This is a genomic window from Streptomyces sp. TP-A0356 (assembly GCF_001417775.1).
Classification (GTDB): domain Bacteria; phylum Actinomycetota; class Actinomycetes; order Streptomycetales; family Streptomycetaceae; genus Streptomyces.
In genome coordinates this window covers 119,423-175,601 of sequence record NZ_BBZJ01000026.1, presented here as the reverse complement: position 1 = coordinate 175,601, position 56,179 = coordinate 119,423, and the positions used below count along the sequence as shown (strand labels likewise).

Genomic DNA, 56,179 nt, shown 5'->3' with positions numbered 1-56,179 from the left:
TGGTCCGGCTGCTGCGCTTCAGCCACGGCGACGCGAACCTGGTCGAGCTGACACTGCCGCCGGAGTCGGCCCTGGCCGGCACGCAGGTCGGCGACGTGGAGTGGCCCGAGGACACGTCCCTGGTGACGATCATCCGCGGCACCCGGGTCCTGACCCCGTCCCGGGAGGACTCCCTGGAGGCGGGCGACGAGCTGCTGTTCGTGGCGGCCCAGGCGCGCGAGGAGCAGCTGGAGGAACTGCTGTCGGTGCGCCGGCAGGGCGCGGCGGGCTAGTTACGGGAAGGGGGGACCGGAGACTTCCGGGTGCCCCCCTTCAGCGCTTTCGGGTGCACCCCTTCAGCGGCTTGCGGGTGCCGGCGCCCCGGACACGGTCCCACCGGCAGCAGGTGCTACGACTCCCGACGGTGCCTTCCCGCCGTCTCCTGCTCCTGGGCCGCGGCCTCCTCCGCCTCCATCTCCGCGAAGACGTCGATCGGCGCCGGGGCCTTCGCAAGGAACACCCAGGTGAGCCAGACGGCGAGCAGGAACGGCGGGATCTTCAGCGCGATGAGCACCCAGCCGAGCTGGGCGGTGTCGGCCCACCAGTACAGGGGGAAGAGGATCGCGCACTTGGCGAGCAGGATCAGGCCCCAGGCCCAACTGGCCTTCGCATAGGCCTGCTTGCGACCCGGGTTGCGCGTGCGCCAGGAGAGGTTCTCCTTGAAGACCGGACCGAGGATCAGACCGATCAGGGGTACCCCGGCGAGCGTGGTGATGATGTACGCCAGGGCAAGGCCCAGCGTGTAGAGCATGCCCGGCAGATAGAAGTCCTTCGCGTTGCCGGTCATCATCGCGAAGACCACGCCGAACGCCACGCCGAACACACCACTGAAGGCGTGCTTGACGGTGTCCCTCCGGACGAGGCGGACCACCACCATCAGCAGCGACACCCCGAGCGCGGCGATCGCCGACCAGTGCAGGTCCTTGTTGATCGTGAAGATGGTGACGAAGAACAGGCCGGGCACCACGGTCTCGACCATGCCGCGGACCCCACCGAACGCCTCGAAGAGCGCAGCCTCGGTCACCGCCCGCGAATCCTGCTGGGCGCCTTCGGTCGGCTTCTCGAGTGACGTCACCGGCTACTCCCGTCCGAGCGGTCTGAGTTCGTACTTGGGATTGAACAGCACTCTGCGGCCCCGGCTCATCGCGATCCGGCCCGACGCGATCAGCCTGCGTCCCGGCTCTATGCCCACGATGGAGCGCCGGCCGAGCCACACCACGTCCAGAGCCGCCGAACCGTCGAACAGCTCGGCCTCCAGGGCCGGGACACCGGCCCGCGGGCGCAGCGTGACCGTGCGCAAGGTACCAGTAACCGTGACGATCTGCCGGTCCTGGCAGTCGCCGATCCGCGTACATCCCGCGGTGTCGGCGTCCTCCCGCAGTTCCTCGGACTCCAGGTCCTCCTGTGACGAGGAGAGCCGGTCGAGCATGCGCCGGAAGCGGCCCACCGGGCTTTCGGAACGAGAGACAGCGCTCATACCGAAAGCCTACCGGGGCACTCCGGCACGGACGTACCGGCGGCCCCGCCCCGCGCACCCGGCTCGCTCCGCCTGGTGCCCGGCTCACTTCTCGAACCGGTACCCCATCCCCGGCTCCGTGATGAAGTGCTTCGGATGCGACGGGTCCGCCTCCAGCTTCCGTCTCAGCTGGGCCATGTACACCCGCAGGTAGTTCGTCTCCGTCCCGTACGACGGACCCCACACCTCCTGCAGCAGCTGCTTCTGGCTGACCAGGCGGCCGGTGTTGCGCACGAGCACCTCCAGCAGATGCCATTCCGTGGGAGTGAGCCGTACGTCCTTCCCTGCCCGGTTGACCTTCTTCGCGGCCAGGTCGACGGTGAAACCCTCGGTCTCCACGATCACGTCGTCCTCCCCGCCCCCGGTCGGCTCCGCTCGGCGCACGGCGGCGCGCAGGCGGGCCAGCAGCTCGTCCATGCCGAACGGCTTGGTGACGTAGTCGTCGGCGCCCGCGTCCAGCGCCTCCACCTTCTCGTCCGAGGAGTGACGGGCGGACAGCACCAGGATCGGCACCCGGGTCCAGCCGCGCAGTCCCTTGATCACCTCGACGCCGTCCATGTCGGGCAGTCCCAGGTCGAGCACCACGACATCGGGATGGCGGGCGGCGGCGAGCTGGAGCGCGGTCGTGCCGTCGGGGGCCGCGTCCACCTCGTACTTGCGCGCCTTCAGGTTGATCACGAGGGCGCGCACGATCTGCGGCTCGTCGTCGACCACGAGCACCCGGGTCATGTGGTCAGCCTTTCTGCTTCGGCCAGTGGTGCCGGGCCGTGGAGGCTCTCCACGGCCCGGAGGGTGAGGACCATCGTGAGCCCGCCGCCCGGGGTGTCCTCGGCGGTCAGCGTGCCGCCCATCGCTTCGGCGAAGCCGCGGGCGACCGCGAGGCCCAGGCCGACGCCCGCGCCGCGCGGGGCGTCGCCGTAGCGCTGGAAGGGCTCGAAGATGCGCTCCTTGGCGTCGTCGGGGACGCCGGGGCCGCGGTCGACGACGCGGACCTCCACCCGGTCGGCGAGGGCACTCGCGGAGACCAGGACCGACGTGCCCAGGGGGCTGTACTTGACCGCGTTCTCGACGAGGTTGGCGACCGTGCGCTCCAGCAGCCCGGCGTCCACGTCGACCATCGGCAGCGTCTCCGGGATGTCCAGCTCCACGCTGTCCTCGGGCACCCCGCCCAGTGCCATCGGCACGACCTCGTCCAGGTCGACCTCCCGGATCAGCGGGGTGACGGTGCCGGTCTGCAGGCGGGACATGTCCAGCAGGTTGCCCACCAGGTGGTCCAGCCGGTCGGCGCCCTCCTCGATCGCCGCCAGCAACTCGGCCCGGTCCTCCTCGGACCACTCCACGTCGTCCGACCGCAGCGAGGACACCGACGCCTTGATGCCCGCCAGCGGGGTCCGCAGATCGTGGCTGACGGCGGCCAGCAGCGCGGTGCGGATACGGTTCCCCTCGGCCAGCTCCTTGGCCTGCTCGGCCTCCTGCTGCAGCCGCTGACGGTCCAGGACCACCGCGGCCTGCGCGGCGAACGCGGCCAGCACCCGCCGGTCGGAGGCGGGCAGCACCCGCCCGGACAACGCCAGCGCCATGTGGTCGCCGGCCGGCACGTCCACGTCCGCGTCCTCCGGCCGTTCGACCGGTGCGCCCGGGCCCACGCTGCCCGCGCAGGTCCACGGATCGACGTCGCTCGTCCGCTCCAGCAGCGCCGCCGACTCCATACCGAAGGTCTCGCGCACGCGTTCGAGGAGTGCCTCCAGGCTGGTCTCGCCGCGCAGCACGCTGCCGGCCAGGAAGGAGAGGATCTCCGACTCGGCGCGCAGCCTCGCCGCCTGGTGGGTGCGCCGGGCGGCCAGGTCCACCACCGAGGCCACCGACACCGCGACCGCGACGAAGATCGCGATGGCGACGATGTTCCTGGGGTCGGCGATCGTCAGCCGGTGCAGCGGGGGCGTGTAGTAGTAGTTCAGCAGCAGGGAGCCGCAGGCCGCCGAGGCGAGCGCCGGGAACAGCCCTCCGAGCAGGGCCGCCGCCACGGTCAGCGCCAGGAACAGCAGCATGTCGTTGGCGAGACCGAGGTGGACGGTGTTCAGCAGCAGCGCGAGGACGACCGGCCCGACGACACCGACCAGCCAGCCCGCGATGATGCGGGTACGGCCGAGCCGCGCGCCCCTGGCGACCGGGAGACCGCGCCCCTTGGCGACCTCCTCGTGCGTGACGATGTGGACGTCGAGGTCGGGCCCCGACTCGCGGGCCACCGTCGCCCCGACGCCGGGCCCGAAGACGTACTGCCAGGCCTTGCGGCGGGAGGAGCCGAGGACGATCTGGGTGGCGTTCACGCCGCGGGCGAAGTCGAGGAGCGCGGCGGGTATGTCGTCGCCCACCACATGATGGAAGGTGCCGCCGAGGTCCTCGACGAGGGTGCGCTGGACCGCCAGTTCCTTGGGCGACGCCGAGGTCAGTCCGTCGCTGCGGGCGATGTAGACGGCCATCACCTCGCCACCGGCCCCCTTCTCCGCCAGCCGCGCGGCCCGGCGGATCAGCGTCCGGCCCTCCGGACCACCGGTCAGACCGACCACGATCCGCTCCCGCGAGCCCCAGATCGTCGAGACCCGGTGCCGGCTGCGGTACTCGGTCAGATACTCGTCGACCCGGTCGGCCACCCACAGCAGCGCCAGCTCCCGCAGCGCCGTCAGGTTTCCGGGCCGGAAGTAGTTCGACAGGGCCGCGTCGACCTTGTCGGGCGTGTAGATGTTGCCGTGCGCCATACGGCGGCGCAGCGCCTGCGGCGACATGTCCACCAGTTCGATCTGGTCCGCGCGGCGCACCACCTCGTCGGGTACGGTCTCCCGCTGCCGTACGCCCGTTATGGACTCGACGACATCGCCGAGGGACTCCAGGTGCTGGATGTTCACGGTGGAGATCACGTCGATCCCGGCCGTCAGCAGCTCCTCGACGTCCTGCCAGCGCTTGGGGTTGCGGGAGCCGGGCACATTGGTGTGGGCGAGCTCGTCCACCAGGGCGACGGCGGGGGCACGGCGCAGCACGGCGTCCACGTCCATCTCCGTGAAGACGCTTCCGCGGTAGTCCAAGTCCCGGCGCGGTACCTGCTCCAGGCCGTGCAGCATCACCTCGGTGCGGGGCCTGTCGTGGTGCTCCACGAACGCCACCACGCAGTCGGTGCCGCGCTCGACGCGCCGGTGCGCCTCGGACAGCATGGCGTAGGTCTTGCCCACGCCCGGTGCCGCACCGAGGTAGATCCGAAGCTTGCCGCGTCCCATGGCCCCATTGTCTTCCCGTCACAGCTGCGTACGCCGCGTCGACTTTACGGCCAATAATCACGGCAAATGGGGCGGGGGGCATACGGCAGGGCGTCTTTGACGGAACCCTGACACGCCCGAGCGGGCCCAGGCGGCCGCCGCGGGTGGCCGCCTGGGCCCGGGACCCCGTGCGTCCGGGTCTCCCAGGCCGCACACATGAAGAGGCCGTACCCCTCGGCGTGGGGGTACGGCCTGTGGTGGTTGTGTCTGCCGGCGGTCAGCGGACCTCGGTGATCTCGGGGCCGCGCTGCAGCTGGCCCATGCCGCCGGAGAAGCGGGAGCCCTCCTCCTGCTGTACGCCTTCGGGCACCATCTGCGCGTCGTTCGGCAGCTGCAGGACGATCGGGTCGCGCGGCGCCATCGGGCCCTCGCCCCGGACCACGACCGTGTCCCGGAAGATCTGCTCCAGCAGACCGGCGGCCTGCGGCTGCACGGCACCCTGGCCGGAGATGACACCCCGCAGGAACCAGCGGGGGCCGTCCACACCGACGAACCGCACGACCTGGAAGCCGCCCGTGCCGTCCGGCAGCTGCACGGGCACCTGGGCACGCAGCTCCCAGCCCAGCGGGCCCTCGACCTCGTCGACGATGCCGCCCTGCTGGGTGATACCGCTGGCGATCTCCTCGCGCACCTCGCCCCAGATGCCCTCGCGCTTGGGCGCCGCGAAGGCCTGCAACTGGATGGCGCTGTCCCGCAGCACGACGGTCGCCGCGACGATGGCGTCGCCCGCGACCTCGACGCGCAGCTCCATGCCGTCGACCCCGGGCACCAGCAGACCGCCCAGGTCCACGCGGCCCTCGCCGGGCTCGCGGACCTCGGAGCTGTCCCAGGGGCCGTCGGGCCGCGGCTCCGGGTCGAGCCTCACGCGCTCGCGCTCGACCTCTTCGTCCGCCTCAGCGTCGACACCGTCGACGACCTGCTCGGCCTCGCCGGCCGCATCCTCGGCGGCACCCTTCTTCTTGCGACGTCCGAACACGTCACTGTCCTTCCCGGTCGGATACGACCGAAGCGTATCGATTCCCACCCGTTGTGCCGCCCACGGCGGCATGACCGCCGGTGGACCCGAAGCCCCCCTCGGCCCGCGCCGAGCCGGGAAGCTCCGCGACCTCCTGGAAGCGAACCCTCTCGACCTGCTGGACGACCAGTTGGGCAATCCGGTCGAAGCGCTCGAACCGCACGGCCTCGCGCGGGTCGAGATTCACCACGATCACCTTGATCTCCCCACGGTACCCGGCATCAACCGTCCCCGGGGCATTGACGAGGGCGACACCGCAGCGGGCGGCGAGACCGGATCGCGGGTGCACGAAGGCCGCGTACCCCTCGGGCAGCGCGACAGACACGCCCGTGGGCAGTACGGCCCGCTCCCCGGGCTTCAGCTCACAGCTCTCGGTGGTACGCAGATCGGCTCCCGCATCGCCGGGGTGGGCGTACTCCGGAAGCGGTACGCCGGGGTCGACGCGCCGGATCAGCACGTTCACGGGGTCGGTGGTCACGGGTTCACCTCGAAGGCTCGTGTGCGCCGGAGCCGGTCCGGGTCCTTCATGGCCGCCTGGATCTCCTCGGGGCGGCCGTGGTCGATGAAGTGGTCCACCTTCACCTCGATGAACAGGGCCTCCGCGCGGACGGCGACGGGCCCTTCGGGGCCCCCGATCCGGCCGGTCGCCCTGGAGTAGATCTTCCGCCCGGCCACCGCCGTCACCTCGGCCTCCAGATACAGCACGGTACCCACGGGCACGGGCCGTGCGAAGTCGGTCTCCAGCCGCCCGGTGACAGCGATGGTGCGCAGCAGCCAGTTCAGCGAGCCGAGGGTCTCGTCGAGGGCGGTGGCGAGGACCCCGCCGTGGGCGAGACCGGGCGCGCCCTGATGGGCGGGCTGGACGGTGAACTCGGCGGTGATGGACACGCCCTCGCCGGCCCGCGCCTGAAGATGCAGACCGTGGGGCTGCTCTCCCCCGCACCCGAAGCACTGCTCGTAGTGCGCGCCGAGCAGCTCGCCCGGGGCGGGCGCGTCGGGGTGCCGTACGGGCGCCACGGCGTCGGCGGGAGGCGTCAGAGCTGCGGTAGTACCACTCACAGCCGCAGACCTTACCCGCGCGTGAACGTGTCCCGGACACCGTGCCAAGCTTGGCTTCATGCAGCTCTCCGCGCCGCCGTACGAAGAACGTCTCACCGCGCCCCGGTCCTGGTGGCTGATGTGCCTCCTGGTCGGCGTCGCCATCGCTCTGGTCCTGCTCCCCTTCGGCACACTGCCGCTGCTCGGCGGGCTGGTCGGCGGCACCGCGGCGTCGGCCGTCGTGGCCAGCTCGTACGGCTCCATCCGCATCCGCGTGGTGGGCGACTCCCTGATCGCGGGCGAGGCGAAGATCCCGCTGTCGGCGCTCGGCGAGGCGGTGGTCCTGCACCAGGAGGAGGCGCGCGCCTGGCGCACGTACAAGGCGAACCCGCACGCCTTCATGCTGCTGCGCGCGTACATCCCGACGGCGCTGAAGGTCGAGGTCGTGGACCCGGCGGACCCGACGCCGTACCTCTACCTGTCGACGAGGGAGCCGGAGCGTCTGGCGACGGCGATCAAGTCGGGAGGGGCGGAGGGTTAGGCCTCCCCCGCTCCAGGGGTTCCTCGTCAGCGGTCCAGTTCCGGGGGGTTCCCGGGCCTCTCCAGCGGCGGCAGCTGCGGCAGCGCCTCCCAGGGCACCTGCACCTTCCGCAGATCCCGCCGGACCCGCTCCGCGAGCCGCCTGGTGTCCCGGCGGTTCATGACCGCCCCCACCGCGGCGCCCACCATGAACGGCATCAGGTTCGGCATGTTCCGCACCAGCCGCTTCATGATCTGCTGCCGCAGCTCCCGCTTCATCTGCACGCCGAGGGCCGCGTCGATGGTCGCGGGCTTGGTCACTTCGATCCCGCGCTCCCCTGACCAGGACTTCAGATACGCGGTGCTGCGCTGGGCGAGGTTGCCGGGCGGTCGCACGCCGTACACCTCGTGCAGTTCGGCGATGAGCTTCAGCTCGATCGCGGCGACCCCCGTGACCTCGGCGGCCAGTTCGGTCGGCATCGCCGGGGGCACCGGCAGCATCGCCGCGGCCCCGATCCCGGCACCGACCGTGGCCGTCGCCCCCGCCGCGCCCGCGACGAGCTTGTCGGCGAGTTCCTCGGGCCCGAGGCCGGGGAAGTGCCTGCGGAGGGTCGCGAGGTCCCGTACGGGGACCCGCGGGGCCATCTCGATGATCCGGTCCGTGAGGTACGCCAGGGCTGCCCTGGCGTGGCTGCCGCCCTTGCGGGCCCCCTTCCGGATTCCGTCCCGGATGGCGGCCGCACGGCGCCGTGCGACGGCTGCCGGAGGACCGGCGGGTACCTCGGGCCCCGCCGGGGCCCCTGGGGCATGCGCCGGTTCGAGCGAGGCCATTCCCGTATCGGAAGAGCCCCGCTCGTCGTCGCGTACGCCGTGAGAGCCTTCGTGAGGCTCCGGGTCCGCTCCCCTGCGCAGGAAGCGGCGCTTCCGAGGAGGGGTCGAGCCGGTCACGGCCGACCCTGCCTCAGTCGCAGTCGCGGCAGATCGGCTGACCGTTCTTCTCCCGGGCCAGCTGGCTGCGGTGGTGCACCAGGAAGCAGCTCATGCAGGTGAACTCGTCCTGCTGCTTGGGCAGCACCCGGACGGCCAGCTCCTCATTGGAGAGGTCGGCGCCCGGCAGCTCCAGGCCCTCGGCTGCCTCGAACTCGTCGACGTCTACGGCCGAGGCGGACTTGTCGTTCCGCCGAGCCTTCAGCTCTTCCAGGCTGTCGGAATCGACGTCGTCATCGGTCTTGCGTGGGGTGTCGTAATCCGTTGCCATTTCGCTCTCCCCCTCTGGGTGTCTTCGGGTGTCTCCAGCGCACGTAACGCGTGAGAGGCCGGACTTGTGCCCGCCTCGAGGCGGAGATTTTGCCTCACATCAAGGTCTGTTACTCAATCGACACCCAACCGGACTCCTCATGAGTGATCGGGTTGGATGGCGAACCGGACCGTACACGGTCCTCGTGCCTCACTTCAAAGGCATCTCACCGTGTACTTCCCGTGATCAAGCCACCGGAAAACCCGGATTTTCCCGGCCTTTCGCAGGCTCACCGGATCACACAGAGTAGATGGCCGGAAAGAACCACCTGTGATCGATCACACACGAGCCGCTCGAGTCCGGGATCCGAAAATTCCGCGCAAAGCGAACGTCCGAACCGGGTCGGGGCATGATGTCAGATGGGCAGGGTGACCCGCATCACCAGTCCACCCCCCTCTCGGGGCTGTGCGGTGATGTGACCGCCGTGGGCGCGCGCCACGGACCTCGCGATGGACAGGCCGAGGCCCACGCCCTTGTCGCTGCCCGTGCGCTCCGTACGCAGCCGTGTGAAGGGCTCGAAGAGGTTGTCGATCTCGTAGGCGGGGACAACCGGTCCCGTGTTCGAGACCACCAGTACCGCCTGGCCGTGCTGGATCTCCGTCGTCACCTCGACCCAACCGCCCTCGGGGACGTTGTAGCGCACCGCGTTCTGGACGAGGTTCAGGGCGATCCGCTCCAGCAGGACTCCATTGCCCTGGACGACCGCCGCAGAGCGCTCACCACGAATCCGGACGCCTTTGGCCTCCGCCTCGGCGTGCACCTGGTCGATGGCCTGCGAGGCGACCTCCGCCAGGTCGACGGGCTTGCGCTCCACGATCTGGTTGTCGCTGCGGGCGAGCAGCAGCAGGCCCTCCACGAGCTGTTCGCTGCGCTCGTTGGTGGCGAGCAGCGTCCTGCCGAGCTGCTGCAGCTCTACCGGCGCACCCGGGTCGGACAGGTGCACCTCCAGGAGCGTGCGGTTGATCGCGAGCGGGGTGCGCAGCTCGTGCGAGGCGTTGCCGACGAAGCGCTGCTGGGCCGTGAAGGCCCGCTGCAGCCGCTCCAGCATGTCGTCGAAGGTGTCGGCCAGCTCCTTCAGCTCGTCGTCGGGGCCGTCCAGCTCGATACGGCGGGACAGGTCCGACCCGGCCACCGCCCGTGCCGTACGGGTGATCCGCCCGAGCGGCGACAGCACACGGCCGGCCATCGCGTACCCGAACGCGAAGGCGATCACGGCGAGGCCGAGCAGGGCCAGCAGCGAGCGGCTGAGCAGGTTGTCCAGGGCGTGCTGGCGCTGCTCGTTCACGCAGGCGTTCATGGCGTGGTTGAGCTCGTTCGCCGTCGGGGTGGACGGGAAGTTGCAGCTGTCGCTCGCCACCTGGCCGTAGACGATCTTGAACGGCAGGTCGCTGCCCACGTTGAGCGCGTGTGCCGCGAACAGGTAGATGATCGACAGCAGCAGGATGCCGGCGATCAGGAACATGCCGCCGTACAGCAGCGTGAGCCTTATGCGGATGGTCGGGCGCAGCAAGGGGAACGGGAGCTCCGGCCTGCGGGGGTCCCAGGTGGGCTTGGGCGGTGCCGAGGGCGGTGCGGGGGTCGCGGCCACGGTCATCAGATCCGGTATCCGGAGCCAGGCACGGTGACGATGACCGGGGGCTCGCCGAGCTTGCGGCGCAGGGTCATGACCGTCACGCGTACGACGTTGGTGAAGGGGTCCGTGTTCTCGTCCCAGGCCTTCTCCAGGAGCTGCTCGGCCGAGACGACGGCGCCTTCGCTGCGCATGAGGACTTCCAGCACGGCGAACTCCTTGGGGGCGAGCTGGACCTCCTTGCCCTCGCGGAAGACCTCACGGCGGTTGGGGTCGAGCTTGATCCCGGCGCGCTCCAGGACGGGCGGCAGCGGCACGCTCGTACGCCGTCCGAGGGCGCGCACGCGCGCGATGAGCTCACTGAACGCGAACGGCTTGGGGAGATAGTCGTCGGCGCCGATCTCCAGGCCCTCCACACGGTCGCTGACGTCGCCCGACGCGGTGAGCATCAGCACGCGGGTGGGCATGCCGAGCTCGACGATCTTGCGGCACACGTCGTCGCCGTGCACGAGCGGCAGGTCGCGGTCGAGGACGACCACGTCGTAGTCGTTGACGCCGATGCGCTCCAGGGCGGCCGCACCGTCGTACACGACGTCGACGGCCATGGCCTCCCGGCGTAGTCCGGTGGCCACCGCATCGGCGAGCAGCTGCTCGTCCTCGACGACGAGTACGCGCACGTCGCTTGTCCTTCCTCTGTCCACCCGTGCGGCCCTGTGCGGGCAGCCCACGGGCAGGTCTGCCATGGGTGAGACCTCCATCCTGCCCTTTTCGGCCGTAAACCGGCTGTAAGACAGGTGACGGCCCCGGGGAAGGACGGTCCGGCCCCCCGGGAATGCGAGATTTTCTCGTGCGGTTGAGGTTTCCGCGGAAGGGAGCGGGGGGAGGACGGGTTTTACACCCCGCGATCACGCTCTGCATGTGGCCCACCACCATGTGGTCGGCAGCTCACCGCTTCCCGTAGGGCGGGCGTGGGTGTCCGGCACCGTCGCCGCCCAGCCAGGGCAGCGCTGGGCACCCGATGGAGACGTGATCGTCCCTTCCCAAGGGCACACCCCCGTGCCACCGACCCACGACCCAGGACGAGGGGGCGCAGCATGGACGCATTCACCGCAGGACTTCTGCAGCGCATACGGGCGACCGAGTCCGACCTGACGCGGGCCCGTGAGACCGGCGACGACTTCCTCGCGGAGGTCGAGCAGTCGGAACTCGACGACTTGCACCGCCTTGCCGCCGAGCACGGTGTGGAAGTCGGCGCGACTCGCGTCTGATCAGCTCGCAGGAAGCGGGGCTCCGGCAGATCCAGGCCGGGGCCCCGCTTCCTGTCTCACGGGGCGGTGCCTCAGTCGTGCCACGCCCCCAGTTCGTCCAGTCGCGCCTGCAGCTGTTCGAACAGACCCGGTGGGGCCGCGATGGTCAGGGCCGGGGAGAGGGGCTCGCCGGGGCGGCCCCCGGTCAGGGCGCCCGCCTCGCGGGCGATCAGGTCGCCCGCCGCGTAGTCCCAGGGGTTCAGTCCCCGTTCGTAGTACGCGTCGAGCCGGCCCGCCGCCACGTCGCACAGGTCGATCGCGGCGGAGCCGCCCCGGCGGATGTCCCGCACCTGGGGGATCAGCCGGCGGACCACCTCGGCCTGCTGGACCTTGCGCTCGGTCAGATAGCCGAAGCCGGTGCTCACCAGGGCGAGGCCCAGTTCGGTGGCGGGACGCACACGGGCTGGACGGTCGTTCACGAACGCGCCCCCGTCCTGGACGGCCCGGTAGATCTCGCCGCGCATGGGCGCGTGGACCACCCCGACGAGCGTCTCCCCGCCCTTGCGGGCCGCGATGGAGATCGCCCAGCTCGGGAGCCCGTACAGGTAGTTGACGGTGCCGTCGATCGGGTCGATCACCCACTCGACGCCGCTGGTGCCCTCGACGCTGGCCCCCTCCTCCCCGAGCAGGCCGTCGTCCGGCCGGCGGTTGGAGAGCAGACCGGTGATCAGCTTCTCGGCGGCGATGTCCATCTCGGTGACGACGTCGATGGCACTGGACTTGGTGGCGGCCACCCCGAGGTCGTCGGGGCGCCCGTCGCGCAGGAAGGCTCCCGCGCGGGTGGCGGCCTCCAGTGCGAGCTCCAGGAGCTCGGCCTTCAGCCGGTCGGACGTCTCGGGCTGTTCGGTCACGGTGCTGGTGCTCCTCACGCGTACGGGCTGTCGGCGCCCGCGGCGGCGGGCTTGGGGGCGCGGGCCGGGCAGCAGCCCACCGGACAGACGTTGTGGCTCGGGCCGAGGGCGCCGAGGGCGCACGGGGTCACCTGCTGTCCGCGCTCGCCGGCGGCCCGCTCGACGACCAGATCGCGGATCGCGGCGGCGAACCGCGGGTCGGCGCCCACGGTGGCCGAACGGCGCACCGGCAGCCCCAGCTCCTCGGCCTTCGCCGCGGCCTCCGTGTCGAGGTCGTACAGCACCTCCATGTGGTCCGAGACGAACCCGATGGGTGCCATCACGACCGCGGGTACCCCGGCGCCGTGCAGCTCCTCCAGGTGGTCGCAGATGTCCGGCTCCAGCCACGGGATGTGCGGGGCGCCCGAACGCGACTGGTAGACGAGCTGCCAGGGGTGGTCGACGCCGGTCCGCTCGCGCACGGCGTCGGCGATCAGCCGGGCCACGTCCAGGTGCTGCCTCACATATGCCCCACCGTCCCCGTGGCCCTCGACCGGCCCGGAGGTGTCGGCCGCGGAGTCGGGGATGGAGTGCGTGGTGAAGGCGATGTGCGCGCCGTCGCGGACGTCCTCGGGCAGGTCGGCCAGGGACTTGAGGACGCCCTCGACCATCGGCTTCACGAAACCGGGGTGGTTGAAGTAGTGCCGCAGCTTGTCGATCCGCGGCAGCAGCAGGCCCTCGGCCTCCAGGGCGGCCAGGGCGCCCGCGAGGTCCTCGCGGTACTGGCGGCAGCCCGAGTAGGAGGCGTACGCGCTCGTGGCGAGGACCAGGATGCGGCGGTGGCCGTCGGTGACCATCTCGCGCAGGGTGTCGGTCACATACGGCGCCCAGTTGCGGTTGCCCCAGTAGACGGGCAGGTCCAGACCGTGGCCGGCGAAGTCCTTGCGGAGTGCGTCGAGGAGGGCGCGGTTCTGGGCGTTGATGGGGCTCACCCCGCCGAAGAGGAAGTAGTGCCGGCCCACCTCCATCAGGCGCTCCTTGGGGATGCCCCGCCCACGTGTCACGTTCTCCAGGAACGGGACCACGTCGTCCGGGCCCTCCGGGCCTCCGAACGAGAGGAGCAGCAGGGCGTCGTACGGGCTGGCGTCGAGTGCGTCGGGCATGTCTACGATCCTGCCACCCGCCACCGACAACGCTCCCGCCACCCGCCAACCGCCAACCGCCACTCGCCTCCCGCGGGTCCGCGGGGGGGCGTCGGCGACGGGCCCGCGAACATCGGTCCGAACGCTGGTGCGGACGCGACGCCCGGCATACCTTGGGATCGCCCACCCTGTAAGGAACATCCCGCATTACGCCCGTTACCGCACCGCACCGCGTCGCGTCGCGTCGCATCGCATCGGAGACCACGTGCCCAGCCCCTATCGCGCCCTGTTCGCCGCCCGCGGCTCCAAGGGCTTCTCCGCCGCCGGCTTCCTCGGCCGGATGCCGCTGGCGATGATGGGTATCGGCGTGGTGACGATGATCTCCCAGGTCACCGGGCGCTACGGACTCGCGGGCGCGCTGTCGGCCACCATCGCGCTGTCCGCCGCCGTCGTCGGCCCGCAGATCTCACGCCTGGTGGACCGGCACGGACAGCGCCGGGTGCTGCGCCCGGCGACCCTCTGTGCGCTGGCCGCGGCGACCGGGCTGCTCCTGGCCGCGCATCTGTCCTGGCCGGACTGGGTGCTGTTCGTGTGCTCCGCCGGCATCGGCGCGGTGCCCAGCCTCGGCGCGATGATCAGGGCCCGCTGGGCGGCCCTGTACGGGGGCACCCCACAGCTGCACACCGCCTACTCGTTCGAGTCCGTGGTGGACGAGGTCTGCTTCATCTTCGGGCCGATCATCTCCATCGGCCTGTCCACGAACTGGTTCCCGGAGGCCGGCCCCCTCCTTGCCGCGTGCTTCCTCGCGGTCGGCGTCTGCTGGCTCACGGCCCAGCGCGCCACCGAGCCCGTGCCGCATCCGCGCGAGCGGCACACCCGCGGCACCGCGCTGCGCTCGCCCGGGCTGCGGGTCCTGGTCAGCACGTTCGCGGCGAGCGGAACGATCTTCGGCGCGGTCGACGTGGTGACCGTGGCCTTCGCGGACGAGCGGGGCCACAAGGCCGCCGCGAGCATCGTGCTGGCCCTCTACGCGGCGGGTTCCTGCGTCGCCGGCATGGTCTTCGGGCTGCTGCGCTCCCGGGGGGCGCCGGAACGCAGATGGCTCCTGGGCATATGTGCCATGGCCGTGAGTATGATCCCCCTCCTACTGGTCGGAAACCTGTTGTCTCTGGCCGTGGCGCTGTTCGTTGCGGGCCTGTCCGTCGCACCCACGATGATCACGACGATGGCCCTCGTCGAGCGGCACGTACCACGCGCACACCTGACCGAGGGAATGACCTGGGTGTCCACCGGGCTCGCGGTCGGGGTCGCGATCGGCTCATCCGTGGCCGGCTCGGTGATCGACGCCGCCGGTGCGAGGTCCGGGTACGGGGTTCCGGTGACGTCCGGGGCCGTCGCGGTCGCGGTCGGTTTCCTCGGGTACCGCCGGCTGGGCAGGCCGGTTCCGCAGCGGGGAGGGTCCCATGAGCACCACAGTGAGCGGGCAGAGCGGCACGTGGCGTAACTGGGCGGGGAACGTCACCGCTCGGCCCGTACGGGAGGTCACCCCCGCCTCGGTCGAGGAGCTCTCCGCCGCCGTACGGAAGGCGGCCGAGGACGGCCTGACGGTGAAGGCCGTCGGCACCGGGCACTCCTTCACGGCCGCCGCCGCGACCGACGGCGTGCTGATACGCCCTCAACTGCTCACCGGCATACGCGCGATCGACCGTGCGGCCGGCACGGTCACCGTCGAGGCGGGCACCCCGCTCAAGAGACTCAATGTGGCACTCGCGCGCGAGGGGCTGTCGCTCACGAACATGGGCGACATCATGGAGCAGACCGTCTCCGGCGCCACCAGCACGGGCACGCACGGCACCGGCCGGGAGTCGGCCTCGATCGCCGCCCAGATCAAGGGACTGGAACTGGTGACGGCGGACGGCTCGGTGCTCAGCTGCACCGAGAAGGAGAACCCGGACGTCTTCGCGGCGGCCCGCCTGGGCATAGGCGCCCTCGGGGTCATCACCGCGATCACCTTCGCGGTGGAGCCGATCTTCCTGCTGACGGCCCGCGAGGAGCCGATGCCCTTCGAGCGGGTCCTCGCCGAGTTCGACGAACTGTGGGCCGAGAACGAGCACTTCGAGTTCTACTGGTTCCCGCATACCGGCAACACCAACACGAAGCGCAACAACCGCAGCGCCGGCCCCGAGAAGCCGGTCGGACAGTTGAGCGGCTGGTTCGAGGACGAGTTCCTCTCCAACGGCGTGTTCCAGGTGGCCAACTGGGTGGGCCGCGCCGTGCCCACCACCGTCCCGGCGATCGCCCGGATCTCCAGCCGGGCCCTGTCGGCCCGTACGTACACCGACATTCCCTACAAGGTCTTCACCTCTCCGCGCCGGGTGCGCTTCGTGGAGATGGAGTACGCCGTCCCGCGCGAGGCCCTGACTCAGACGCTGCGTGAACTCAAGGTCATGGTCGACCGCTCGGACCTGCGCGTCAGCTTCCCCGTCGAGGTCCGCACCGCCCCGGCCGACGACATCGCCCTCTCCACGGCCTCCGGCCGGGACAGTGCATACGTCGCCGTACACATGTTCCGCGGTACGCCCTACCAGGCGTACTTCACCGCCGCCGAGCGGATCTTCACGGCGCACGAGGGGCGCCCCCACTGGGGCAAGGTGCACACGCGCGACGCGGAGTACCTCGCCGGGGCCTATCCGCGCTTCGGCGAGTTCACTGCCCTGAGGGACCGCCTCGACCCGGATCGGCGGTTCGGGAACGACTACCTGCGTCGGGTGCTGGGCTCGTAGCCGACGCACTCGGCGCGGGCGGCGAGGCGGGCGCACCACCGGGGGAGCCGGTGTCCCGGCCGGGCGTGAGACCGGGCGCGGGGCTCCCGGCCGTACCGATGTCACCGCTCCCGGCGGAAGCGCCGGTGTCACCGCTCGGCGTGCCCTGCGGGGAGGCGCCGTCCGAGGGCGTCGGGACCCCGGTGGACGGCGTCCGCGCGGACGACGGTGAGGTGTCCGACCGCGAGGACGAAGTGCTGTGGCCGGTCAGGGCGTCGCCGACCGTGGTGTTCGCGGCGCCGCCGAAGCCGTTGCCCGACGCCAGTTCGTAGGCGGTGATCCCCGCCATCGTGACGCCGAAGACGAGGGCGGCCGCGAGCACCGGCCGCCTCCAGCCCCTGAACCGCGCGCGGTGCACGGTGCCCTCGGAGAACTCGCCGGGGGCGGGCGGCCTCGGCCCCCGGGGCCCGGCCGGCACGGTGGCTTCCCGTATCTGCTCACCCGTGCGCCTGAAGACGTGCTGGAAGACGGAGCCGCCGCAGGTGGCGACGACGCTGACCAGGCCGGCGCCCAGGATCGTCCCGTAGACACCGAAGTAGGAGGCGAGTTTGGCGGCCACCACCGCGGCCACGGCACCGCCCGCCACCTGAGGGACGTTCAGATCCAGCCGCTTCCTCCGGGTCCCCTTCCCGTCTTCCCCCTCCGTACCCACGTCCGGTTTCTCGCGCATCCCCGGAACTTGCCTGCCTTTCCCGTACGTAATCGTCCACACATGAACTCGACCGGCCGGATGTGATCGTCCGGCCACACGACAAGGGGGACGTATGTCCGAAAGGATTAGTTCCGTTTTTGCCGATTAGGTGAAGTGCGCCACGTTTAGGGGCACGAAAGCGGCACATCGGGCGGCCAACTCGCACCCCTTGCCAGAAGTTGGGCGGCGTGCCGATCCACGCACGTGGCCCGAATGGAGTACTGTTGCGAGCCCTGGGTCCGGTCTCCCGCCAGGGCGTCCGGGGCCTTGCTGGACCGCCAGGAGGGGGCTAGTTGCACAGGGTGACGGAGTTGGTCACTTAGCGTTGCGAATAGGTAACCGTGCCATAACGGCGATCCAGGGCCCGCGCCCGACACGCCGGGCAACTCGGCAAGGTTGTGGCAGGCTGCACCCGGGCAGGCCACACTCGACTAGCGGAAGCAGCGACGCACGTGACGTCGGCAGGCACCACCCGGGAGGTCCCCATGCCCGAACTGCGTGTCGTGGCCGTCTCCAATGACGGCACACGGCTGGTGCTGAAGGCTGCGGACAGCACGGAGTACACGCTTCCGATCGACGAACGGCTCCGTGCCGCCGTGCGTGGCGACCGTCCCCGCCTCGGCCAGATCGAGATCGAGGTGGAGAGCCATCTCCGCCCCCGAGACATCCAGGCGCGTATACGTGCAGGCGCGTCCGCCGAGGAGGTCGCCCAGCTCGCGGGGATCCCCGTCGACCGCGTACGCCGGTTCGAGGGCCCCGTGCTGGCCGAGCGCGCCTTCATGGCCGAGCGGGCCCGCAAGACGCCCGTGCGCCGGCCCGGCGAGAACGCCGGCCCCCAGCTCGGTGAGGCCGTCCAGGAGCGGTTGCTGCTGCGCGGGGCCGAGAAGGACACCGTCCAGTGGGACTCCTGGCGCCGCGACGACGGCACCTGGGAGGTGCTGCTCGTCTACCGGGTCGCCGGAGAACCGCACTCGGCGAGCTGGACCTACGACCCGCCCCGGCGGCTCGTCCAGGCGGTCGACGACGAGGCGCGGTCACTGATCGGCGAGTCCGACGACCTCGCGGCACCCGAGCCGAGCTACCCCTTCGTGCCGCGGATCGCACGCCTGCCGCGCGAGGGCCGGCTGGACCGCGCCCTGGAGCGCCCGGCGGACCGTCCGGTCCTGCCGTCGCAGTCGCCCGAGCCGGCCGAGGAGAGCACCGGCGAGCGCGACTCGCTCACCAGCCTCCTGGAGGCGGTGCCGAGCTTCCGCGGCGACATGGTGGTGCCCGAGCTGCCCGCGGAGCCACAGGAGGAGCCCGTCCAGGAGCCCGAGGCGGAGGAACCCCCCGCGCCCGCGGCCTCGGCCGGTTCCGCGTACGCGGACGTCCTCATGCCGCGCACGGTTGGCAGCCACCGCGACCGGCTGATCGGCGCCACGGACCGCCAGGCCGAGGCGGACGGCGTCCGTCCGGGCCGCAGGGCGGCGGTCCCGAGCTGGGACGAGATCGTCTTCGGGACACGGCGCAAGAAGCAGGAGTAGTCGGCGCTCGGCCGGGCACCGCACCGGTCCGACCCGGAAGGGGTCCATGCCGCGACGGCATGGACCCCTCCTTCGTGTTCACTGCGGGTCCGGCCCGACCGCCACGGGGCGGCCGCCGTGCGCAGACCACTCCGACCACGACCCCACGTACAGCGCCGCCGGAATTCCGGCGACCGTCAGCGCCAGTACCTCGTGCGCGGCGGAGACACCCGATCCGCAGTACACGCCGACCTCGGTGCCCTCCGTGATGCCCAGCGACTTGAAGCGCTCGGCGAGTTCGTTCGCGGACCGGAGGTGACCGGTCTCCGTCACGTTCTCAGCCGTCGGCGCCGACACCGCACCGGGGATATGACCGCCCACAGGGTCGATCGGCTCGACCTCGCCGCGGTAGCGCTCGCCCGCACGCGCGTCCAGAAGCAGCCCCGTCCGGGCGAGCGACGCGGCGCCGTCCGCGTCCAGCAGCGGCAGCGCGCCCGGCACCGGCCGGAAGTCACCGGGGGCCGGCTCCTCGGTCCCGGAGGCCAGTGGCCCGCCCCAGGCGGCCAGGCCACCGTCGAGCACCCGCACATCCGGGTGGTCCGTCCAGCGCAGCATCCACCACGCGCGTGCGGCGGCCCAGCCCTGCCCGCCGTCGTACACGACGACCGGCCGGTCCGCGCAGACTCCGGCGGCCCGCATGGCCGCGCCGAAACGCTCCGTGTCGGGCAGGGGGTGCCTGCCGGCGGGGCCCGGCGGACCCGCGAGGTCGGCGTCCAGGTCCACGAAGACGGCGCCCGGAATGTGCCCGGCCGCGTGGGCGGCACGGCCGTCGAAGGCAGGCGCGCCCGCCGCCGTCGGGGCGGTCAGCTGCCACCGGATGTCCAGGAGCGTCGGCGGCCGCGGTCCCGCCAACTCGCTCGCGAGTTCGGATGCGGAGATGATGGCTTTCATGGCCCCCATCCTCGCGCACGGGGTGGCCGCGTAGCCCAGGTCCGGCTACTCTGCTCGGCCGGACAGGTCCGATCACCCGGTGTACGGGGCCGGGCACACGCCGTGCAGCCGACGGCGCTGCGCGGCAACCACACCGCAACGGACAGGCAACAGGACATCAGCATTCTCCGGCCGCGGGCGGCACGCGACGGCGGCCGGAGGACGTGGCGACCGGTGGTGGCGACATCGCCACGGGGCGTGCGCGGGCGCGTTGCGCGGCACCTGTGCACGCACGCGGAGGTTGAACGGCCATCACCAGGGGCCGAGGAGAGAGTGACCATGACCGAGGTACGGGGGTCGGCGGGCCTGAACGGCACAACGCACGATTGGCACGCGCCCGGCACACCGTGCTGGGTGACTCTGATGGTGCACGGGATGGCCACGACCCAGGAGTTCTACCGGGCGCTGTTCGGCTGGGAGTTCCGGCCTGGACCACAGCCCCTGGGGCCCTACGTGCGGGCCCTGCTGGACGGCTACGAGGTGGCGGGCATCGGCCAGCTGCCGCTGGACCGCCATCTGCCGATCGCCTGGACGCCGTACCTCGGCTCGGACGACGTGGACGCGACCGCCGAGGCGGTGAGGAGCTGCGGAGGAACCGTGGGCGTCGGCCCGCTGGACGCGGCCGAGGCCGGGCGGCTGGCGATCGCCTCCGACCCGATGGGCGCGGTGTTCGGCATCTGGCAGGCGGCCGAGCACCTCGGCATCGGTCTGACGGGCGTCCCGGGCACCCCCGCCTGGAACGAGCTGCTCACCTACGACACGGCGAGCGTCGCCAAGTTCTACCGGACCGTCTTCGGCTACGAGGAGGAGCCGGTCGTCTCCCCCGACTTCGACTACCTCACCCTGCACATCGAGGGCCGCCCGGTCGCCGGCATCCACGGCGTGGGGCACGCCCTGCCCCGCGACCGGGGCGCCCACTGGATGACGTACTTCCAGGTCGCCGACATCGACGCGACGTCCGAGCGGGTCGCCGAGCTCGGCGGTCATGTCGTCCGCCCCGCCTGCACCATGGCGCTGGGCCGTATGGTCACGCTCGCGGATCCGGAGGGGGCGACCTTCTCGGTCGTCAGCCCGCCCGACTGAACGCCCGGGTGAAGCGCTGGAACGTCAGGTTGACGACACCGGCAGGACGTCCGGGGAGAGCGCCGCCGCGCGGGCCGTCGCCGCCGTCATACGGCGCCGGTGGTGGCGACGGCAGTGCACCTCGTAGCCCACTTCGTCCGCGGACTGCTGCTGAGGGCCGTCCGCGGGAACCGTGAAGTGTTGCTGTGAGCACGCCACAGAGCCGACGACACGCTGCCCGCCGTGCCGCCGCCCTGGATCGGGGTCACTGTCTCGCTGCTCGTGCTTGCTTCAACTCCACTGCGTCCAGAACGGCTCGGGTCACCTCTTCGGGGCTCCGGGCGTCGGTGGAAACGACGGCCGTGGCGACCTCTTCGTACAGATGGCGGCGTGCCTCCATCAGCTCACGCCACTGTCGGCGCGGGTTGACGGCGAGCAGGGGGCGGGCCGTGCTGAGGCCGGTGCGCCGCACCGCCTCCTCGACGTCCATCGAGAGGTGGACCACCCGCTGTCCGGCGAGCAGGGCGCGGGTGTCCTCGTCCAGGATCGCGCCGCCGCCCAGGGCCAGCACACCGCGGTGCTCGGCGACCGCCCGTCGCACGGCCTGCTTCTCGAGCGCACGGAAGAAGGACTCGCCCTCGTCCACGAAGATCTCCGCAATGCTGCGGCCCTGCTCGGCCACGATGTCGTCGTCCGTGTCGCGGTAGCCGACACCCAGCCGCTCGGCCAGCAGCTGCCCGACGGTGGACTTTCCCACCCCCATCGGGCCGACGAGGACGACCGCGGGTGCCGCGCTCACCGGATCTCCAGGGCGTCGAGGTAGGACCGCACGTTGCGGCAGGTCTCCGGCACGCTGTCCCCGCCGAACTTCTCCGCCACCGCGTCCGCCAGGACGAGCGCGACCATCGCCTCGGCGACGATGCCGGCCGCCGGGACCGCGCACACGTCGGAGCGCTGGTGGTGCGCCTGCGTCGGCTCGCCCGTGGAGACGTCGACGGTCCGCAGCGCGCGGGGCACGGTCGCGATGGGCTTCATCGCGGCGCGGACGCGCAGCAGCTCGCCGGTGGACAGCCCGCCCTCGGTGCCGCCGGAGCGGCCGGTCGCCCGCTTGATGCCGTCGGCCGTCGTCACGATCTCGTCGTGCGCCTTGGAGCCCGGCACCCGGGCCAGCTCGAAGCCGTCGCCGACCTCGACGCCCTTGATCGCCTGGATGCCCATGAGCCCGGCGGCGAGCCGCGCGTCGAGCCGGCGGTCCCAGTGGACGTGCGAGCCGAGGCCGACGGGCACGCCGTAGGCGAGGACCTCGACCACGCCACCGAGGGTGTCGCCGTCCTTGTGGGCCTGGTCGATCTCCGCGACCATCGCCTTCGACGTGTCCGCGTCCAGGCAGCGCACCGGGTCGGCGTCCAGCTTCTCCACGTCCGCCGGCGTCGGGTAGACGCCGTACGGGGCCTTCGTCGACGCCAGTTCGACGACGTGCGAGACGATCTCGATGCCCGCGGTCTGCTTCAGGTACGACCGGGCCACCGCGCCGAGCGCCACACGCGCCGCGGTCTCACGGGCCGACGCGCGCTCCAGGATCGGCCGCGCCTCGTCGAATCCGTACTTCTGCATACCGGCGAGGTCGGCGTGCCCGGGGCGCGGCCGGGTCAGCGGCGCGTTGCGGGCCAGTCCCGCGAGCACCTCGGGGTCCACCGGGTCGGCCGCCATGACCTGTTCCCACTTGGGCCACTCGGTGTTCCCGACCATGATCGCCACCGGGGAGCCCAGGGTGAGACCGTGCCGGACGCCACCCAGCAAGGTGACCTCGTCCCGCTCGAACTTCATCCGCGCACCACGGCCATGGCCCAGCCGCCGCCGCGCCAGGTGATCCGCCACCAACTCCGTGGTGATCGGCACGCCGGCGGGAAGGCCCTCCAGCGTCGTGACGATTGCGGGACCGTGGGACTCCCCCGCGGTCAGCCAGCGCAACCTGCCCATCACTGGTCCCGGTACATCTCGGCGACGAGGAAGGCCAGGTCCAGCGACTGTCTGCGGTTCAGGCGCGGGTCGCAGGCGGTCTCGTAGCGCTGGTGCAGGTCGTCAACCAGGATCTCGTCGCCGCCGCCCGTGCACTCGGTGACGTCGTCGCCGGTGAGCTCGACGTGGATGCCGCCCGGATGGGTGCCGAGGGCCTTGTGGACCTCGAAGAAGCCCTTGACCTCGTCCAGCACGTCGTCGAAGCGACGGGTCTTGTGCCCGGAGGCCGCCTCGAAGGTGTTGCCGTGCATCGGGTCACACACCCAGGCCACCACCGCGCCCGACGCCGTGACCTTCTCCACGAGCTCGGGGAGCCTGTCGCGGACCTTGTCCGAGCCCATCCGGGTGATGAAGGTCAGCCGACCGGGTTCGCGCTCCGGGTCCAGGCGGTCGATCAGGGTCAGTGCCTCGTCCGCCTTGGTGCTCGGGCCGAGCTTCACCCCGATCGGGTTGCGGATCCGCGAGGCGAACTCCACGTGCGCTCCCTCCAGCTGACGTGTGCGCTCACCGATCCACACCATGTGCGCCGACACGTTGTAGAGCCGCCCGGTGCGCGAGTCCACGCGCGTGAGGGCGGACTCGTAGTCGAGCAGCAGCGCCTCATGGGAGGAGAAGAACTCGACCGTCCTGAACTCCTCCGGATCGGCCCCGCAGGCGTGCATGAAGTTCAGCGCGTCGTCGATCTCGCGGGCGAGCTGCTCGTAGCGCTGGCCGGACGGGGAGGACTTCACGAAGTCCTGGTTCCAGGCGTGCACCTGGCGCAGGTCGGCGTAGCCACCGGTGGTGAAGGCGCGCACCAGGTTCAGCGTCGAGGCGGACGCGTGGTACATCCGCTTCAGCCGCTCCGGATCCGGGACACGGGCCGCCTCGGTGAACGCCTGACCGTTCACCGAGTCACCCCGGTAGCTGGGCAGGGTCACCCCGTCGCGGGTCTCGGTCGGCCTGGAACGCGGCTTGGAGTACTGGCCGGCGATCCGGCCCACCTTGACCACGGGCACGGACGCGGCGTACGTCAGCACGGCGCCCATCTGGAGCAGCGTCTTCAGCTTGTTGCGGATGTGGTCGGCCGACACCGCGTCGAAGGCCTCGGCGCAGTCGCCGCCCTGGAGGAGGAACGCCTTCCCCTCGGCGACGGATGCCATCCGGGCGCGCAACTGGTCACACTCGCCCGCGAAGACGAGCGGCGGAAACGACTCGAGGTCCGCGATCACCTTGCGCAGAGCCTCCGGGTCGGGGTACTCGGGCTGCTGCGCCGCGGGCAGGGACTGCCAGGGCTTGGTGAGGCTGTCGGGGTTCACTCCGTCCCTCAGTCCTTCGGTACGACCGGGGCCTCACGGATGCCGAGCAGCGTGCAGCCCGTCTCCGTGCTGATGCGGTGGACACTTCCCGGCTCCTCGATGACCAGGTCGCCGACCCGGTACCGGTCGCCGTTGTCGTTGAGGAACTCCCCCTGGAGGACGAACATCAGCTCGTAGCCCAGGTGCTCGTGCAGATCTCCGTGGGACCCCGGATCGAAGCGGATGAGCTGGGCCGTCGCCGGCCGGTCGTCATCGGTCTCGTACAGGGCGTGGATCGCTGTGCCGGTACGGCCCGGCTCGATCCAGCGCTTCCACTCGACGGAGTCCAGCGCCTCGGGGGACAGCAGGTCGCGCAGCACCGTCACGCTGCGGTCCGTGCGGTTGCCGACGGGGTTCGGCGTAGTGGGCACGTCGGTGTTCTCCTCTGCTTCTACCGGTGGGAGTACTCCTGCGGGGCCGGCGTCGTGCGCTGGTTCCCAGGCCCGACCCAGCTTGGGCGGGAGAGGGCGGCACGTCATCGCTCATCGGAGGAAACGCCGGGGTCCACTCCTCCGCAGGAGTACGCCGATCGGCCGAGGTGGAGGTGCCCTTGGGCGGTCAGTCCGCCAGCCGCAGCCCGAAGGTGCCGGCCAGGCCGTCGGCGCCGTCCTCGGTCACATGGACGACCCGGGGGCTGGAGCCGTAGCGCAGCCAGCGCAACTCGAAGAGCCGGGCGGTCAGCGCCGCGCCCACCGCACCCGCGAGGTGGTGGCGCTGCTCGCTCCAGTCCACGCAGTAGCGGATCAGGGGGCGGCGGGCCGGCAGCCGGGTCACGTCGACCCCGAACCGGACCAGCGTCTCCTGGCCGGTCTCGGTGAGCCGGTAGTCGAAGTCGTGTCCGTATCCGGTCGCGCCGTCGCGCACCGCCTCGTCGGGTCGGTGGGTGCCGTCGTGTCCGGCGAGCAGGCCGTCCTTGAGCAGGGACTCCAGCAAGCCCACGCCCAGTTGGCCGGCGAGATGGTCATAACACGTGCGGGAACGGCGCAGGGCGCCGGCGGTGCTGCTCTCGCGCAGCGAGGTGACCGGGAGGGGCGGCGCGATGACGGCCAGCGCCTCCAGGGCGAGGCTGATGTCAGGGTTGGCCAGGCGGTAGTAGCGGCACCGGCCCGCGCTCTCCACGCCGACCAGGCGTGCCTCGACGAGCTTGCTCAGATGGGCACTCGCCGTCGCGGCGCTCACGCCCGCCTCTGCGGCGAGCAGGCCGGCGGGCAGTGCGCGGCCGTCGCTGAGCGCCTTCAGCATCCGGGCGCGGGAGGGATCGGCGATCAGGCCGGCGGCCCGAGCGATGTCGGGCTGATGGTGTATTTGGTCCCGGCGTCGACCGGTCATCGTCTTGGCCATGCGGCAAGCGTAGTCCGGCAACACTTCGACGGACGACGAAGTTTTGCACCCCGAGACTGGATCACATGACCTCCACGGATCCCTCCTTCTCCCCCACGCGAACGCCCGTCGCCTCCGCCGACCCGCCACCCGGCCGGCCGTCCCTCTCGCTGCCGCCGCTCGTCGCACTGAGTCTCGGTTACTTCCTGGTGATGCTCGACGTCACGGTCGTGAACGTGGCCGTGCCCTCCATCCAGGACTCGCTGCACGCCGGTCCGTCGGACATGCAGTGGATCGTCGACGGCTACAGCGCCTTCTTCGCCGGGCTGCTGCTGCTCGGCGGCGGACTCGGTGACCGTTTCGGGCACCGCACGCTGTTCCTCGCGGGCCTGGGGGTCTTCGCGGCCGCCTCGGTGGGCTGCGGGGTGGCGCCCTCGGCGCAGGTCCTGATCGCGGCCCGGCTGGCTCAGGGTGCCGGGGCCGCGCTGCTGGTCCCCGCGTCGTTCGCCCTGTTGCAGGCCGCCTACCCCGACCGGGCCCAGCGTGCCCGGGCCGTCGGCTACTGGGGGCTCGTCTCAGCGGTCGCCTTCGGTGCCGGACCCGCGGTCGGCGGCCTGCTGGTCTCGGGCTTCGACTGGCGTTCGGTGTTCTGGGTCAACCTGCCCGTGGCCGCGGTGGCGGTGCTGCTGACCCTGCGTCATGTGCCGGCCCCCGGCCGACGGGCCCGGCCGGGCCGAATGGACCCGGCCGGTCTGCTGCTCGGCGTGGTCGGGCTGCTCGGGGTGGCTGGTGCGCTCAACGAGGCGGGGACCGCAGGGTGGTCCTCGCCGGAGGTGCTGACGCTGTTCGCGGGGGGCGTCGTGTCCCTGGCCGCGTTCGTCGCCGTCGAACTGCGTCTGGAGAAGGGCGCTGCCCTGCGGCCGGAGGGCAGGCGGCCGCTGCTGCCGCTGTCGCTCTTCCGCGAGATCCGGCTCACCGCGACGAACCTCATCGGCCTGCTGCTCAGCTTCGGCTACTACGGGCTGCTCTTCGTCGCCACGCTGTACTTTCAGCAGGAACGTCAACTCAGCGCGTTGAGCACCGGCTTCGCCCTGCTGCCCTCGGTCTGCATGGGCTTCCTCGCGGCGCCGCTGTCGAGCCGCCTGACCGCCCGCAGCGGTCCGTACCTGCCCATGGCCGGCGCGCTGCTGCTCGGGAGCGCCGGTTTCCTGGGCTGGTTGGCGGCCGGCCCCGACACCCCCTACCCCGTGCTGCTCTTCGCGCTCATGGCCACGGGCCTGGCGACGCCCGTCACCGTCGTGGCCGCCACCGTGGCGATCATGGAGGCGAGCCCTGCGGACAAGGCCGGCGTGGCGTCAGCGGTGTTCAACGTGTCCCGCCAGGTGGGCAGCGCCATGGGTGTGGCCCTCTTCGGCACGCTGCTCGGCGCGACGGGCGGCATGATCGGCGGGCTGCACGCGTCCGCGGTCATCGCGGCGGTGGCGTTCCTGCTGGCGTCGGTGCTGGCCGCGACCACCGGGCGTCGGGCGGACGCCGCCCGGGCCCGGTGAGGTCGCCGGAACTTCCCGAGCCTTGGGCGCACGACGTTCCCCTCGGCCTTCCGGCAAGGAACCAGAGCCGCGGAGAATTCTGTTCTGCCGATAAAGCGTGGAATATTCGGCGCGGTCCGCGAGTCGCCCCGGGGGCGTCCGATCGATGAGCGTTCCAGTCGCCCCGGGCGGCGGGCCCCGACGTGTCCGGCACGGTCCGGCCGCCGCGGGGCGCGCCGCCCGGTTCCGTGCTCGCGCGACTTCGGCCGAGGCACCGGCCCTCACCTACGTCCCGGACTTCGGTGATGAGCTTCTCCCGGCGGGGATCTCCCCTTCCGTGCCACCAGGGCGTAGGCTGCGCCAGTCGATCCGGCACCACCTCGGTACATCGCACACCGACACACGTCGGTCACGAGCGAACCACACGCCGACACAAGCCGTTCGATATCATTTGCGATCCAATTTCATCCCGATCGCAAAGAGTCAACGGACTTACACATTCGCCGGCCGCGCATTCTTGGCGAGCAATGCTATTCTAAACGGCGTTCCGCAATACTGAATGCGAGTAGAATATGGTGCAGTCCATTCAGCGTGCAGCACGCATCCTGAGGGAACTGTCGACATCGGGCCCCCGCCTGGGTGTCACCGAGCTCGCTGCGCGGATCGGCGTCTCGAAGCCGACCGTGCACGCGCTGCTGCGCAGCTTGGAGGCCGAAGGCCTGGTGCGCCAGGAAAAGGGAACGAGCAAATACCTCCTGGGGCCGGCGCTGCTCCGCCTTGGCAACTCCTACCTGGAGACGCAGGAGTTGCGGTCCCACTCGGTCGCGTGGGCGGACACCCTGGCCGAGCGCACCGGCGAGGCGGTGTGGGTCGCGGTGCTCGACGGCGACCGGCACATCCTCGTCGTGCACCACGCCTTCCGGCACGGCAGCGGGGCGCAGATCCTGGAGCTCGGCGCCAGCATTCCGTGGAACACCTGCGCACTCGGCAAGTCCCTCGTGTCGTTCCTGCCGCAGCAGCGGCAGAAGGAACTGCTGGAGGGCGAACTGGCCCGGCTGACCGGGAAGAGCGTGGTGGACCCCGCCGTCCTGGCGGAGCAGTTGGAGGAGACCCGGCAGACCGGTTACACCCTGGAGGACCAGGAGAGCGCGCTGGGCGAGGCCAGCATCGCCTCGCCCGTGTTCGACCGCTCCGGCGACCCGGTGGGCGCGATCGGCATCATCGGCCCCGTGGAGCGGCTCCTGTCCGAGGAGAACCGGCAGGGGCACGCCGTGGCCGTACGTGATGTGGCGACCCTGCTCTCCCGCGAGCTCGGGGCGGGCCGGGGCATCGCCTGGCGCGTCACCGACTGACCGCGGGCATCGCCCGGCGGGTCACCGACTGACCGCGGGCATCAACCGGCGGGTCACCCACCGACCGCAGGCCCGACCCCTGCCTGCGCGCACGCGGAACGGGCCAAGGGGCGGAACAGGCAAGGGGGAGGTACGCGGGAACACCTCCCGCGCGCCTCCCCCTCGGACCCGGGGATCCACCGACAGGGTCAGTCGCCGACCCGGCCGGCCACACCCTCCACCCAGCGGTCCGCGAAGCCGTCCGCCACGGCCTGACTGCGCAGGGTGTACGTCTTCAGCAGCCAGCGCGAGCGGGACCGCTCGGGGTCGTTGACCTCGATCAGCTCGCGGCTGTGCAGCCCGTTCTGGTTGGCGAAGATCAGCAGGTCGCCCTCCAGGATGCGGTGCCGCTTCTTCTCCGCCCGGGTGAGCGCGTTCTTCAGCTCGATCAGGGCGTCCTTGGCCTCGACCGGCGCGTCCGCCGCGACCGTGGTGTGCGTGTCCAGGTAGCGGATGCCGTAGTCGCCCTGGAAGACCGCGTGCTTCTCCGAGAGGGTCAGGCCGCTGTTGTTGTCCCGGGAGACCACGTCGAAGGGGGTGACGAAGTGCGCCTCCCCCAGAATGCGCAAGGTGTCCTCGGCCAGCGCGGCACGCAGGGTGCGGGCCTCGACGAGGCTGGTGCAGGTGTACTCCTGCACCGGGCAGCGCATGCCCAGCAGGCTGATGTAGTCCGCCCGCACGGGATGGGCGGTGCGGTCGTTGTGGTAGACGAGCTCGCCGTCGCTGTAACCGGTCTGCTTCCCGTGGTACTTGCTGATGGAGTACACGTCGGTGAAGAAGTCCCCGTTGAAGCGGGTCGCGTACGCCATCACGGGGGTGCGCGTCAGCTGCGCCACGAGCTCCAGGAAGCCCTCCCCGACGAAGGTCCGCTTCCGGGCGTACTTGTCCGCCTGCGGGTCGTCGTGCCCGAGCTCGGGAAGGTCCTTGTCCACCGGGCAGTTGCGCAGCACGTGCGTGTCGGAGACGCCCTCCGCGCGTTCCGCCCGGATCCGTTCGGCGGCCTGGACCAGCGACTCCGGGACGTTGGCCTCCGTCGCCTGCCGTACGGCCGCGGAGAAGGCGTGGTAGTCGTCGTACGGGTTGGTCTCGATGGTCTCGAGAACCCCGTACAGTTCGTCCTTCTCCCGGTCGGTCATGAGGTAGAACGGCTGCATCGGCTCACTCTTTCCCTTCGGTTTCGTTCTCCCCGGCGGCCGCTGTCCGCCCCAACGCCGCATCCACCGTGGTGACTTCGGCGGTACGGCGCAGCAGGGTCAGCGCCGCCTCGTGCAGTTCCGGGCTCGATGTGGCGGTGGCGTCCTCCAGCACCTCCACGCGGAAGTCCCGGTCGTGGGCGTCGCGGGCGGTGGACAGGATGACGAGGTCCGTGGTCACCCCGGTCAGCAGCAGCGTGTTGACGCCGTGGGACCGCAGGACCAGTTCGAGGTGCGTGCCGAGGAACGGGTTGACCCGGCGCTTGGCGATGACCGGCTCATGCGCCTCGGGCTTGAGGGAGTCGTGGACCTCGGTGCCCCAGGTCCCCAGGATCAGCCGGTCGCCGTCGGCCGCCTCGGCGAACAGCGGCGACGTCGGCGGCCAGTCCGGGAGTCCCTGGGAGAAGCCGACGACCACGTACACCACCGGTATGCCCTGCTCCCGGGCGTGGTCGATGGCGCGGCGGGCGTGGCCGAGAACGCCTCTGCTCTCGATCTGGTCGAGGCAGACGTCGTTGTACTTCCCGTCGGGGTGGGCGATCTCGTTGATGAGGTCGAGCACCAGCAGGGCAGGGCGTCGGGTCATGCCGCGCTCCTCTTCGTCGTGGGCAGGAGCGGCCGGCGCCGCCGCTCGTGCGCGCTGATCTCCGCCTCGTGGCGCAGGGTGTCGCTGATGGTGTCCGCGCCGCGCAGCAGCCGGTCCCGGGCACCCTCGTTGACCTGGAACTCCTCGGTCCGGCCGGCGAACCGGACCTGCCGCCGTTCCAGGTCGACGGTGATCGGCGTGGTCGGGTCGGCCTCGGTCAGCTCCCACAGCCGCTCCACGGCGTCCGTCGGCAGTACGACGGGCAGCAGGCCGCGCATGAGGGCGTTCTCGCGGAAGATGTCGCCGAAGCTCGTGGCGATCACGGCACGGAACCCGGACTTCTGCAGCGCCCAGACGGCGGACTCCCGGGAGGAGCCGGTGGCGAACTCGTTGCCCGCGACGAGGACGGTCGCGCCCTGGTACTGGGGCAGGTTCGCGGTGAACGCCGGGTCGTCGCGCCAGTCCCCGAACAGGCCGTTGCCGTGCCCGGTCGGGCTGAAGTAGGGGACGAAGCGAGCGGGGATGATCTGGTCGGTGTCGACGTTGCTGCGCCTCAGCGGCAGCGCCGTACCGACGTGCACGGTGAACTGGTCCATGGCGGTGCGTGGCCTCACAGGTCGGTGGGTGCGGTGATCCGGCCGGTGACGGCGCTGGCCGCGGCCACCGCCGGAGAGGCGATGTGGGTGCGCGACCGCTTGCCCTGCCGGCCCTCGAAGTTGCGGTTGCTGGTGGACACGGCGCGCTGGCCGGGCCGGAGCCGGTCCTCGTTCAGACCGCAGCACATGGAGCAGCCCGCGATGGGGCGGAAGTCCGCGCCGGCGCCGATGAAGACCCGGTCGAGCCCCTCGTCCACGGCCTGCCGGTGCACGGCGGCGGAGCCGGGTACGACGAGCATGCGCACCCCGTCGGCGACCTGGCGGCCGCGCAGCACCTCGGCCGCGGCGCGCAGGTCCTCGATACGGCCGTTGGTGCAGGAGCCCACGAACACGGTGTCGATCCCGATGTCCGTCAGGCGGCTGCCGGGCTTCAGATCCATGTACTCCAGGGCGCGTTCGGCCGCCGCACGCTCGGTGGCGGTGGCGAAGTCGGCCGGGCTCGGCACGCGGCCGTCGAGCGGCAGGCTCTGCGCCGGGTTGGTCCCCCAGGAGACGTACGGCCGGACCGTCGCGGCGTCGAGGGTGATCTCCCTGTCGAACCGCGCGTCCGGGTCGGTGCGCAGGGAGGTCCAGTACGCCACCTCCGCGTCCCAGTCCGCTCCCTGGGGCATGCCGGGACGGGTGCGCAGATAGGCGAAGGTCGTTTCGTCGGGGGCGACGAGTCCCGCCTTGGACCCCGCCTCCACCGACATGTTGCACAGGGTCATGCGGCCTTCCATCGACAGCGCCTCGACGGCCGGACCCCGGTACTCGATGATGTGCCCCTGGCCGCCGCCGGTCCCGATGACCGCGATCAGCGCCATCACCAGGTCCTTGGCCGTCGCGTCCGCCGGGAGCGTCCCCGTGACGTGGACCGCCATGTCCTGCGGCCGGCGCGTCCACAGTGTCTGTGTGGCCAGCACGTGCTCCACCTGGCTGGTGCCGATGCCGAACGCGATGGCGCCGAACGCGCCCAGAGTGGTGGTGTGCGAGTCGCAGCACACGACCGTCATCCCGGGCCGGACCAGGCCCTGTTCCGGCCCGATGACGTGCACGATGCCGTGCCCCTGGTCACCGCGCCGGTGCACGGGGATCCCGAAGGCGTCGCAGTTGTCCCGGAGTTGGGCGGCCTGTCGGCGGCCCGCGGGGTCGTCGAATCCGTCGAGGGGCGACGTGGTGGGCACGTTGTGGTCCTCGGTGCCCACCGTCAGCTCGGGGCGCCGCACGGCGCGCCCGGCGGCCCGCAGGCCGTCGAACGCCGCAGGCGTGTTCACCTCGTGGAGCAGGTGCAGGTCGACGTAGAGGAGGTCGTCGCCCCCTGCCTCGCCGCTGCGGACCGTGTGACCGGCCCAGACCTTCTGCGCAAGCGTTGAACCCATGACCGCAAGGCTCGTGGCACGCGGTGCGCGGGGGCATCGGCCGATGGTGGAGGCCTCCTCCACCGTTGCACGGCACTCCTCCTTCCGCGCACCCGGGCGATGGCGGCCGGTCGCGTCCTCCGTCGGTGGATGACACGACGGCCCGGCGCCGATCACGATGACCGCGCGTTACGCACCTGTTCGATCTGCCGCCAGCGCCTCCGGAGAAGAAGTGAACGGACACCGTGAAGTGAACGGACACCCCGCCCCCGGGCGGCCGCGCCCGGCGCAGGCCCCACCCACGTCCCGGGTGCTGGCACTGCGCGGTGCCACCCAGGTGACTTCGAACGATCCGCACCGGATCGTGGGGGCCACCACCGAGTTGCTCCGCGAGCTGGTCGTCCGCAACGCGCTCGACCCGGCGGACCTGATCAGCATCTGGTTCACCGCCAGCCCCGACCTAACCGCCGCCTACCCGGCCCGCGCCGCCCGGGAGATGGGGTTCGTGGACGTGCCGCTGATGTGCGCGAGCGAGATCGACGTGCCGGGCGGCAGTCCGCGCACGGTACGCGTGCTGATCCACACCCACTCCACCCGGCCTCGGGCCGCGGCCGCGCACGTGTACCTGCACGGTGCGGCCGCGCTGCGCCCTGATCTGGTCGCGGAGGCGCCCGCCGCCACGCCCGAGGAAGCCTGATCGTGTCCTCGCCGTACCCTCCGCCGGGCGACGGCACGGCGCCGGCACAGGCGGCGGAGCCCGGGGCATGGCCTCCCGCGCCCGCGCCCGGGCAGCCCGAGTGGAGCGATCCGGTCCGGGCCGCCGCCGTACGGGCCGAACTGACCCGGCTGCCCGGCCTGGTCACCTGGGAGGAGACGGAGGCCCTGCGGCTGCTACTGGCCCGGGCCGCCGCAGGCGAGTACCAGGTGATCCAGGCCGGCGACCGCGCCGAGGACCCCGCCGAGTGCGACCCAGCCGCCGTCGCCCCCAAGGCGCGGCTGCTGGACGCCCTGGCCGGGATCATGGAGGTGAACACCGGCAGGCCGGTCGTCCGGATCGGCAGCCTCGCCGGCCAGTTCGCGTTACCGCACGACTCCCCGACCGAACGCGTCGAAGGCGTGGAACTCCCGGTGTACCGGGGCCACCTGGTGAACCGCCCGGAGCCGGACGCAGACGCCCGGCGGGCACGCGCCGAGCACATGCTGGGCTGCCGCACCGCGGCCCGGCGGGCCACCGTGTTCCTGCGGGAGCGGGCGGACGGCCGTGGCCGGCCCTCCGGGGCGCCGGTGTGGACGAGCCATGAGGCCCTGGTCCTCGACTACGAACTGCCCTTCCTGCGGCGCACACCCACCGGCCGGACCCTGCTGACGTCCACGCACCTGCCGTGGCTCGGCGAACGCACACGCCGGCCGGACGGGGCACACGCCCGGACGCTCGCCCTGACCGCCAACCCGCTCGCCTGCGAGGTCGGCCCCGGCACCGCCCCCGGCGAGCTGCTCCGCCTGTGCAGCGTGCTGGACCCCGGCCGCGAGCCGGGCCGCCTCACCCTCGTCTCCCGTATGGGCGCCGCCCGCGTGGCGTCGGAACTGCCCCGGCTCGTCACCGCCGTACGGGAGGCCGGGTACCCGGCGGCCTGGCTGTGCGACCCGATGGGCGGGAACACGCTCACCGCCCGCTCGGGCCACCGGACACGGCTGGTGTCGGTGCTGATCGAGGAGGTCGTGGCCTTCCAGCGGGTCGTCGCCGAGGCCGACGGAGTGGCCGCGGGACTGCGTCTGGAGACCACGCCCGACTCCGTGACGGAGTGCGCCTGGGGAGTCGTCGACGTGGACCGGGTTGCCGAGCGCTACACCTCGCTGTGCGGTCCGCGGCTCAATCCCCAGCAGGCGTTCACCGTGACGGGTGCGTGGGGGTCCCCTCGGCGGGACCTCGGGGCGTGACCGGCAAGCACTCATCGGGTCCGACGGAGGCCGGCCTCGTCACGCTCCGGTGGGTCAGCCCTCGTTCACACGCCGGGCGGGCACCCGTGCCATCCGTAGGCCAACGCCGGTTCCGGGCCGCCCGCGACCTCCTCGGCGAGTGACCTGAAGAGCATCTCGGTGGAGGCGGCCCCCGGGTCCAGGTGGCCGATGCTGCGATAGCCGAGATAAGAGGCGCGGCCCTTGCGCGCCTGCATCGGGATCGTGGACCGGGCGCCCGCCTCGGCCGCCGCGGCGGCGGCCGTCACCGCCGCACCCATGGTTCCGCCCCGCGCGCACACCTCATGGAACGCCGTCACGGCGGGCGCGAAGGCATCGACCATGGTCTTGTCGCCCGGGGCCGCCGCTCCCAGTCTGACGATGGCGGCGAGTCCCGCGTCCAGGGCGTCGCCGAGATGGGCCACCCCGGCCCGGTGGACCGGCAGCGCGGCACCCATCGCCTGGAAGGTGTTCCCGTACAGCACCCCGGAAGCTCCGCCCACATGGGCACGGAGTAACGCCCCCGCCTCGCCGAGCAGTTGGCCCATGGTGGTCGGCGCCCCGTCCTGAAGTAGCATTCGGCGGACGCGAGAGGTGCCCCGGCGCATGTTGACACCGTGGTCCCCGTCCCCGATGGCCGAATCGAGAGCGGTGAGCCTCTCCTCGCCCTCCTCGACCGCCCGGGCGAACGCCCGGAGCCATGCTCTGGCCAGTGCGTTGTCCTGCATGCTTCCCCCCGCTGCAGCGGCACACGGAAGCCGACACCCGACGTCACTGTCGAGCGGCCCCCGACGGAGAGACCCCCGATGAGCCCCCTGTGCGTTCAGGCGACAGGACCGAGCTTCCCCGCAAGAGCTAGACCGTAGATGCGGACTCTGTCGGCGTCAACAAACGCCAGAACAAGGGTGGATCAAGCTCTCACCTTGGAAACTGAGGGCCTCAACTCTCCGAAGCGTGGGCCCCCGCTCGCGGAGCGCTCAAAATTCGCCAAAACACTGTTCAGCATTGCTGAACGCCGTTCCCGAAATTAGGCTCAGACGCAGAGATCGAACATTTTGACGAAGGGCGTGCCTCATGTCTCTGGAACGTGATCTCTTCGACGCGGAACACGCCGAGGACGACGCAGCCCGCGTGCTGGTCGCGGATCACGACCCCATCTCCCGTCACGTCCTGACCCGTGTCCTCGGCACCTCTGCCCACCTCGACGTGGTGGGCAGCGTGAATCAGCAGCAGCCGCTGCGCCAGTGGCCGCTCGACCGCGTGGACGTGGCCGTCCTGGCGGTCGCCCCGCGCGAGGACGCCGCCGGCCTGATCCGCCAGCTGGACCTGCGGAAGGTGCGAGTGCTGGTCGTCGGCACCGGCTGGACCCAGCGGCGCCTCGACGCGTTCTTCGCGGCCGGCGCCACGGGCTGCCTGGTGAAGAACATCAAGGTCGCCAAGGTCGCCGCGGCCATCCGCGCGGTGGCGTCCGGCCACACAGTGCTCTCCCCGGAGCTGCGCGCCCTGTACGCCCGGCGGACGGCCGCCGCGCCGGTCCCCGCCGCCGCCGGTTCCAAGAACCTCCTGCACACGCTCACCTCCCGCGAACAGGAGGTGCTGCGCAACCTCGCAGAGGGCATGTCGACGGCCGAGACGGCGGTCCGGCTCAGGGTGTCGCCGGCCACCGTCAAGAGCCATGTCTCCCACGCGCTGACCAAGCTCGGCGCCCGCAACCGGCTGGAGGCCGTGCTGCTCTTCCAGCAGTCCTGGAGCGCGGAGGGGGAAGCCACACCCGCCGCCCCGCGCCGCCCGGCCGAGGTGGCCTGAAACCGGCCCGACGACGCACACGCCGGGAGGCCGGCCTCCCGGCGTCCGTTGCGTCTGCCGTCAGTTCCCCGCCCACTGGCCGGCCAGTCGCGACAACCGCTCCGCCGCCCCTTGCAGGACCTCGCGGGACGCGGCGAACGACAGCCGTACATACCCTTCGCCGCCCGCCCCGAAGGCCGAGCCCGGGGCCACCGTGACCGCGGCTTCGTCGAGCAACCGCTGCGCGAAGGCGGCCGACGACAGCCCCGTGCCCCGTACGTCGGCGAACGCGTAGAACGCGCCCTCGGGGTAGGCACATGTGACGCCGGGCAGCGCGCCCAGGGCGGAGACCGTCATCTCCCGGCGTACCGTGTACTCCTTCAGCATCGCGGCGACGTCGTCGGCCGTCCGGGTCAGCGCCGCGATCCCTCCGCGCTGCACGAACGACGCGGCACAACTCACCGTGTGCTCCTGAACCTTGAGCGCCTGTGAGATCAACGGCTCGGGTCCCGCCAGATAGCCGAGCCGCCAGCCGGTCATCGCATACGCCTTGGAGAAGCCGTTGACCGTGAGCGTCCGCTCCGCCGCGCCGGGCAGGCTCGCCAGGCTGAGGTGAACACGGCCGTCGTAGACGATCTTCTCGTAGATCTCGTCCACGACGAGGACCAGGTCGTGCTCGACCGCGAACGCCACGATCTCCTCGGCCTCCTCGCGGTCCAGTACGTGCCCCGTCGGGTTGGCCGGCGTGTTGACGACCAGCGCCCGGGTGCGGTCCGTGACCCGGTCCTCCAGGATCCGCCGGGACAGCCGAAACCCGTCCTGCGCACTGAGCTCGGCCGACACCGCGCGGGCGCCGAGCAGGCCCGCCATCGCCGGGTAGCTGACCCACGCCGGAGTGGGCACGATGACCTCGTCGCCCGGGTCGAGCACGGTCATCAGCGCGGTGAACAGGGCCTGCTTGGCCGAGGGGGTCACGATGACGCCGGTGGCCGGATCCACGCGGACGCCGTTCTCGGCGTCCAGCTTGTCCGCGACGGCCCGCAGGAGTTCGGGGACGCCCCGGCTCGGGGTGTAGTGGGTGTCGCCGCCCTCCAGTGCCGAGACGGCCTCCGCGACGACGGGCGCCGGCGTGGTGAAGTCCGGTTCGCCGCCGCTGAGGTCCAGCACCTCGACGCCACTGCGCCGCAGTCGCTGGACCGTCTCCAGCAGGGCCACGGTCGCGGACCGCTCGACACTCGAGAACCGCTGTGCGACGCGCACGCTCATCCCGCCTTCCTCGCAGGCGACCGCTCGCCCGCCGCCTCTGCGCCCGAGCCGACCAGCTCGGGGGTGTGCTCCTGGGACACCTCGGTCCGGGTCACCGGGCGCAGCGCGTGCGCCGCGATGGCGTCGGCGTCATGGACGAAGTCGCTCCACATGCCCGGCCGGCTGCTGCCCACCTGCATGAACCACCTGGTGTGCTCGGTGGGGATGCCGAGGACGTACATGCCCTCGTCGACGCCGCCGTCACGGTCCACGGGATGGAACGGGCTGCGGGTCACGGCGACGCCGCCGGTGGCGTAGCCCGCGCCGCCGCTGTGGTTGACGTAGGTCGTCCACGCGCCGGACTCGCGCAGCCGCGCGGTGAGCGGGCTGAGGTCGCGGCGCAGATCAGGGTCGGGGATCCGCGCGTCGACCAGGGTCGTGACCGGGACGGCGGAACCGGGGACCTGGGGCGAGGACACGACGTAGCTGCCCTCGGCAGGGTCGGTGTCGAAGCGGGCCAGCGGACCGACGATACGCAGTAGCCCTCGGTCGAGCAGGGCGAGTACCTGCTCGAGCCGCTCCTTCGGCGGCCCGGCCGCGAGGAACGACGCCCTGGGCACGTACCAGCCGAGGAAGTCCTCCCGCTGCGAGCGTCCGGTCAACCCGGAGAAGTCGACCAGCTCGCGGATGACCCAGCGCGTGTCGCGCATGACGTCGAGCGCGGCCTTGAGCGGGGAGTCGACATTGCCCTCGGCGGCATTCGCGAGGTCCTGCCCGATCTCGTCGCGCAGCGCGCGCTCGAAGTCCCCCGGACCGGCGAACGTACGGTGCGCGAACGGCCGGGCGAGCGCGTCGATGTCGATGGGCGGCTCGTCCCGCAGTCCCAACCGCCCCGCGATGGCCGCCACAGGGGGCACGCCCTGCTCGGCCCCGAGCTCCACCTGCGTGCCGAACCGTTCGGCGACCTCGCCGCCGAAGGCGCGCCGCAGCGCCGTCGCATAGTAGACGAGCTCGATCTCGGCCATCAGCCACGGGAAGATGTGGCTCTTGAAGTCGAGCGGCCCGCGCGGCTGGTGGGCGCGGACGCGCGCGGGGGTGAACAGCACCGGGCGGTAGGAGTAGCGGGGCGGTTTCTGGTTGCGGCCCCGGGCCGGCAGCGGCATCCCGCTGCGGGAACCGGCGACGATCACCGGCTCGTCACCGCTGGGGTGGTAGACGAGCGTGCCATCCTCGCCCGGGGTGAAACGGCCGCCCCGGCCGATGGTGAGGGCCGCCATCACGTCGTAGAAGGACAGACCGAGACCGATCACGCCGACGCCGGAGCCGGGCGCGATCTCGTGCAGGGGCATGTCGGCCGCCGACTCGCCCTGGATGTAACGGAGTTCCGGATGCTGCCGGGTGAGGTCGGCGAGGTCGCGCTCCCGGCCGGTAAGCCGGTTGCGGGAGTGCCCGGTGGTCAGGACGACCCGGTCGACGTCCAGCCGCTCACCACCCGACAGGGCGATCCGGTAGCGGCCGTCGACCCGTACGACGTCCTCGACGCGTTCCTTGATGCTCCTCAGCCGTACGCCGGGCGGCAGGGTCCTGCCCACCTCGGTGAGCACCGAGCGCAGGTAGCGGCCGTACTGCCCGCGCGGCGCGTAACTGTCCGGGCCGGGGTAGTCCCCGGCGGCCTCCCACCACTCGCCGAACGAGGGACCGGCCCCGGCCCGTGCCGGGCCGCCGTCGGGTTCGCCCGAGTACGCGGAGCACTGGCCCGCCACGGTGTTCATCAGGAACCAGTCGGGCTGGTCGGTGCGGTAGACCTGACCCGCCCCTGGCTCCACCGCGTCGACGAGGAACAGCCGGACGTCCAGGGGGCCCGGGTGTTCTGCGAGACGGGCGGCGAGCCGTTCGAGCACCATCATCCCTCGTGGCCCGCTGCCGATCACAGCGATGCGCGTCGCACTCATGCGGCCGCCCTCTCCCCCTCGACCTCGCGGTCGACGATGTACGGATAACTCCCGAGCAGGTTCAGCGAATCGACGCCGCGGCGCATGGCCTCGACCGCCTCGGCCAGTCCCGGGTACGCGATGTGCCGGTCGACCTCGACCAGGAAGTGGTAGCGCCCCCGCGCGGTCTGCCGGGGCCAGGACTGGATCCAGGCGATGGACACCTGGCGCCGGCTCAGCTCGCCGAGCACGCCTGTGAGCACGCCGGGTGCCGAGCGGTCCGAGGTGATCAGCAGCGCGGTGCGGTCCCGGCCCGTGGGCGGCCCCTCGGGGCCGGTGCGGCGCAGCGACACGAAACGTGTGGTGGCGTCGTTGCGGGCGCCGATGTCGTGGGCCAGCACGCTCAGTCCGTAGCGTGCGGCGGTCTCGGGGGCGGCTATCGCGGCGTCGGTGGCCGGCCCCCCTTCCGCGAGGGCCAGCGCGGCCGCCGCGGTGGAGTCGGCGAGGACCGGCTCCGCGTGCGGCAGGTGCCGCTCCACCCACTGCCGGCACTGGCCGAGCGCGTGCGGATGGCTCACCACCCGCCGTACGTCGGACAGTCGCGTGCCCTCGGCGGCCATCAGGGCGAAGGTGACCCCGATCGCCACCTGGGCGTCGATCCTGAGCTCCCCGGCGTGCGCGACGAGTTCCCCGAGCGTGGGCGGCACCACGCCACTGACGGAGTTCTCCAGCGGGACCACCGCCCGGGCGAACCGGCCGGACCGCACGGCCTCCACCGCCGCCGGGACGGTGGGGAAGGGAACGGTCTGCCGGGCGAAGGGCGCGAGCCGCCGCACGGCGGACTCGGTGAAGGTGCCCTCCGGGCCCAGATACGAGTACTTCATCGCGCCGCTGCCACCGCCAGGCGCGTGCCGAGCTCACGGGCGAGCCGCTCGCGTACGACCGACAGGTCCTCGCAGTCGCCCTGCTCCCGCTCGGCGATGTGGACGCGGTACAGCTCGTCGAGCTCGGCCTCGTCGACCTTCACGTCGAGTTGCTCGATGAGGTGGCGCAGCACGGTCCGTCCGGAGTGGCGCCCGATGAGCAGGGAGCGTTCGCGGCCGAACCGCGCGGGCTCGACGTACTCGTAGGTGCTCGGTTCGCTGAGCATGCCCTGCTGGTGGATGCCGGCCGCGGTGCCGAAGACGTACTTGCCGAAGATCGGCTTGTTGCGGGGCTCCTCCAGCCGGATGATCTCGCGCAGCCGGTTGTACGCCGCGTACATGGCCTCCAGGCGGACCCCGGTGGTCATGCCGAGCAGCTCGGTCTTGTACGCGAGGACAGCGGCGACCTCCTCGAGCGAGGTGTTGCCGGCCCGCTCGCCGATGCCGCCGAGGGCGACCTGGACCTCGTCCGCGCCGGCCGCGAGGCCGGCCAGCGTGTTGGCGGTGGCCAGGCCGAAGTCGTTGTGGCAGTGGGTGGAGACCTTGACGGCCGGCGGCGCCCACCGGCGGATCTTGCCGATGAGGGTGCCGAACTCCTCGGGGGTGTGGCACCCGGTCGTGTCGGCCAGGATGATGCAGGTCGAGCCCGCCTCCACGGCCGCCTCGGTCAACGCGCGCAGCAGGTCGTCCTCACCGCGGCTGGCGTCCTCGATACCGACGGCGATGTCGCTGACGCCCAGGGAGACGGCGAACTCGACCGTGTCCACGACCTCCTGCACGGCCGCGTGGCGGGATATGCCGCGCTTGTGGGTCAGGTGGATCTGGCTGCCAGTGGCCACCATCTGCACCTGGTGGTTGTCGGTGCCGCCGGCCTCGACGGCGATCTCGACGTCCCTGCGGGTGGTGCGGGAGAACGTGGCGAACTTGGTGCCGGTCAGATGCTGCGCGATCAGCCGGGTCGCCTCAAAGTCGCTGGGCGAGGAGGCGGGAAAGCCCGCCTCGATGGTGTCCACCCCCAACCCTGCGATCAGTTGGGCGAGTTCGAGCTTCTGCTCGGGGCTCATCGCGTTTCCCGGCGCCTGTTCGCCGTCGCGGAGCGTGGTGTCGAAGACGGATATACGACGGGGTGCTGCGTGCTCGTTCACTTCTCCCCCTAAGGCCTGGGACGCATCCGGACTCCTCAGCCGAACAGCCACCGATCCTTGGGAACGGGCGGCTTGGCGTCATCCGCTGTTGGAGGAGCGCCGGGGGCCGCACCGCACACTCGGAATCACTCCCGCGCCTTTGGTGGAGCAAGGGTCCACCAAAGACCATGGTCCGCACACCGCCTCCTCCCAAGGCCGATGTCCGCGCCGGGGCCGGCCGCCAGAGTCGGGGCGGTGGCTCCCGGTCGGCCCGCCCCTGGAGGCGAAGGGACAGTTCCCGCGTTCGGCCGGCTGGCCGGTCGTGATGGGGCATCGAGACACATCAATGCAGCCGCACCACCATCACGCACGGTAGTTGCGAGTCGGTATTCGATCCGGCGAGTGCCGGGCGAAAGCACGGCAGGCGGGACACCGGTGCAAGGACCCCTCAAGACCACGGCGCAGTGAACCGCGCCCTGTTCAGCCGAACAACCCTCAGTCGGAAGACACCGGCAGGACGTCCGGGGAGAGCGTCGCCGCGCGGGCCGTCGCCGCCGTCATACGGCGCCGGTGGTGGCGACGGCAGAGCACCTCGTAGCCCACTTCGTCCGCGGACCCGTTGACATCGCCCACCACCACCTGGGCTCCCTCGACCACCATCTCGCCGCCGACCGTGCGGGCGTTGTGCGTGGCGCGGGCGCCGCACCAGCACAGGGCCTCCACCTGGAGGACCTCGACCCGGTCGGCCAGTTCGACCAGGCGCTGCGAGCCGGGGAAGAGCTTGGTGCGGAAGTCGGTCGTGATGCCGAACGCGTAGACGTCGATGCCGAGGTCGTCGACCGCGCGCGCCAGTTGGTCGATCTGCTGCGGCGCCAGGAACTGCGCCTCGTCCGCGATCACGTAGTCCGCGCGCCCGCCCCGCGAGAGGTGGTCGACCAGGTATGCGTACAGGTCCTGCCCGTCCCCCACTTCCTCCGCGTCCGTGACCAGACCGAGCCGGGAGGAGAGCTTGCCCTCGCCGGCCCGGTCGTTGCGCGTGAAGATCATGCCCTGCAGCCCCCGTGCGGAGCGGTTGTGCTCTATCTGGAGAGCCAGCGTGGACTTCCCGCAGTCCATCGTTCCGCAGAAGAACACCAGCTCGGGCATGGGGGGTTGAGGACCTTTCGGGACGGGCGGGGAGCGCAGGGGATCTTCAGCAGCGTACTGGGCACCGGGCGGCGTGCCGCGTTCAGGTGCGGACTTCCAGCAGGGGCACCAGCTGTTCCACGGCCGTCATCGACCCGTGGTTGCCGACCATCGCCGACTCCTTCGGCTCCCGCTCCGACGCGATGATGAGCACATCGTCGCGGGCCGCCGCGACCACATCACCGATGCGTGCGTACACCCGTTCGTCGACGTGCGGGCCGAACCAGCCCGCCGCGATCGCCTCGTCCCGCGAGGCCACCCAGAACTGCTCGCCGAGCACCTCGCGCCAGCAGGTCAGGACGTCGTTCTCGGCGCCCGGCAGGGCGTAGACGTGCCGGGCGCGTCCCTCGCCGCCCAGCAGAGCGACTCCGGCGCGCAGCTCCCAGTCCTCGTCGAAGTCGATGCGGTGCTGCTCGTCGAACGGGATGTCGATCATGCCGTGGTCTGCGGTGACGTACAGGGCGGTGCGCGGCGGCAGCTGCTCGGCCAGGCGCTGGACGAGCCGGTCGACGTACCGCAGCTGGCCGCGCCAGGTGTCCGATTCGACGCCGAAGCGGTGACCGGCGCCGTCGAGCTCGGCGTAGTACGTGTAGACGAGGGAGCGGTCGCCGAGGGCCAGTTGCTCGGCCGCCAGGTCCATGCGGTCCTCGCCGGTCAGCCGCCCGTGGAACGTCCCTCCGGTCAGCGCGACCTTGGTCAGCGGCGTGTTCTCGAAGGCCGGGGAGGACACCTGTGCGGTGTGCACGCCGGCCGCGTCCGCGAGCTGGAAGACCGTCGGGTACGGCTGCCAGGCGCGCGGCTCCGTCCAGGGCTGCCAGCGGAGCTGGTTCATCAGCTCGCCGGTCTCGGGGTTGCGGGCGGTGTAGCCCGGCAGGCCGTGCGCGCCGGGCGGCAGACCGGTGCCGACGGAGGCGAGGGAGGTGGCGGTGGTCGCCGGGTAGCCCGCGGTGATCGGGCGGCCGGTGCCGCCACGGGAGGACGCCAGGAGGGAGGTCAGGAAGGGCGCCTCGTCGCGGTGCGCCTTCAGCTGCTCCCAGCCGAGCCCGTCGATCAGGAAGACGCAGTTGCGGTCGGCGCCGGTCAGTTCCGATATGGCGGCGGTCTGGCCCGGCACCCCCATGCCCGCGGCGAGGGTGGGCAGGAGATCGGCGAGTGAGCCGGTGCCGTACTCGGGGGCCGGCGCGGAGCCGACGGCGAGCGGCTCCGGGTGGTCGTCCCAGGTGGACAGGGCCATCAGCGGGTGACGTCCGCGGTCGCCTCGGAGAGGGACTGCGCGAAGGCGAGCGCCTGGCGCACCGTCTCCGGGCCGTCCCCGGCCTCGCTGACGCGGAGGCTGAGGTCGTCCGCCGTGGAACTGCCCGTGTAGCCGTGGTCCGCCTCGCAGTTGGGGTCGCCGCAGGCGGCGGGCTCCAGGTCGATGCGGGAGACGGCACCCCAGCCGATGGTCAGGACGACCTCGCGGGGCAGGGTGCCCGGCGTGTACGACTCCGGGTTGGCCACGACGCGGCTGACGACGACCGACGAGATCCGGCCGAGCTTCACGGACTCCGTCGACGTCGTCGCATACGGCGTCGGGGAGGTGTCGTCCGCGGCCTGCTCGTCGGTGTGGCTGACGATGAAACGCGTGCCGGTGAGGACCAGCACGGTCACGTGCCGCCGCACCTCGTTCGCGTCGAACGTGGTCTCCTGGTGGACCAGATACGACAGGATGGGCTCGCCGCCCACCGCGGCTTCCACCGCCTCGGCCACGAGAGCCGGGTAGTAGCCGCTGCGCTCGATCGCCGCGCGCAGCCCCTGGGTCGTCGTACTGGTCTTGGCCATGACGTCCATCCTACGGGGGCACACTGACTGCGCGGCACCGCTCGCCGCCGCTCAGTAGACCCGGACCGTCCGCTCAGTACACCGGGAGCGACCTCTCAGTACACCGGGAGCGTCCTCGGGCCGAGGTCGTCGCGGGCGGGCGGCGGCGCGAGCCGCGCGGTGGCGCCCAGCACACTCAGGCCGCGCGGGGAGACGACGACGGGCTCCAGGGTGACCGCCACGACCTCCGGATGGTCGTCGACCAGCCGCGACACGCGCAGCATCACCTCTTCGAGGGCGGGTGTGTCGACGGGGGCGGAGCCGCGCCAGCCGAACAGGAGGGGGGCCGTCCGGATCGACCGGATCAGGGAGGCGGCATCGCGGTCGGTGACCGGAATCAAGCGGTGCTCCGTGTCGCCGAGCAGCTGCGAGGCCGCCCCGGCGAGCCCGAACGACAGCACGGCTCCGGCCGCCGGATCGATGACGGCCCGTACGAACGTGTCGACGCCGCGTGGCGCCATGCCCTGGACGACCGGCCGCAGCTCCTCCGGCTTCCCGAACAGCTCGGTCAACTCGGCGTACGCCCGGCGCAGTTGCTCCTCGTCGGCCAGGTCCAGGCGGACGCCGCCCAGGTCGGCGCGGTGCCGCAGGTGCGGGGCGGTGGCCTTGAGGGCCACCGGGTAGCCGATGGCGCGGGCGGCCTCGGCGGCGGCCTCGGGCGTGGGAGCGGGCAGCGCCCTGCGCACGTGGATGCCGTAGCGCGCGAGCAGGTCGCAGGTCTCGTCGGTGCCGAGGGTCAGCCCCTGCCCCCGTGCGAGCAGGCCGTGGATCAGTTCGGCGGCGCCCTTCTCGTCGATGTCGTCGTACTCGGGCACCTTGCCGGGGTCGGCGGCCTCGCGCCGCCACTGCGCGTACCTGACGGCTTCGGCGAGGGCGCGCACGGCACGCTCGGCGGCGGGGTAGGCGGGGATGAGGCGGGCCCCGTCCGGGGCCTCCACCGTGGTGGGTGGGCGCTGCGCGGGGCGCGGCAGGTCGCCGCGCTGGGCCCGGGGCGAGGTGCTGGCCGCCGCGGACAGCGCCTCCGCGAGCCCGCCGAGCTCCACGTGCACCACGAGCACCGGCTTGGCGGGGGCCGCCGCCGCGGCCGACCGAAGCGCCTCCGCGAGCGCGGCGTCCTGTGCCGGGGTCTCGCCGACCGCCGGGATCGCCGTCACGACGACGGCGTCGCACGCGTCGTCGGCCAGCGCCGCGGACAGCGCCCGGTGGAAGTCCTCGGCCGAGGCCGCGGTGGTCAGGTCGTGCGGCGGCAACGGCCGCAGCCCCTCGGCCAGACACGCGTCGTACGTCAGCAGCCCCAGCGACTCGGAGTTCCCCAGGATCGCCACCCGTGGCCCGGTGGGCAGCGGCTGCCGGGCCAGCAGCAGTCCCGCGTCGACCAGTTCCGTGATCGTGTCCACGCGGATCACCCCTGCCTGGCGCAGCAGCGCGGACACCGTGGCGTGGGGCAGCCGCGTGGCTCGTACGGCATGCCCCTGCGGCGCGCCTCCGTGGCGTGCCCCCTGCACCACCACCAGCGGCTTGGCCGCCGCCGTGCGGCGCGCGAGCCGGGTGAACTTGCGCGGGTTGCCGATGGTCTCCAGGTACATCAGCGCCACGTCGGTGTCTGGGTCCTCGTACCAGTACTGCAGGACGTCGTTGCCCGAGACGTCGGCCCGGTTGCCGGAGGACACGAAGGTCGACACGCCGGTGACCCCGGTGACGCCTCCCCCGCGCCGATGAAGCCTCGACAGCAGCGCGATGCCGATGGCGCCGGACTGGGCGAACAGTCCTATGCGTCCGGGGCGCGGCATCTGGGGCGCGAGGGACGCGTTGAGCCGGACCTCCGGCGAGGTGTTGATGACCCCGAAGGCGTTCGGCCCGATGATCCGCATCCCGTACGACCGGGCCTGCCGCACCAGTTCCCGCTGCCGCTCCCGGCCGTCCGGCCCGCTCTCGGCGTATCCCGCCGAGATGACCACGAGCCCCTGCACCCCGTGCTCGCCGCACTCGGCGACCACCTCCGGGACGCGCTCGGCGGGGACGGCGACGACGGCGAGGTCGACCGGCTCGGCGATCTCACGGACGGACCGGTGGGCGGGGACCCCGTCGAGGTCCTTCTGCCCTTCACCGAACGCCCTGTTCACCGCGTACAGGCGGCCGGTGAACCCGGCCTCCCTGAGGTTGCCGAGGACGCTGTGGCCCACTCCCCCGGGCGCCCGGCCCGCACCGATGACGGCGACCGAGCCGGGCGCGAGCAGTCGCTGCACGGATCGCGCCTCGGCCCGCTGCTCCCGCGCGCGCTGCACGGCCACCGAGCGGTCGGTGGGCTCCAGGTCGAACTCCAGACGTACGACGCCGTCCTCGAAGCTGCGCTTCTGCTGGTACCCGGCGTCGGTGAACACCTTGATCATCTTGGTGTTGGCGGGAAGCACCTCGGCGGCGAACCGGCGGATGCCGCGCTCCCGGGCCACCGCCGCGATGTGTTCGAGGAGGGCGGAGGCGACGCCCCGCCCCTGGTGCGCGTCCTGCACGAGGAACGCGACCTCGGCCTCGTCGGCGGGAGCCGAGGCGGGCATCCCGTCGGTGCCGATGCGGTCATAGCGTACGGTTGCGATGAACTCGCCGCCGACCGTGGCCGCGAGTCCCACCCTGTCCACAAAGTCGTGGTGCGTGAAGCGGTGGACGTCCTTGGCGGACAGGCGAGGGTACGGCGCGAAGAAGCGGTAGTACTTCGACTCGTCCGAGACCTGCTCGTAGAAGCTGACGAGGCGCTCGGCGTCGTCGACGGTGATGGGCCTGATGCGCGCGGTACCGCCGTCGCGCAGCACCACGTCGGCCTCCCAGTGAGCGGGGTACTCGTGCCGGTCCGACGCGGTCTGCATGGGCCCCAGAGTAAGGCTCGCGTCCGACAACGGCGCGAGGCAGGCTAAGGGGACCGGTTCGGGCCCGCCCGGGGACGGGACCGACGCCCGCTCCGGGCACGCTTCACCATATGGGAAACTGGTCTAGACAACCCTGAGACACCTGAAGGGCAGCATCACATGGCTGAGCGCCGCGTCAACGTCGGCTGGGCCGAGGGCCTTCACGCCCGCCCCGCCTCCATCTTCGTCCGGGCAGCCACGGCCTCCGGCGTTCCCGTGACCATCGCCAAGGCCGGCGGCAACCCGGTCAACGCCGCGTCCATGCTGGCGGTTCTCGGCCTGGGCGCCCAGGGCGGGGAGGAGATCGTCCTCGCCTCCGACGCGGAGGGCGCCGACGCCGCCCTGGACCGTCTGGCCAAGCTCGTCGCCGAGGGTCTTGAGGAGCTTCCCGAGACCGTCTGACCCTTCGGGCACCTGCACGGCGGAGCCGCGTCGGCCTTCACGGCGGACGCGGCTCCGTCGCGTACGCACCCGCACACGGCAGCCGTAGGGCACCGGGCGACGGCATCCAGGTACGGACGCCGGGCAACCGACGGACACGGGCCCCGCACGGGCCATCACCGGCCCCGCACGGGCGATCACCGGTCGGTCGCGGGCCATCACCGGTCGGTCGCGGGCCATCACCGGTCAGGCACGGGCCATCACCGGTCAGGCACGGGCCATCACCCGTCGGGCGCGGGCCATCACCGGTCAGACGCGGGCCATCACCGGTCAGACGCGGGCCATCACCCGTCGGGCACGGGCCATCACCGGTCAGGCACGGGCCATCACCCGTCGGGCACGGGCCATCACCGGTCAGGCACGGGCCATCACCCGTCGGTCGCGGGCCATCACCGGTCAGGGGCGGCCCATCACCGGCCCCGCACGGGCGATCCCCGGTCGGGCGCGGGCCATCACCCGGGCACGGCTGGACCGTCGCACCATGGGCCCACGGACGCGGCTCCACGCCCGCCAGGGCGATCGGGCGGGGCGGGGGCGAGTGAGCGGTGCGTGTGCGGCATACGCCCCGCGCTCGCCGCCCGAAGCGCGCCGGCGCGGAGCCCAATGCGCGCGGCGATCACTCGGCGCGTGGCACGGCGCCATGTGGCACCCGCACCGCAGTTCGAAGGATGCGGACACTCCCCGCGGCGCACATGCAAGGACCTGTGGGTGCGGCGACCACCAACCTCCGCCGCCGCGGGATGCCATGCCCTCCCGCCCCTCCGACGCAACACGACCCCGCGCGCCGACCGCATGGCGTCGGCGGCCCCGGGGCGCGGCTGGGCGCCGTGCGCGCGCAGGGCTCTCTTCGAGCCGCGCGCCGACGCGCCCTTTGCGTGTGGCGACCTCCGTCGTTCGTCGCGCATGAGAAATTCAGCGTGCCGCCCGGAAATCCGCGCAAGGCACACAGAAGGCATGGGCATCCGAATTCCAGGGCACGCCGGAACAAGGGCAGCCGGAATAGGACCAGCCGAATATCCCTCTTTGTATACGGCGCCCGTGTTAATGCCGCACCCCCGACATGTTTACGGCGTGTTGCGAAGTCCTCACACGGTCCGCCCGCTCCCCTTGGCCGGGAAAGCGGAGCCGGTGCGCGGCGGTCGCGCGCTCGGTGTGCAACGCCGTGATCGCCCGCGCCCGCTCACTGTCGCCGCGCGCGACGGCGTCCACGATGCCGCCGTGCTCCGCCCAGGACTCCACCGGACTGGCCGACGCCTCGGCCGTGTACATCCAGGCGATCTTGTGCCGCAACTGGGCGAGCGTCGAGGTCAGCGCCGGGCTCCCGCAGGCCTGCGCGAGCGTCTCGTGGAACCAGCCACCCAGAGAGCGCAGATCCTCGCTGTTGCCCCGCCTGGCTCGTTCCTGGCCCAGTCTGACCAGGCCCCGCAGCACCTTGAGATGGGCCTCCGTGCGGCGCTGCGCGGCTCGCGCGGCACCCAGCGGCTCCAGCAGCAGCCGCATCTCCAGGAGGTCGGACGCCTCCTGCTCGGTCGGTTCCGCCACACACGCGCCCGCGTGTCTGCGGGTGACGACGAAGCCCTCGGCCTCCAGCGTCCGCAGGGCCTCCCGCACGGGGACCCGCGAGACTCCGTAGCGACGCGCGAGGAGCTCCTCGGTGAGCCGGCCGCCCCGCTCGTAGACACCCGCGACGATGTCATCGCGGATCGCCGTGCATACCGAGTGTGCCGGAATACGCATGACCGACCTCCGCCTTAATCCGCGTGAAACGTCGCCGATTGACGTGTGTTCAACCGACTCTATTGCAGCGGACCGGAATTTCCGACGGGAGGCCGGAATCCGGGGATATTTTTTGGACAGACGGCCGTCCGAAACGACGATGGCCCCGGTCCATGAGCCGGGGCCATCACACGCGGCGCTCCTGCCGGAGCCGCGTTGTCAGACGTTCACACCGTGTGCCCGAAGGTAGGCGACGGGGTCGATGTCCGAGCCGTACTCCGCGGACGTACGCGCCTCGAAATGAAGGTGCGGCCCGGTGACGTTGCCGGTGGCCCCGGAGAGGGCTATCTGCTGACCCGGCGTGACCTGCTGGCCCGCGGAGACACCGATGGACGACAGGTGGCCGTACTGCGTGTAGGTGCCGTCGTTCATCTTGATGACGATCTGGTTGCCGTACGCGCCGCCCCAGCCCGTGTCGATGACGGTGCCGGCGCCGACCGCGTGCACGGGGGTGCCCGTGGCGGCGTGGAAGTCGATGCCGGTGTGGGCCCCGGAGGACCACAGGGAGCCGCCGGACTTGTAGCCGACGGAGACGAACGAGTCGTAGATCGGCGCCACGAAGGCGTTCAGCCGCCTGCGCTCGGCGTCACGTGCGGCGCGCTCCTTCGCCTCGCGCTCCTTCGCGGCCTTCTCGGCGGCCTGCCTGCGCGCGGCCTCCGCGGCCTGCTTCTGCTCGGCGGCCTGCTTCTGGGCGGCGGCCTGGGCGCTGATCTTCTCCGCGACCGAGTCGCCGAGGGTGACGGCCCGGATCAGTCCGGTCTGCTCTACGGGGGTGCCGGCGGCGAGCGCCGGGGCTGCCAGGGTGCCGATGACGCCGGTGGTGGTGAGCGCCGCGACGCCCATGGCGTTCGTGGTCGTACGCTTCGCACGGCTGGGACGTCGGTGCTTCCCGGTGGCGCAGGTGAACGCCATGAAGTGGCTGGTCCTTTCCTTCCCTCTCGCCTACCGGGTTAGCTGACGGGTTCGGAGCAGGAAGGTCTCCTACGGGCTCACGCCCGATTCACCCCAGGAACTTGGGCCCCTCCAGCCGCGAAGCGGCGACAGGAGGGCGGGTCCCCGGCTCCCCTGGCTCGCGCCGTACGGGGACTCGGCGATGACTGTCCGGTGCCGCGGGTGCGGCGCACTGCCTGACGGACAGCCCGGACGACGCTAGAAGGGCCCTGTTTCGATCACCAAACCGATCGGGGCATTTGTAGCGCATCCCACAGGGCAGAGAGGCAACCTCTGTGGCAATACGGACAAACGCCCAAGAGGCTGGCCCCGGTGACGGAAGAGTCACCGGGGCCCTCGGCACGCCGCCGCCACGCGCGGCGTACGGAACCGCTCTACTCGGCCGTCACGACGCTCACTTCACCGATGCCGAGCGCCTTGACGGGCTCCTGGATCTGGGAGGCGTCGCCCACCAGAACGGTCACCAGACGGTCCACCGGGAACGCGTTCACGACGGCGGCCGTGGCCTCCACCGTGCCCGTCGCGGCGAGCTCCTGATAGAGCGTCGCCTGGTAGTCGTCCGGAAGGTGCTGTTCGACCTGGTCGGCGAGCGTGCTCGCGACGGCCGCCGCGGTCTCGAACTTGAGCGGGGCCACGCCCACCAGGTTCTGCACGGCGATGTCGCGCTCGGCGTCCGTCAGCCCCTCGGCGGCGAGGGTGCGCAGCACCTTGCACAGGTCGTCGAGGGCTGGCCCGGTGTTCGGCGTGTCGACGGAGCCGCTGATGGCCAGCATCGCGGCGCCCGTGCCGTCGGGCGCCGAACGCAGCACCTGGCCGAACGCCCGCACACCGTAGGTGTAGCCCTTCTCCTCGCGCAGGACGCGGTCCAGGCGGGAGGTGAGGGTGCCGCCGAGGCAATAGGTGCCGAGCACCTGGGCGGGCCACACACGGTCGTGGCGGTCGGCGCCGATGCGGCCGATGAGCAGCTGCGTCTGGACGGCCCCGGGACGGTCCACGATGATCACGCGGCCGGTGTCGTCGGCGGTCACCGGCGGCACCGGGCGGGGCTTGGCGGGCGCACCCGTCCAGGCGCCCAGCGTCTCCCCGAGAAGCTCGTCGAGTTCGATCCCGGTGAGGTCGCCCACCACGACGGCGGAGGCCGTCGCGGGGCGTACGTGCCGCTCGTAGAAGGCGCGGACGGCCGCGGCGTCGATGTTCGCGACCGTCTCCTCGGTGCCCTGGCGGGGGCGCGACATGCGCGAGGACGCCGGGAACAGCTCCTTGGAGAGCTCCTTGGCGGCGCGCCGGGCCGGATTGGCCATCTCGTGCGGGATCTCGTCGAGGCGGTTGCGCACCAGCCGCTCCACCTCGCTGTCCTCGAACGCCGGCGACCTCAGGGCGTCGGCGAGCAGCCCGAGCGCCTTGGGGAGGCGGGAGACGGGCACTTCGAGGGAGAGGCGGACGCCGGGGTGGTCGGCGTGCGAGTCGAGAGTGGCACCGCAACGCTCCAGTTCGGCGGCGAACTCCTCGGCGGAGTGCTTGTCGGTGCCCTCGGAGAAGGCGCGCGCCATGATCGTGGCGACGCCGTCGAGGCCGGCCGGCTCCGCGTCCAGGGGCGCGTCGAGAAGCACCTCGACGGCGACGACCTGCTGGCCGGGACGGTGGCAGCGCAGCACGGTCAGGCCGTTGTCCAGCGTGCCGCGCTCGGGGGCCGGGAACGCCCAGGGCCGGGCTTCGCCGGCGTGGGGCTGGGGATGGAAGTCCATGGTCGCGAGCTCGCTCACTTCGCCGACTCCTCGTCGTTGCTCGTGCCTTCGGCGGCAGTGTTTTCGGCGGCTTCCCGGGCGTCGGCCTCGGCCGCGACCGGCTCGTACACCAGCACCGCACGGTTGTCGGGGCGCAGCCGGGCCTTGGCCATCTCCTGCACCTCCTCGGCGGTCACGTCCAGCACGCGCCGCACGGCGGTCAGGGCGAGCTGCGGGTCCCCGAACAGCACGGCGTACCGGCACAGTTCGTCGGCGCGGCCCGCGACCGTGCCGAGGCGATCCAGCCACTCGCGCTCCAACTGGGCCTGGGCGCGCTCCATTTCCTCGGCCGTGGGCCCCTGCTCGGCGAACCGGGCGAGCTCCTCGTCGATGGCCGCCTCGATGACGGGCACCTCGACGTCGCCCGAGGTCTTCACGTCCAGCCAGCCCAGGGAGGGCGCTCCGGCGAGCCGCAGCAGACCGAAGCCGGCGGCGACGGCTGTGCGGTCACGCCGCACGAGCCGGTTGTAGAGGCGGGAGGACTCGCCGCCGCCCAGGATGGTGAGCGCCAGGTCGGCCGCGTCGGCCGCGCGCGTGCCGTCGTGCGGCAGCCGGTAGGCGGCCATCAGGGCGCGCGCCGGGACCTCCTCCTCGACGACCTCGCGCAACTGTTCGCCGATGATGTCGGGCAGCGAGCCGTCGCGGGGCTCGGGCTTGCCGTCGTGCGACGGGATGGAGCCGAAGTACTTCTCGATCCAGGCGAGGGTCTGCTCGGGATCGATGTCGCCGACGACGGAGAGGACGGCGTTGTTGGGTGCGTAGTAGGTGCGGAAGAAGGCGCGCGCGTCCTCCAGGGTGGCCGCGTCCAGGTCCGCCATCGACCCGATCGGCGTGTGGTGGTACGGGTGGCCCTCCGGGTAGGCGAGCGCGGTCAGCTTCTCGAAGGCGGTGCCGTAGGGCACGTTGTCGTAGCGCTGACGGCGCTCGTTCTTCACGACGTCCCGCTGGTTCTCCATGGACTCGTCGTCGAGGGCGGCCAGCAGCGAGCCCATGCGGTCGGCCTCCAGCCACAGGGCGAGCTCCAGCTGGTGGGCCGGCATGGTCTCGAAGTAGTTCGTGCGCTCGAAACTCGTGGTGCCGTTCAGCGAGCCGCCTGCGCCCTGCACCAGCTCGAAGTGGCCGTTGCCCTTGACCTGTCCCGAACCCTGGAACATCAGGTGCTCGAAGAGGTGGGCAAGGCCGGTGCGCCCCTCGACCTCGTGGCGGGAGCCGACGTCGTACCAGAGGCACACCGCCGCGACCGGGGTCAGGTGGTCCTCTGAGAGCACCACGCGCAGACCGTTGGCCAGGCGGTGCTCGGTCGCTGTCAGGCCCCCGGAGCCTGCCTCGGCTGTGGCCGTGTGACCCATGGGCATGTACGTCCCTTCGATCGCGGAAGCTGTCGCGGAAACCGCGGTTTCCTGCCGGTGCTGTCACTGTATGCAAGCGTGCGGACAGGTGGCGAAGTTCCCGGGCGACGTACGCCGAGAGCGAGACGAGGATTACGGGGGGTAGGCGACTGCGCACGAGGTTGACGAGCACCGAGCGCCGGCGCCGGGCAGCGGCATACGAAGCCTCGGGGTGCACGGCCGGGGCGAGCGCCGAAGCCTCGGGGGTGGACGGCCAGGGGCGGACGCCGAAACCTCGGGGGCGCACGCCCGGGGGTGGACGCCGAAACCTCGGGGTGCACGGCCAGGGGCGGGCGCCGAAGCCTCGGGGTGCACGGCCAGGGGCGGGCGCCGGGAAGCCGTGCGGGGACGCTCCGCGCGCCCGGCCGGGTGCCGACGTGGGGTACCGCACGGGGATGCCCGGGGGCGCGACCAGGATGGCGACGCGGGAGGCCACACGCGCACGCTCGCGGGACGCCGCAGTGGCGCCGACCCCGGCAGACCACACGCGGACGCCCGGGCTACGCGACCAGGGATGGCGACGCGGCACGCCAAACGCTCGCGGGACGCGGCAGGGTGCCGACCCGGGCAGACCACACGCGCACGCTCGGGGTGCGCGACCGGGATGACCGTCCAGGAGGCACGCGCGCGGTCGGGTCGCGGAGCACGGAGACCGTACGTGAGTGATCGCGGTGCAGGGCCGGCACCGGCCGCGAGATCGTCCCCGGGGCCGCTTCCCGCGCGTGCCCGGTGGGAGCGCATCGCCGTCGTGGGCGGCCGTGCCGCCGTACGACCGGGCCGCCGCGGGGCACGTGGCCCCGGGGCAACGGACCCCTGGAGGAAGGGGCATGGTCCGCGTTGTCGGTGCGGCGGTCCACAATGGTCCGCGACAGATCCCGTTCATGCCCAGCGCAGACTGTGAAGGAGCCGGCAGCAATGGCCCGCCGCAGCACGAAGACCCCGCCGCCCGACGACTCGTACGAGGAGAAGATCCTCGACATCGACGTCGTCGACGAGATGCAGGGCTCCTTCCTCGAGTACGCGTACTCGGTCATCTACTCCAGGGCCCTGCCGGACGCCCGCGACGGCCTCAAGCCGGTGCACCGGCGGATCGTCTACCAGATGAACGAGATGGGGCTGCGCCCCGAGCGCGGCTATGTGAAGTGCGCCCGCGTCGTCGGCGAGGTGATGGGCAAGCTGCACCCGCACGGCGACGCGTCGATCTACGACGCCCTGGTGCGCATGGCCCAGCCCTTCTCCATGCGTGTGCCCCTGGTCGACGGCCACGGCAACTTCGGCTCGCTGGGCAACGACGACCCGCCGGCCGCCATGCGGTACACCGAGTGCCGCATGGCCATGGCGACCAGCCTGATGACCGAGTCGATCGACGAGGACACGGTCGACTTCGTGCCCAACTACGACGGCCAGGAGCAGGAGCCGCTGGCCCTGCCCGCCGCCTTCCCCAACCTCCTGGTGAACGGCGCGTCGGGCATCGCGGTCGGCATGGCCACGAACATGCCGCCGCACAACCTGGGCGAGGTCGTCGCGGCCGCGCGCCACCTGATCCGCCACCCGAACGCGGATCTGGACACCCTGATGAGGCATGTCCCCGGTCCCGACCTGCCCACCGGCGGCCGGATCGTCGGCCTCTCGGGCATCCGGGACGCCTACGAGACGGGCCGCGGCACCTTCAAGATCCGCGCCACGGTCTCGGTGGAGGACGTGACGGCGCGCCGCAAGGGCCTGGTCGTCACCGAACTGCCCTTCACGGTCGGGCCGGAGAAGGTGATCGCCAAGATCAAGGACCTGGTCGGGTCGAAGAAGCTGCAGGGCATCGCCGACGTCAAGGACCTCACCGACCGCGAGCACGGCCTGCGCCTGGTCATCGAGATCAAGAACGGCTTCGTGCCGGAGGCGGTCCTGGAGCAGCTCTACAAGCTGACCCCGATGGAGGAGTCCTTCGGCATCAACAACGTGGCGCTGGTCGACGGCCAGCCGCTGACGCTGGGTCTCAAGGAGTTGCTGGAGGTCTACCTCGACCACCGCTTCGACGTCGTCCGCCGTCGCTCGGAGTTCCGCCGTGCCAAGAGGCGCGACCGGCTCCACCTGGTCGAGGGCCTGCTCACGGCGCTGGTGGACATCGACGAGGTCATCCGTCTGATCCGTTCCAGCGAGAACTCCGCGCAGGCCAAGGAGCGCCTGATGGAGCGCTTCTCGCTGAGCGAGGTCCAGACGCAGTACATCCTCGACACCCCGCTGCGCCGCCTCACCAAGTACGACCGGATCGAGTTGGAGGCGGAGAAGGACCGGCTCGAAGCCGAGATCGAGGAGCTGACCCGGATCCTGGAGTCGGACGCCGAGCTGCGCAAGCTGGTCTCCGCGGAACTGGCCGCGGTGGCCAAGAAGTTCGGCACGGAGCGGCGCACGGTGCTGCTGGAGTCCTCCGGCGCCCCGGCCCCGACGGTCTCGCTCCAGGTCGAGGACGCCCCCTGCCGGGTGCTGCTGTCGTCGACGGGCCTGCTGGCGCGTACGGCGAACGGCGATCCGTTCGCGGAGGACACCGAGGGCAGGCGCGCGAAGCACGACGTGATCGTCTCCGCCGTCCCGGCGACGGCGCGCGGCGAGGTGGGGGCGGTGACGTCCGCCGGACGGCTGCTGCGGCTGAACGTGATCGACCTGCCCCAGCTGCCGGAGACGGCGACCCGGCCGAACCTCTCCGGGGGCGCGCCGATCTCGGAGTTCGTCTCCCTGGAGGCGGACGAGACGGTGGTCTGCCTGACGACGCTGGACGAGTCCTCCCCGGGCCTCGCGCTCGGCACGGAGCAGGGCGTCGTCAAGCGTGTGGTCCCCGACTACCCCGCGAACAAGGAGGAGTTGGAGGTCATCACCCTCAAGGAGGGCGACCGGATCGTCGGTGCGGTGGAGCTGCGTACGG

The 56,179-nt window shown here is 71.8% G+C and carries 51 protein-coding genes, 1 pseudogene and 1 riboswitch (2 of these 53 cut by a window edge); of the genes and pseudogenes, 14 read left to right on the top strand and 38 right to left on the bottom strand.

Annotated elements, in window-relative coordinates; genetic code table 11:
• Window positions 1-272, top strand: the 3' end of a protein-coding gene (locus ASC56_RS28345; protein WP_055494414.1) for a TrkA family potassium uptake protein. The gene continues 406 nt to the left of window position 1, outside the view; only the last 272 of its 678 coding nucleotides appear in the window; its start codon lies off the left edge, out of view; the stop codon is at window positions 270-272.
• Between the two features lie 116 nt (window positions 273-388).
• On the opposite strand, the gene ASC56_RS28340 is transcribed toward ASC56_RS28345, so the two are convergent.
• The 7 genes from ASC56_RS28340 to ASC56_RS28310 form a co-directional block, all read right to left on the bottom strand.
• The gene (locus ASC56_RS28340) at window positions 389-1,114 is read right to left on the bottom strand and encodes a DUF3159 domain-containing protein (RefSeq protein WP_055494413.1); all 726 of its coding nucleotides are present in this window, start codon (window positions 1,112-1,114) and stop codon (window positions 389-391) included.
• Window positions 1,115-1,117: 3 nt separating this feature from the next.
• On the bottom strand, window positions 1,118-1,516 hold the full coding sequence (locus tag ASC56_RS28335; RefSeq protein ID WP_055494412.1) for an OB-fold nucleic acid binding domain-containing protein: 399 nt from the start codon (window positions 1,514-1,516) through the stop codon (window positions 1,118-1,120).
• Window positions 1,517-1,600: 84 nt separating this feature from the next.
• Complete coding sequence (locus ASC56_RS28330) at window positions 1,601-2,284, bottom strand: response regulator (RefSeq protein ID WP_055494411.1); 684 nt, start codon at window positions 2,282-2,284, stop codon at window positions 1,601-1,603.
• Window positions 2,281-4,824, bottom strand: coding sequence for a sensor histidine kinase KdpD (locus ASC56_RS28325; protein WP_055494410.1), 2,544 nt, complete (start codon window positions 4,822-4,824; stop codon window positions 2,281-2,283). Before ASC56_RS28325 ends, ASC56_RS28330 begins: the two co-directional genes overlap by 4 nt.
• 256 nt (window positions 4,825-5,080) lie before the next feature.
• Window positions 5,081-5,839 carry a DUF3710 domain-containing protein gene (locus ASC56_RS28320; protein WP_055494409.1) on the bottom strand — a complete coding sequence of 253 codons (759 nt, stop codon included), beginning with the start codon at window positions 5,837-5,839 and terminating at the stop codon, window positions 5,081-5,083.
• A 1-nt stretch (window position 5,840) separates the two neighbouring features.
• Complete coding sequence (gene dut, locus ASC56_RS28315) at window positions 5,841-6,356, bottom strand: dUTP diphosphatase (protein ID WP_055494408.1); 516 nt, start codon at window positions 6,354-6,356, stop codon at window positions 5,841-5,843.
• Window positions 6,353-6,937, bottom strand: coding sequence for a PaaI family thioesterase (locus ASC56_RS28310; protein WP_055494407.1), 585 nt, complete (start codon window positions 6,935-6,937; stop codon window positions 6,353-6,355). The genes dut and ASC56_RS28310 overlap by 4 nt, the downstream gene beginning before the upstream one ends.
• A gap of 58 nt (window positions 6,938-6,995) precedes the next feature.
• Here ASC56_RS28310 and ASC56_RS28305 point away from each other — a divergent pair, with 58 nt between their 5' ends.
• Window positions 6,996-7,457: a DUF3093 domain-containing protein gene (locus ASC56_RS28305; protein ID WP_055494406.1), complete on the top strand. Its 462-nt coding sequence runs from the start codon at window positions 6,996-6,998 to the stop codon at window positions 7,455-7,457.
• A gap of 26 nt (window positions 7,458-7,483) precedes the next feature.
• Here the strand turns inward: ASC56_RS28305 and ASC56_RS28300 are convergent, their stop codons facing one another.
• From ASC56_RS28300 to ASC56_RS28285, 4 genes are all read right to left on the bottom strand, one after another.
• Window positions 7,484-8,383 carry a hypothetical protein gene (locus ASC56_RS28300; RefSeq protein WP_079102753.1) on the bottom strand — a complete coding sequence of 300 codons (900 nt, stop codon included), beginning with the start codon at window positions 8,381-8,383 and terminating at the stop codon, window positions 7,484-7,486.
• 13 nt (window positions 8,384-8,396) lie between these two features.
• Window positions 8,397-8,693, bottom strand: coding sequence for a DUF4193 domain-containing protein (locus ASC56_RS28295; protein ID WP_003993510.1), 297 nt, complete (start codon window positions 8,691-8,693; stop codon window positions 8,397-8,399).
• 394 nt (window positions 8,694-9,087) lie between these two features.
• Window positions 9,088-10,320, bottom strand: coding sequence for a HAMP domain-containing sensor histidine kinase (locus ASC56_RS28290; protein ID WP_055494432.1), 1,233 nt, complete (start codon window positions 10,318-10,320; stop codon window positions 9,088-9,090).
• A gap of 5 nt (window positions 10,321-10,325) precedes the next feature.
• Window positions 10,326-10,979, bottom strand: a complete 654-nt coding sequence (locus tag ASC56_RS28285; protein WP_055494404.1) for a response regulator transcription factor — start codon at window positions 10,977-10,979, stop codon at window positions 10,326-10,328.
• A gap of 417 nt (window positions 10,980-11,396) precedes the next feature.
• On the opposite strand from ASC56_RS28285, the gene ASC56_RS41300 reads away from it, so the two are divergent.
• A complete protein-coding gene (locus tag ASC56_RS41300) occupies window positions 11,397-11,570 on the top strand; it encodes a hypothetical protein (RefSeq protein ID WP_181923169.1) in 174 nt (57 codons plus the stop codon).
• A 71-nt stretch (window positions 11,571-11,641) separates the two neighbouring features.
• Here ASC56_RS41300 and ASC56_RS28280 read toward each other — a convergent pair whose 3' ends face one another.
• Both ASC56_RS28280 and ASC56_RS28275 read right to left on the bottom strand, forming a co-directional pair.
• A complete protein-coding gene (locus tag ASC56_RS28280) occupies window positions 11,642-12,460 on the bottom strand; it encodes an inositol monophosphatase family protein (protein WP_055494403.1) in 819 nt (272 codons plus the stop codon).
• 14 nt (window positions 12,461-12,474) lie between these two features.
• On the bottom strand, window positions 12,475-13,602 hold the full coding sequence (locus ASC56_RS28275; protein WP_055494402.1) for a ferrochelatase: 1,128 nt from the start codon (window positions 13,600-13,602) through the stop codon (window positions 12,475-12,477).
• 244 nt (window positions 13,603-13,846) lie between these two features.
• On the opposite strand from ASC56_RS28275, the gene ASC56_RS28270 reads away from it, so the two are divergent.
• Both ASC56_RS28270 and ASC56_RS28265 read left to right on the top strand, forming a co-directional pair.
• Window positions 13,847-15,085 (top strand): MFS transporter, encoded by a 1,239-nt coding sequence (locus ASC56_RS28270; RefSeq protein ID WP_055494401.1) that lies wholly within the window; start codon window positions 13,847-13,849, stop codon window positions 15,083-15,085.
• Entirely contained in the window at window positions 15,045-16,364 is a 1,320-nt protein-coding gene (locus ASC56_RS28265) for a D-arabinono-1,4-lactone oxidase (RefSeq protein ID WP_055494400.1), read from the top strand. The genes ASC56_RS28270 and ASC56_RS28265 overlap by 41 nt, the downstream gene beginning before the upstream one ends.
• On the opposite strand, the gene ASC56_RS28260 is transcribed toward ASC56_RS28265, so the two are convergent.
• Window positions 16,288-17,073, bottom strand: a complete 786-nt coding sequence (locus ASC56_RS28260) for a hypothetical protein (RefSeq protein ID WP_055494399.1) — start codon at window positions 17,071-17,073, stop codon at window positions 16,288-16,290. The two genes, ASC56_RS28265 and ASC56_RS28260, sit on opposite strands and share 77 nt — an antisense overlap.
• 506 nt (window positions 17,074-17,579) lie before the next feature.
• On the opposite strand from ASC56_RS28260, the gene sepH reads away from it, so the two are divergent.
• Window positions 17,580-18,617: a septation protein SepH gene (gene sepH / locus ASC56_RS28255; RefSeq protein ID WP_055494398.1), complete on the top strand. Its 1,038-nt coding sequence runs from the start codon at window positions 17,580-17,582 to the stop codon at window positions 18,615-18,617.
• Window positions 18,618-18,695: 78 nt separating this feature from the next.
• Here sepH and ASC56_RS28250 read toward each other — a convergent pair whose 3' ends face one another.
• The gene (locus tag ASC56_RS28250; RefSeq protein WP_055494397.1) at window positions 18,696-19,547 is read right to left on the bottom strand and encodes a sulfurtransferase; all 852 of its coding nucleotides are present in this window, start codon (window positions 19,545-19,547) and stop codon (window positions 18,696-18,698) included.
• A gap of 318 nt (window positions 19,548-19,865) precedes the next feature.
• On the opposite strand from ASC56_RS28250, the gene ASC56_RS28245 reads away from it, so the two are divergent.
• Complete coding sequence (locus ASC56_RS28245) at window positions 19,866-20,669, top strand: VOC family protein (RefSeq protein WP_055494396.1); 804 nt, start codon at window positions 19,866-19,868, stop codon at window positions 20,667-20,669.
• A gap of 24 nt (window positions 20,670-20,693) precedes the next feature.
• Here the strand turns inward: ASC56_RS28245 and ASC56_RS43205 are convergent.
• The 6 genes and pseudogenes from ASC56_RS43205 to ASC56_RS28220 form a co-directional block, all read right to left on the bottom strand.
• Window positions 20,694-20,891, bottom strand: a pseudogene (locus tag ASC56_RS43205) (hypothetical protein); the annotation flags it as partial.
• A 22-nt stretch (window positions 20,892-20,913) separates the two neighbouring features.
• The gene (locus tag ASC56_RS28240) at window positions 20,914-21,411 is read right to left on the bottom strand and encodes a shikimate kinase (RefSeq protein WP_107309366.1); all 498 of its coding nucleotides are present in this window, start codon (window positions 21,409-21,411) and stop codon (window positions 20,914-20,916) included.
• Window positions 21,412-21,443: 32 nt separating this feature from the next.
• Complete coding sequence (gene aroC / locus ASC56_RS28235; RefSeq protein WP_055494394.1) at window positions 21,444-22,628, bottom strand: chorismate synthase; 1,185 nt, start codon at window positions 22,626-22,628, stop codon at window positions 21,444-21,446.
• Window positions 22,628-23,965 carry a class II 3-deoxy-7-phosphoheptulonate synthase gene (locus tag ASC56_RS28230; RefSeq protein ID WP_234377093.1) on the bottom strand — a complete coding sequence of 446 codons (1,338 nt, stop codon included), beginning with the start codon at window positions 23,963-23,965 and terminating at the stop codon, window positions 22,628-22,630. Before ASC56_RS28230 ends, aroC begins: the two co-directional genes overlap by 1 nt.
• 8 nt (window positions 23,966-23,973) lie before the next feature.
• Window positions 23,974-24,375, bottom strand: coding sequence for a cupin domain-containing protein (locus tag ASC56_RS28225; RefSeq protein ID WP_055494392.1), 402 nt, complete (start codon window positions 24,373-24,375; stop codon window positions 23,974-23,976).
• A gap of 187 nt (window positions 24,376-24,562) precedes the next feature.
• Complete coding sequence (locus tag ASC56_RS28220) at window positions 24,563-25,345, bottom strand: helix-turn-helix transcriptional regulator (protein ID WP_055494391.1); 783 nt, start codon at window positions 25,343-25,345, stop codon at window positions 24,563-24,565.
• Window positions 25,346-25,410: 65 nt separating this feature from the next.
• Here ASC56_RS28220 and ASC56_RS28215 point away from each other — a divergent pair, with 65 nt between their 5' ends.
• Both ASC56_RS28215 and ASC56_RS28210 read left to right on the top strand, forming a co-directional pair.
• On the top strand, window positions 25,411-26,874 hold the full coding sequence (locus ASC56_RS28215) for an MFS transporter (protein ID WP_079102751.1): 1,464 nt from the start codon (window positions 25,411-25,413) through the stop codon (window positions 26,872-26,874).
• Between the two features lie 551 nt (window positions 26,875-27,425).
• Window positions 27,426-28,205 (top strand): IclR family transcriptional regulator, encoded by a 780-nt coding sequence (locus ASC56_RS28210; RefSeq protein ID WP_055494390.1) that lies wholly within the window; start codon window positions 27,426-27,428, stop codon window positions 28,203-28,205.
• 188 nt (window positions 28,206-28,393) lie between these two features.
• Here the strand turns inward: ASC56_RS28210 and ASC56_RS28205 are convergent, their stop codons facing one another.
• From ASC56_RS28205 to leuC, 4 genes are read right to left on the bottom strand one after another with little or no spacing between them, the layout of a single operon-like run.
• Window positions 28,394-29,398 carry a TauD/TfdA family dioxygenase gene (locus ASC56_RS28205; protein WP_055494389.1) on the bottom strand — a complete coding sequence of 335 codons (1,005 nt, stop codon included), beginning with the start codon at window positions 29,396-29,398 and terminating at the stop codon, window positions 28,394-28,396.
• A 4-nt stretch (window positions 29,399-29,402) separates the two neighbouring features.
• Entirely contained in the window at window positions 29,403-30,023 is a 621-nt protein-coding gene (locus ASC56_RS28200; RefSeq protein WP_055494388.1) for a cysteine hydrolase family protein, read from the bottom strand.
• Window positions 30,020-30,619, bottom strand: a complete 600-nt coding sequence (leuD, locus tag ASC56_RS28195; protein WP_055494387.1) for a 3-isopropylmalate dehydratase small subunit — start codon at window positions 30,617-30,619, stop codon at window positions 30,020-30,022. Before leuD ends, ASC56_RS28200 begins: the two co-directional genes overlap by 4 nt.
• Before the next feature lie 14 nt (window positions 30,620-30,633).
• Entirely contained in the window at window positions 30,634-32,037 is a 1,404-nt protein-coding gene (gene leuC / locus ASC56_RS28190; RefSeq protein WP_055494386.1) for a 3-isopropylmalate dehydratase large subunit, read from the bottom strand.
• Between the two features lie 289 nt (window positions 32,038-32,326).
• Between leuC and aroH the strand changes: the two genes are divergently transcribed.
• Complete coding sequence (aroH, locus tag ASC56_RS28185) at window positions 32,327-32,713, top strand: chorismate mutase (protein ID WP_055494430.1); 387 nt, start codon at window positions 32,327-32,329, stop codon at window positions 32,711-32,713.
• 2 nt (window positions 32,714-32,715) lie between these two features.
• A complete protein-coding gene (locus tag ASC56_RS28180; protein ID WP_079102749.1) occupies window positions 32,716-33,954 on the top strand; it encodes a 3-deoxy-7-phosphoheptulonate synthase in 1,239 nt (412 codons plus the stop codon).
• Between the two features lie 65 nt (window positions 33,955-34,019).
• On the opposite strand, the gene dhaL is transcribed toward ASC56_RS28180, so the two are convergent.
• Window positions 34,020-34,700, bottom strand: coding sequence for a dihydroxyacetone kinase subunit DhaL (gene dhaL, locus ASC56_RS28175; RefSeq protein ID WP_055494384.1), 681 nt, complete (start codon window positions 34,698-34,700; stop codon window positions 34,020-34,022).
• Window positions 34,701-35,046: 346 nt separating this feature from the next.
• On the opposite strand from dhaL, the gene ASC56_RS28170 reads away from it, so the two are divergent.
• Entirely contained in the window at window positions 35,047-35,778 is a 732-nt protein-coding gene (locus ASC56_RS28170; protein WP_055494383.1) for a response regulator transcription factor, read from the top strand.
• Window positions 35,779-35,838: 60 nt separating this feature from the next.
• Here ASC56_RS28170 and ASC56_RS28165 read toward each other — a convergent pair whose 3' ends face one another.
• From ASC56_RS28165 to ASC56_RS28130, 8 genes are all read right to left on the bottom strand, one after another.
• On the bottom strand, window positions 35,839-37,023 hold the full coding sequence (locus tag ASC56_RS28165) for a pyridoxal phosphate-dependent aminotransferase (RefSeq protein WP_055494382.1): 1,185 nt from the start codon (window positions 37,021-37,023) through the stop codon (window positions 35,839-35,841).
• Window positions 37,020-38,954: an FAD/NAD(P)-binding protein gene (locus ASC56_RS28160; protein ID WP_079102748.1), complete on the bottom strand. Its 1,935-nt coding sequence runs from the start codon at window positions 38,952-38,954 to the stop codon at window positions 37,020-37,022. The genes ASC56_RS28165 and ASC56_RS28160 overlap by 4 nt, the downstream gene beginning before the upstream one ends.
• On the bottom strand, window positions 38,951-39,817 hold the full coding sequence (gene pheA / locus ASC56_RS28155; protein WP_055494380.1) for a prephenate dehydratase: 867 nt from the start codon (window positions 39,815-39,817) through the stop codon (window positions 38,951-38,953). Before pheA ends, ASC56_RS28160 begins: the two co-directional genes overlap by 4 nt.
• The gene (locus tag ASC56_RS28150) at window positions 39,814-41,001 is read right to left on the bottom strand and encodes a LeuA family protein (protein ID WP_055494379.1); all 1,188 of its coding nucleotides are present in this window, start codon (window positions 40,999-41,001) and stop codon (window positions 39,814-39,816) included. The genes pheA and ASC56_RS28150 overlap by 4 nt, the downstream gene beginning before the upstream one ends.
• 474 nt (window positions 41,002-41,475) lie before the next feature.
• Window positions 41,476-42,126, bottom strand: coding sequence for a thymidine kinase (locus tag ASC56_RS28145; RefSeq protein WP_055494378.1), 651 nt, complete (start codon window positions 42,124-42,126; stop codon window positions 41,476-41,478).
• 82 nt (window positions 42,127-42,208) lie between these two features.
• A complete protein-coding gene (locus ASC56_RS28140; RefSeq protein WP_055494377.1) occupies window positions 42,209-43,399 on the bottom strand; it encodes an alkaline phosphatase family protein in 1,191 nt (396 codons plus the stop codon).
• Window positions 43,399-43,986 carry a DUF5998 family protein gene (locus tag ASC56_RS28135; protein ID WP_055494376.1) on the bottom strand — a complete coding sequence of 196 codons (588 nt, stop codon included), beginning with the start codon at window positions 43,984-43,986 and terminating at the stop codon, window positions 43,399-43,401. The genes ASC56_RS28140 and ASC56_RS28135 overlap by 1 nt, the downstream gene beginning before the upstream one ends.
• Before the next feature lie 95 nt (window positions 43,987-44,081).
• Window positions 44,082-46,886, bottom strand: coding sequence for a bifunctional GNAT family N-acetyltransferase/acetate--CoA ligase family protein (locus tag ASC56_RS28130; RefSeq protein WP_055494375.1), 2,805 nt, complete (start codon window positions 46,884-46,886; stop codon window positions 44,082-44,084).
• 159 nt (window positions 46,887-47,045) lie between these two features.
• Here ASC56_RS28130 and ASC56_RS28125 point away from each other — a divergent pair, with 159 nt between their 5' ends.
• Window positions 47,046-47,327 (top strand): HPr family phosphocarrier protein, encoded by a 282-nt coding sequence (locus ASC56_RS28125; protein ID WP_031075909.1) that lies wholly within the window; start codon window positions 47,046-47,048, stop codon window positions 47,325-47,327.
• A 1,080-nt stretch (window positions 47,328-48,407) separates the two neighbouring features.
• On the opposite strand, the gene ASC56_RS28120 is transcribed toward ASC56_RS28125, so the two are convergent.
• From ASC56_RS28120 to ASC56_RS28105, 4 genes are all read right to left on the bottom strand, one after another.
• Window positions 48,408-49,103, bottom strand: coding sequence for a GntR family transcriptional regulator (locus ASC56_RS28120; RefSeq protein ID WP_055494374.1), 696 nt, complete (start codon window positions 49,101-49,103; stop codon window positions 48,408-48,410).
• Between the two features lie 198 nt (window positions 49,104-49,301).
• Entirely contained in the window at window positions 49,302-50,054 is a 753-nt protein-coding gene (locus ASC56_RS28115) for a M23 family metallopeptidase (RefSeq protein WP_055494373.1), read from the bottom strand.
• A gap of 12 nt (window positions 50,055-50,066) precedes the next feature.
• A riboswitch (cyclic di-AMP (ydaO/yuaA leader) is annotated at window positions 50,067-50,245 on the bottom strand.
• A 222-nt stretch (window positions 50,246-50,467) separates the two neighbouring features.
• Window positions 50,468-51,856: a pitrilysin family protein gene (locus ASC56_RS28110; protein WP_055494372.1), complete on the bottom strand. Its 1,389-nt coding sequence runs from the start codon at window positions 51,854-51,856 to the stop codon at window positions 50,468-50,470.
• A complete protein-coding gene (locus ASC56_RS28105; protein WP_079102747.1) occupies window positions 51,853-53,232 on the bottom strand; it encodes a pitrilysin family protein in 1,380 nt (459 codons plus the stop codon). The genes ASC56_RS28110 and ASC56_RS28105 overlap by 4 nt, the downstream gene beginning before the upstream one ends.
• Window positions 53,233-54,180: 948 nt before the next feature.
• Here ASC56_RS28105 and ASC56_RS28100 point away from each other — a divergent pair.
• Window positions 54,181-56,179 carry the 5' portion of a DNA topoisomerase (ATP-hydrolyzing) subunit A gene (locus tag ASC56_RS28100; protein WP_055494370.1) on the top strand. Its footprint extends 458 nt past the window's final position, so only the first 1,999 of its 2,457 coding nucleotides appear in the window; its start codon is at window positions 54,181-54,183; its stop codon lies beyond the right edge, outside the window.

Coding starts and splice junctions, on each gene's coding strand:
- ASC56_RS28335 (WP_055494412.1), bottom strand. CDS start 1,516: ATGAGCGCTGTCTCTCGTTCCGAAAGCCCGGTGGGCCGCTTCCGGCGC.
- ASC56_RS28330 (WP_055494411.1), bottom strand. CDS start 2,284: ATGACCCGGGTGCTCGTGGTCGACGACGAGCCGCAGATCGTGCGCGCC.
- ASC56_RS28325 (WP_055494410.1), bottom strand. CDS start 4,824: ATGGGACGCGGCAAGCTTCGGATCTACCTCGGTGCGGCACCGGGCGTG.
- ASC56_RS28305 (WP_055494406.1), top strand. CDS start 6,996: ATGCAGCTCTCCGCGCCGCCGTACGAAGAACGTCTCACCGCGCCCCGG.
- ASC56_RS28295 (WP_003993510.1), bottom strand. CDS start 8,693: ATGGCAACGGATTACGACACCCCACGCAAGACCGATGACGACGTCGAT.
- ASC56_RS41300 (WP_181923169.1), top strand. CDS start 11,397: ATGGACGCATTCACCGCAGGACTTCTGCAGCGCATACGGGCGACCGAG.
- ASC56_RS28275 (WP_055494402.1), bottom strand. CDS start 13,602: ATGCCCGACGCACTCGACGCCAGCCCGTACGACGCCCTGCTGCTCCTC.
- ASC56_RS28265 (WP_055494400.1), top strand. CDS start 15,045: ATGAGCACCACAGTGAGCGGGCAGAGCGGCACGTGGCGTAACTGGGCG.
- ASC56_RS28260 (WP_055494399.1), bottom strand. CDS start 17,073: ATGCGCGAGAAACCGGACGTGGGTACGGAGGGGGAAGACGGGAAGGGG.
- sepH (WP_055494398.1), top strand. CDS start 17,580: ATGCCCGAACTGCGTGTCGTGGCCGTCTCCAATGACGGCACACGGCTG.
- ASC56_RS28250 (WP_055494397.1), bottom strand. CDS start 19,547: ATGAAAGCCATCATCTCCGCATCCGAACTCGCGAGCGAGTTGGCGGGA.
- ASC56_RS28245 (WP_055494396.1), top strand. CDS start 19,866: ATGACCGAGGTACGGGGGTCGGCGGGCCTGAACGGCACAACGCACGAT.
- ASC56_RS28240 (WP_107309366.1), bottom strand. CDS start 21,411: ATGGGGGTGGGAAAGTCCACCGTCGGGCAGCTGCTGGCCGAGCGGCTG.
- aroC (WP_055494394.1), bottom strand. CDS start 22,628: ATGGGCAGGTTGCGCTGGCTGACCGCGGGGGAGTCCCACGGTCCCGCA.
- ASC56_RS28220 (WP_055494391.1), bottom strand. CDS start 25,345: ATGGCCAAGACGATGACCGGTCGACGCCGGGACCAAATACACCATCAG.
- ASC56_RS28215 (WP_079102751.1), top strand. CDS start 25,411: ATGACCTCCACGGATCCCTCCTTCTCCCCCACGCGAACGCCCGTCGCC.
- ASC56_RS28210 (WP_055494390.1), top strand. CDS start 27,426: ATGGTGCAGTCCATTCAGCGTGCAGCACGCATCCTGAGGGAACTGTCG.
- ASC56_RS28205 (WP_055494389.1), bottom strand. CDS start 29,398: ATGCAGCCGTTCTACCTCATGACCGACCGGGAGAAGGACGAACTGTAC.
- ASC56_RS28200 (WP_055494388.1), bottom strand. CDS start 30,023: ATGACCCGACGCCCTGCCCTGCTGGTGCTCGACCTCATCAACGAGATC.
- leuD (WP_055494387.1), bottom strand. CDS start 30,619: ATGGACCAGTTCACCGTGCACGTCGGTACGGCGCTGCCGCTGAGGCGC.
- leuC (WP_055494386.1), bottom strand. CDS start 32,037: ATGGGTTCAACGCTTGCGCAGAAGGTCTGGGCCGGTCACACGGTCCGC.
- dhaL (WP_055494384.1), bottom strand. CDS start 34,700: ATGCAGGACAACGCACTGGCCAGAGCATGGCTCCGGGCGTTCGCCCGG.
- ASC56_RS28170 (WP_055494383.1), top strand. CDS start 35,047: ATGTCTCTGGAACGTGATCTCTTCGACGCGGAACACGCCGAGGACGAC.
- ASC56_RS28165 (WP_055494382.1), bottom strand. CDS start 37,023: ATGAGCGTGCGCGTCGCACAGCGGTTCTCGAGTGTCGAGCGGTCCGCG.
- ASC56_RS28160 (WP_079102748.1), bottom strand. CDS start 38,954: ATGAGTGCGACGCGCATCGCTGTGATCGGCAGCGGGCCACGAGGGATG.
- pheA (WP_055494380.1), bottom strand. CDS start 39,817: ATGAAGTACTCGTATCTGGGCCCGGAGGGCACCTTCACCGAGTCCGCC.
- ASC56_RS28145 (WP_055494378.1), bottom strand. CDS start 42,126: ATGCCCGAGCTGGTGTTCTTCTGCGGAACGATGGACTGCGGGAAGTCC.
- ASC56_RS28140 (WP_055494377.1), bottom strand. CDS start 43,399: ATGGCCCTGTCCACCTGGGACGACCACCCGGAGCCGCTCGCCGTCGGC.
- ASC56_RS28135 (WP_055494376.1), bottom strand. CDS start 43,986: ATGGCCAAGACCAGTACGACGACCCAGGGGCTGCGCGCGGCGATCGAG.
- ASC56_RS28130 (WP_055494375.1), bottom strand. CDS start 46,886: ATGCAGACCGCGTCGGACCGGCACGAGTACCCCGCTCACTGGGAGGCC.
- ASC56_RS28125 (WP_031075909.1), top strand. CDS start 47,046: ATGGCTGAGCGCCGCGTCAACGTCGGCTGGGCCGAGGGCCTTCACGCC.
- ASC56_RS28120 (WP_055494374.1), bottom strand. CDS start 49,103: ATGCGTATTCCGGCACACTCGGTATGCACGGCGATCCGCGATGACATC.
- ASC56_RS28115 (WP_055494373.1), bottom strand. CDS start 50,054: ATGGCGTTCACCTGCGCCACCGGGAAGCACCGACGTCCCAGCCGTGCG.
- ASC56_RS28105 (WP_079102747.1), bottom strand. CDS start 53,232: ATGCCCATGGGTCACACGGCCACAGCCGAGGCAGGCTCCGGGGGCCTG.